Annotated in this window: 47 protein-coding genes and 1 tRNA gene (2 of these 48 only partly in view); 34 read left to right on the forward strand and 14 right to left on the reverse strand. The window is 71.8% G+C overall.

Annotated features, from left to right (window positions below; genetic code table 11):
- Positions 1–9: the beginning of a hypothetical protein gene (locus JJJ15_RS00245; protein ID WP_200511039.1), read on the reverse strand. It extends 684 nt beyond the left edge of the window; the window shows 9 of its 693 coding nt (coding positions 1–9); its start codon is at positions 7–9; its stop codon lies beyond the left edge, outside the window.
- Between the two features lie 81 nt (positions 10–90).
- On the opposite strand from JJJ15_RS00245, the gene JJJ15_RS00250 reads away from it, so the two are divergent.
- The 5 genes from JJJ15_RS00250 to JJJ15_RS00270 all read left to right on the forward strand — a co-directional run bounded on the left by JJJ15_RS00250 (position 91) and on the right by JJJ15_RS00270 (position 5116).
- Positions 91–906 carry an ABC transporter ATP-binding protein gene (locus tag JJJ15_RS00250; protein ID WP_200511040.1) on the forward strand — a complete coding sequence of 272 codons (816 nt, stop codon included), beginning with the start codon at positions 91–93 and terminating at the stop codon, positions 904–906.
- A gap of 38 nt (positions 907–944) precedes the next feature.
- The gene (locus tag JJJ15_RS00255) at positions 945–1397 is read left to right on the forward strand and encodes an NfeD family protein (protein ID WP_200511041.1); all 453 of its coding nucleotides are present in this window, start codon (positions 945–947) and stop codon (positions 1395–1397) included.
- A gap of 96 nt (positions 1398–1493) precedes the next feature.
- Complete coding sequence (locus JJJ15_RS00260; RefSeq protein ID WP_200511848.1) at positions 1494–2639, forward strand: SPFH domain-containing protein; 1146 nt, start codon at positions 1494–1496, stop codon at positions 2637–2639.
- A gap of 412 nt (positions 2640–3051) precedes the next feature.
- Positions 3052–3909, forward strand: coding sequence for an RNA methyltransferase (locus tag JJJ15_RS00265; protein WP_200511042.1), 858 nt, complete (start codon positions 3052–3054; stop codon positions 3907–3909).
- A 139-nt stretch (positions 3910–4048) separates the two neighbouring features.
- Entirely contained in the window at positions 4049–5116 is a 1068-nt protein-coding gene (locus JJJ15_RS00270; RefSeq protein ID WP_200511043.1) for a DUF559 domain-containing protein, read from the forward strand.
- A gap of 209 nt (positions 5117–5325) precedes the next feature.
- Here the strand turns inward: JJJ15_RS00270 and JJJ15_RS00275 are convergent, their stop codons facing one another.
- Complete coding sequence (locus JJJ15_RS00275; RefSeq protein WP_200511044.1) at positions 5326–7356, reverse strand: glucose PTS transporter subunit IIA; 2031 nt, start codon at positions 7354–7356, stop codon at positions 5326–5328.
- Between the two features lie 454 nt (positions 7357–7810).
- Here JJJ15_RS00275 and JJJ15_RS00280 point away from each other — a divergent pair, with 454 nt between their 5' ends.
- From JJJ15_RS00280 to JJJ15_RS00295, 4 genes are all read left to right on the forward strand, one after another.
- Positions 7811–8413 (forward strand): hypothetical protein, encoded by a 603-nt coding sequence (locus tag JJJ15_RS00280; RefSeq protein ID WP_246742084.1) that lies wholly within the window; start codon positions 7811–7813, stop codon positions 8411–8413.
- Positions 8414–8439: 26 nt separating this feature from the next.
- Complete coding sequence (locus JJJ15_RS00285) at positions 8440–10098, forward strand: ABC-F family ATP-binding cassette domain-containing protein (RefSeq protein WP_174714746.1); 1659 nt, start codon at positions 8440–8442, stop codon at positions 10096–10098.
- A gap of 159 nt (positions 10099–10257) precedes the next feature.
- Entirely contained in the window at positions 10258–10647 is a 390-nt protein-coding gene (locus JJJ15_RS00290) for an iron-sulfur cluster assembly accessory protein (RefSeq protein ID WP_200511045.1), read from the forward strand.
- Positions 10648–10717: 70 nt separating this feature from the next.
- On the forward strand, positions 10718–11692 hold the full coding sequence (locus JJJ15_RS00295; protein ID WP_200511046.1) for an FKBP-type peptidyl-prolyl cis-trans isomerase: 975 nt from the start codon (positions 10718–10720) through the stop codon (positions 11690–11692).
- Positions 11693–11762: 70 nt separating this feature from the next.
- On the opposite strand, the gene JJJ15_RS00300 is transcribed toward JJJ15_RS00295, so the two are convergent.
- Complete coding sequence (locus JJJ15_RS00300) at positions 11763–12386, reverse strand: superoxide dismutase (RefSeq protein ID WP_200511047.1); 624 nt, start codon at positions 12384–12386, stop codon at positions 11763–11765.
- Between the two features lie 155 nt (positions 12387–12541).
- Here JJJ15_RS00300 and JJJ15_RS00305 point away from each other — a divergent pair, with 155 nt between their 5' ends.
- From JJJ15_RS00305 to JJJ15_RS00320, 4 genes are all read left to right on the forward strand, one after another.
- Positions 12542–12967, forward strand: coding sequence for a response regulator transcription factor (locus JJJ15_RS00305; RefSeq protein ID WP_200511849.1), 426 nt, complete (start codon positions 12542–12544; stop codon positions 12965–12967).
- Between the two features lie 277 nt (positions 12968–13244).
- Positions 13245–14117 carry a lysophospholipid acyltransferase family protein gene (locus tag JJJ15_RS00310; RefSeq protein WP_200511048.1) on the forward strand — a complete coding sequence of 291 codons (873 nt, stop codon included), beginning with the start codon at positions 13245–13247 and terminating at the stop codon, positions 14115–14117.
- 201 nt (positions 14118–14318) lie between these two features.
- Positions 14319–15542 (forward strand): pyrophosphate--fructose-6-phosphate 1-phosphotransferase, encoded by a 1224-nt coding sequence (locus JJJ15_RS00315; protein ID WP_200511049.1) that lies wholly within the window; start codon positions 14319–14321, stop codon positions 15540–15542.
- A gap of 116 nt (positions 15543–15658) precedes the next feature.
- Positions 15659–16996, forward strand: coding sequence for a 3-deoxy-7-phosphoheptulonate synthase class II (locus JJJ15_RS00320; protein WP_246742207.1), 1338 nt, complete (start codon positions 15659–15661; stop codon positions 16994–16996).
- A 16-nt stretch (positions 16997–17012) separates the two neighbouring features.
- On the opposite strand, the gene pknB is transcribed toward JJJ15_RS00320, so the two are convergent.
- Both pknB and JJJ15_RS00330 read right to left on the reverse strand, forming a co-directional pair.
- Complete coding sequence (pknB, locus tag JJJ15_RS00325; protein WP_200511051.1) at positions 17013–19019, reverse strand: Stk1 family PASTA domain-containing Ser/Thr kinase; 2007 nt, start codon at positions 19017–19019, stop codon at positions 17013–17015.
- Between the two features lie 74 nt (positions 19020–19093).
- Complete coding sequence (locus tag JJJ15_RS00330; RefSeq protein WP_200511052.1) at positions 19094–20233, reverse strand: polyprenyl synthetase family protein; 1140 nt, start codon at positions 20231–20233, stop codon at positions 19094–19096.
- Positions 20234–20379: 146 nt separating this feature from the next.
- Between JJJ15_RS00330 and JJJ15_RS00335 the strand changes: the two genes are divergently transcribed.
- On the forward strand, positions 20380–21978 hold the full coding sequence (locus JJJ15_RS00335; RefSeq protein ID WP_106109024.1) for an RNA polymerase sigma factor: 1599 nt from the start codon (positions 20380–20382) through the stop codon (positions 21976–21978).
- Positions 21979–22131: 153 nt separating this feature from the next.
- On the forward strand, positions 22132–24306 hold the full coding sequence (der, locus tag JJJ15_RS00340; protein WP_200511053.1) for a bifunctional cytidylate kinase/GTPase Der: 2175 nt from the start codon (positions 22132–22134) through the stop codon (positions 24304–24306).
- Between the two features lie 38 nt (positions 24307–24344).
- On the opposite strand, the gene JJJ15_RS00345 is transcribed toward der, so the two are convergent.
- Positions 24345–25433 carry a pentapeptide repeat-containing protein gene (locus JJJ15_RS00345; RefSeq protein ID WP_200511054.1) on the reverse strand — a complete coding sequence of 363 codons (1089 nt, stop codon included), beginning with the start codon at positions 25431–25433 and terminating at the stop codon, positions 24345–24347.
- Between the two features lie 601 nt (positions 25434–26034).
- Between JJJ15_RS00345 and JJJ15_RS00350 the strand changes: the two genes are divergently transcribed.
- From JJJ15_RS00350 to JJJ15_RS00380, 7 genes are all read left to right on the forward strand, one after another.
- Positions 26035–27195: a DUF6880 family protein gene (locus JJJ15_RS00350; RefSeq protein ID WP_200511055.1), complete on the forward strand. Its 1161-nt coding sequence runs from the start codon at positions 26035–26037 to the stop codon at positions 27193–27195.
- A gap of 100 nt (positions 27196–27295) precedes the next feature.
- Positions 27296–28957: a glucose-6-phosphate isomerase gene (gene pgi, locus JJJ15_RS00355; protein ID WP_200511056.1), complete on the forward strand. Its 1662-nt coding sequence runs from the start codon at positions 27296–27298 to the stop codon at positions 28955–28957.
- 29 nt (positions 28958–28986) lie between these two features.
- On the forward strand, positions 28987–29283 hold the full coding sequence (locus JJJ15_RS00360; protein WP_200511057.1) for a rhodanese-like domain-containing protein: 297 nt from the start codon (positions 28987–28989) through the stop codon (positions 29281–29283).
- A gap of 171 nt (positions 29284–29454) precedes the next feature.
- Positions 29455–29528 (forward strand) — tRNA-Pro (locus JJJ15_RS00365).
- A 756-nt stretch (positions 29529–30284) separates the two neighbouring features.
- A complete protein-coding gene (locus JJJ15_RS00370) occupies positions 30285–30530 on the forward strand; it encodes a helix-turn-helix transcriptional regulator (RefSeq protein WP_246742085.1) in 246 nt (81 codons plus the stop codon).
- A 376-nt stretch (positions 30531–30906) separates the two neighbouring features.
- Positions 30907–31338, forward strand: a complete 432-nt coding sequence (locus JJJ15_RS00375; RefSeq protein WP_200511058.1) for a hypothetical protein — start codon at positions 30907–30909, stop codon at positions 31336–31338.
- A 337-nt stretch (positions 31339–31675) separates the two neighbouring features.
- The gene (locus JJJ15_RS00380) at positions 31676–32611 is read left to right on the forward strand and encodes an HAD-IIB family hydrolase (RefSeq protein ID WP_200511059.1); all 936 of its coding nucleotides are present in this window, start codon (positions 31676–31678) and stop codon (positions 32609–32611) included.
- Here the strand turns inward: JJJ15_RS00380 and JJJ15_RS00385 are convergent.
- The 6 genes from JJJ15_RS00385 to zwf form a co-directional block, all read right to left on the reverse strand.
- On the reverse strand, positions 32580–33629 hold the full coding sequence (locus JJJ15_RS00385) for an alpha/beta hydrolase (protein ID WP_200511060.1): 1050 nt from the start codon (positions 33627–33629) through the stop codon (positions 32580–32582). The two genes, JJJ15_RS00380 and JJJ15_RS00385, sit on opposite strands and share 32 nt — an antisense overlap.
- A 122-nt stretch (positions 33630–33751) precedes the next feature.
- Positions 33752–34171: a S4 domain-containing protein gene (locus tag JJJ15_RS00390; RefSeq protein WP_200511061.1), complete on the reverse strand. Its 420-nt coding sequence runs from the start codon at positions 34169–34171 to the stop codon at positions 33752–33754.
- A gap of 9 nt (positions 34172–34180) precedes the next feature.
- A complete protein-coding gene (locus JJJ15_RS00395) occupies positions 34181–35227 on the reverse strand; it encodes an HNH endonuclease family protein (RefSeq protein ID WP_200511062.1) in 1047 nt (348 codons plus the stop codon).
- A gap of 73 nt (positions 35228–35300) precedes the next feature.
- Positions 35301–36119 (reverse strand): 6-phosphogluconolactonase, encoded by an 819-nt coding sequence (gene pgl / locus JJJ15_RS00400; protein WP_200511063.1) that lies wholly within the window; start codon positions 36117–36119, stop codon positions 35301–35303.
- Positions 36116–37108 (reverse strand): glucose-6-phosphate dehydrogenase assembly protein OpcA, encoded by a 993-nt coding sequence (locus tag JJJ15_RS00405; protein WP_200511064.1) that lies wholly within the window; start codon positions 37106–37108, stop codon positions 36116–36118. Before JJJ15_RS00405 ends, pgl begins: the two co-directional genes overlap by 4 nt.
- Positions 37105–38664 carry a glucose-6-phosphate dehydrogenase gene (gene zwf / locus JJJ15_RS00410; RefSeq protein WP_200511065.1) on the reverse strand — a complete coding sequence of 520 codons (1560 nt, stop codon included), beginning with the start codon at positions 38662–38664 and terminating at the stop codon, positions 37105–37107. Before zwf ends, JJJ15_RS00405 begins: the two co-directional genes overlap by 4 nt.
- Before the next feature lie 211 nt (positions 38665–38875).
- Here zwf and gndA point away from each other — a divergent pair, with 211 nt between their 5' ends.
- The 5 genes from gndA (at position 38876) to JJJ15_RS00435 (ending at position 45339) form a co-directional block, all read left to right on the forward strand.
- Complete coding sequence (gndA, locus tag JJJ15_RS00415) at positions 38876–40360, forward strand: NADP-dependent phosphogluconate dehydrogenase (RefSeq protein WP_200511066.1); 1485 nt, start codon at positions 38876–38878, stop codon at positions 40358–40360.
- A 108-nt stretch (positions 40361–40468) separates the two neighbouring features.
- Positions 40469–43126: an aminopeptidase N gene (gene pepN, locus JJJ15_RS00420; RefSeq protein ID WP_200511067.1), complete on the forward strand. Its 2658-nt coding sequence runs from the start codon at positions 40469–40471 to the stop codon at positions 43124–43126.
- A gap of 102 nt (positions 43127–43228) precedes the next feature.
- Positions 43229–43672, forward strand: coding sequence for an FHA domain-containing protein (locus JJJ15_RS00425; protein ID WP_106109045.1), 444 nt, complete (start codon positions 43229–43231; stop codon positions 43670–43672).
- 101 nt (positions 43673–43773) lie between these two features.
- Complete coding sequence (locus JJJ15_RS00430) at positions 43774–44415, forward strand: MerR family transcriptional regulator (protein ID WP_200511068.1); 642 nt, start codon at positions 43774–43776, stop codon at positions 44413–44415.
- 348 nt (positions 44416–44763) lie between these two features.
- Entirely contained in the window at positions 44764–45339 is a 576-nt protein-coding gene (locus tag JJJ15_RS00435; protein WP_281433028.1) for a MerR family transcriptional regulator, read from the forward strand.
- Positions 45340–45426: 87 nt separating this feature from the next.
- Here the strand turns inward: JJJ15_RS00435 and JJJ15_RS00440 are convergent, their stop codons facing one another.
- Positions 45427–47010 carry an Hsp70 family protein gene (locus tag JJJ15_RS00440; RefSeq protein ID WP_200511069.1) on the reverse strand — a complete coding sequence of 528 codons (1584 nt, stop codon included), beginning with the start codon at positions 47008–47010 and terminating at the stop codon, positions 45427–45429.
- A 264-nt stretch (positions 47011–47274) separates the two neighbouring features.
- Here JJJ15_RS00440 and JJJ15_RS00445 point away from each other — a divergent pair, with 264 nt between their 5' ends.
- From JJJ15_RS00445 to JJJ15_RS00460, 4 genes are all read left to right on the forward strand, one after another.
- A complete protein-coding gene (locus tag JJJ15_RS00445) occupies positions 47275–48486 on the forward strand; it encodes an inorganic phosphate transporter (protein WP_200511070.1) in 1212 nt (403 codons plus the stop codon).
- The gene (locus JJJ15_RS00450) at positions 48483–48719 is read left to right on the forward strand and encodes a hypothetical protein (protein ID WP_106109049.1); all 237 of its coding nucleotides are present in this window, start codon (positions 48483–48485) and stop codon (positions 48717–48719) included. Before JJJ15_RS00445 ends, JJJ15_RS00450 begins: the two co-directional genes overlap by 4 nt.
- Before the next feature lie 75 nt (positions 48720–48794).
- Entirely contained in the window at positions 48795–50324 is a 1530-nt protein-coding gene (locus tag JJJ15_RS00455; RefSeq protein WP_200511071.1) for a glycoside hydrolase family 32 protein, read from the forward strand.
- Between the two features lie 184 nt (positions 50325–50508).
- The gene (locus tag JJJ15_RS00460; RefSeq protein ID WP_200511072.1) at positions 50509–52569 is read left to right on the forward strand and encodes a PTS transporter subunit IIBCA; all 2061 of its coding nucleotides are present in this window, start codon (positions 50509–50511) and stop codon (positions 52567–52569) included.
- A gap of 209 nt (positions 52570–52778) precedes the next feature.
- On the opposite strand, the gene JJJ15_RS00465 is transcribed toward JJJ15_RS00460, so the two are convergent.
- The gene (locus JJJ15_RS00465) at positions 52779–53786 is read right to left on the reverse strand and encodes a LacI family DNA-binding transcriptional regulator (protein WP_106109052.1); all 1008 of its coding nucleotides are present in this window, start codon (positions 53784–53786) and stop codon (positions 52779–52781) included.
- A gap of 331 nt (positions 53787–54117) precedes the next feature.
- On the opposite strand from JJJ15_RS00465, the gene JJJ15_RS00470 reads away from it, so the two are divergent.
- From JJJ15_RS00470 to JJJ15_RS00480, 3 genes are all read left to right on the forward strand, one after another.
- A complete protein-coding gene (locus tag JJJ15_RS00470; protein ID WP_200511073.1) occupies positions 54118–54876 on the forward strand; it encodes a hypothetical protein in 759 nt (252 codons plus the stop codon).
- Between the two features lie 985 nt (positions 54877–55861).
- Entirely contained in the window at positions 55862–56488 is a 627-nt protein-coding gene (locus JJJ15_RS00475) for an HAD family hydrolase (RefSeq protein ID WP_200511074.1), read from the forward strand.
- 406 nt (positions 56489–56894) lie between these two features.
- On the forward strand, positions 56895–57034 hold the 5' portion of the coding sequence (locus JJJ15_RS00480; protein ID WP_246742086.1) for a hypothetical protein. 625 nt of this gene lie beyond the right edge of the window; the window shows 140 of its 765 coding nt (coding positions 1–140); its start codon is at positions 56895–56897; the stop codon falls past the right edge of the window.

Genomic DNA, 57034 nt, shown 5'->3' on the forward strand with positions numbered 1-57034 from the left:
AGACGACATGGGACCAGAGCCTACGACGCCAGGCACACCCAGAGCCGACAGTTAGGACCTCTGTCACGGGTACACGCTAAGGTTAGGCCCATGACCAGTGTGCTTCGCCTCACCGACGTCTCCCTGCACCGGGGCGACACCCAGATCCTCTCCCACGTCAGCTGGGTGGTGGACGAGGGCCAGCACTGGGTGGTCCTGGGCCCCAACGGGGCGGGCAAGACCACCGTCTCACGCATCGCCGCAGCCCGCCTCTTCCCCTCCAGCGGGACCGTGGAGATCCTGGGGGAGAAGCTGGGGCGCGTGGACGTCAGCGAGCTCCGCCCCCGCATCGGCCTGACCTCCTCCGCCCTGGCCCAGCACGTCCAGGACCGGGAGAGCGTACTGGGCGTGGTCCTGTCCGCCTCCTACGGGCGGATCGGGGTGTGGCGCGAGGAGTACGACGCCCTCGACGTGGAACGGGCCCGGGCCCTGCTGGAGGCCCTGGGCGCCGACGGCCTAGCAGGACGCGCCTGGGGGAGCCTGTCCTCCGGGGAGCGCAAGCGGGTGGAGATCGCCCGCGCCCTCATGCCCGACCCCGAGCTCCTCATCCTGGACGAGCCCGCCTCAGGACTGGACGTGGCCGGACGCGAACAGCTCCTGGCCGCCCTGGCCGAGATCGTGCAGGCCCCCGGGGCCCCCGCCATGGTGCTGGTCACCCACCACCTGGAGGAGATCCCCCAGGGCTTCACCCACGCCCTGGCCCTGAGAGCAGGATCAGTGGTACGAGCCGCCCCCCTGACCCAGGTCCTGACCAGCCAGGTCATGAGCACCACCTTCGGCCTGGAGCTAGAGGTCAGCCACGACCGCGGACGCTACACCGCCCGCGGCGCCCTACCCGGCCCCACCAGGGGCGAGCACACGGCCTGAAGGGCCCCTACCCTCACCTCAAAAGCAAGGAGACAACTATGATCTGGCTCTGGTGGCTGGCGGCAGCGATCGCCCTGGGCGCCATCGAGACGCTCGTCACGGACCTGACCTTCCTCATGCTCTCCGGAGGCGCCCTGGGAGCCGTGCTCGTGGCGCTCCTAGGGGCGCCCCTGCCCCTCCAGGCACTCGTCTTCGTCATTGTCTCCGCACTCCTGCTCCTGGTGGTACGCCCCTGGGTCAGGGGCCGCCTGGCCGCCACCTCCCCAGGAGTACGCACCAACGCGGAGGCCCTCATCGGGCTCGAGGCAGTGACCCTGACCGAGGTCACGACCTCAGGAGGCCGCGTCCGCCTGGCCGGCGGGGACTGGAGCGCCCGCCTGGCCACCACCGGCCCGGCCGGCGCCCCCACCCCCCTGCCCGAGGGGACGGCGGTAAGAGTCACCGCTATCGACGGGGCCGTAGCCGTCGTCGTACCCCTACCCCGCCCCTGAGAACCCCACCGGCCCTCCCCAACCGGGGTGGGAACCGGCCCTCAAAAGTCCTTCAACAGAAAGGTGACCGCTGTGTCTGACAGCTCAGTCCAGACGATGACGATCGTCGTCGCAGCCCTCCTCGTCATCTTCGGCATTACCCTGATCGCCAAGGCCGTGAGAATCGTGCCGCAGTCCTACGCGATCATCGTCGAGCGCCTGGGCAAGTTCCAGGCCGAGTACGGCGCCGGGATGCACTTCCTGGTGCCCTTCATCGACCGCGTACGCACCACGGTCGACCTGCGCGAACAGGTCGTCTCCTTCCCCCCGCAGCCGGTGATCACCTCCGACAACCTCGTGGTGAGCATTGACTCGGTCATCTACTACCAAGTCACCGACCCCAGGCGGGCCACCTACGAGATCGCCAACTACCTCCAGGCCATCGAGCAGCTGACCGTCACCACCCTGCGTAACGTCATTGGCTCCATGGACCTGGAGCAGACCCTGACCAGCCGCGACCAGATCAACGGCCAGCTGCGCGGGGTCCTGGACCAGGCCACCGGCCGCTGGGGCATCCGGGTGAGCAACGTCGAGCTGAAGTCCATCGACCCCCCGGCCTCCATCCAGGGCGCCATGGAGCAGCAGATGCGCGCCGAGCGCGACAAGCGCGCCGCGGTACTGACCGCCGAGGGCGTCAAGCAGTCCCAGATCCTCACGGCCGAGGGCGACAAGCAGTCCGCCATCCTGCGCGCCGAAGGCCAGGCCCAGTCCGCCATCCTCAAGGCCCAGGGCGAGTCCCGCGCCATCCTCCAGGTCTTCGACGCCATCCACCGCGGCAACGCCGACCCCAAGCTGCTGGCCTACCAGTACCTCCAGACCCTGCCCAAGATCGCCAACGGCTCCTCGTCCAAGATGTGGATCGTGCCCACGGAGTTCACCGCGGCCCTGGACGGCATCGCCGGCGCCCTGGGCGGGGGAGGCAAGGACGACGGCCCCTCCGGCCCCGGCGACACCCCGGTGAGGGTGGACCTCTCAGGCATGGACACCGACCTGGGCATCGCCGGCGACCTGGCCGCCACCAACCTCCAGGCACCCGAGGACGCCCTGGCCGAGGCCCGCGGCGAGGTGGCCAGCGCCACCCACACCGCCGACCCGTCCACCCCCTCGCGCTCGCGGCACTCCGCCCCTGGCTCGCGTCCGGCGTCCGGCACCCCCAGGACCTACCCGCCCGCACCCGGCACCCCGGGGATGGTGGGCTACTGACCACCGCGAGAACGGTACTTATTGCTCGCGAGAACGGTACTTGTTCGTCGTGAGAACGGTACTTGTTCGTCGTGAGAACGGTACTTGTTCGTCGTGAGAACGGTACTTGTTCGTCGCGAGAACGGTACTTATTTCCCGTGGCCTGGGCTGCTGAGCTCCGCGCCGGGCCCGCGCCCACGGACGTAGGGGCCGCGGTGGGGTGGTGGCAACGTCCTCCACCACCCCACCGCTTCTCGTCGGTCTCCCTTCCGGGTAGGGCACCGCCAGCGGGCGAGGGCCTCAGGGCCGCGGACGGGAGACCGGGGCGGGAGGCGCGCGCCCAGCAGCGGCCCGCGCCGGGGACCAGGACGGTTCCTGGCGCCCAGCCCCGCGCCCCCGTCCCGTCGGACGGCGCGGTGCGTACAGTGGCCGCATGATCATCACCCTGGACCGGGCGGACGACGAGCGGCTCACGGACTACACGCGCCTGACCGACGTGGCCCTGCGCCGTCGGCTGGAGACGCGGCGGGGCCTGTACATGGCCGAGTCCACCAAGGTGGTCGCCCGGGCGGTGGCCGCCGGGCACGTCCCGCGCTCCTTCCTTATGAGCGGGCGCCACTACGAGCAGATGCGCCCGGTCGTCGCCGCCGCGGTGGGCACGGGCGGGCGGGAGGACGGCGGGGACGTGCCGGTGTTCCTGGCGCCGGAGGAGGTGCTGGAGTCCGTCACCGGCTTCCACCTGCACCGTGGCGCCCTGGCCGCCATGAACCGCCCCGCCCTGCCCGGCCTCGACGAGCTCCTGGCCACCGCGCGCTCGGGCGGGCCAGCGCGCCGCGTCGCCGTCCTGGAGGACCTGGTCGACCACACCAACGTGGGAGCCGCCTTCCGCAGCGCCGCGGCCCTGGGCGTTGACGCCGTCCTGGTCACCCCGCGCTGCGCCGACCCCCTCTACCGGCGCAGCGTACGGGTCTCCATGGGCACGGTCTTCCAGGTGCCCTGGACGCGGACCGGGCGCTGGCCCGACCTGGACGGGCTGCACGCGGCGGGTATGACCGTGGCCGCCCTGGCCCTGAGCCGGGAGTCGGTGGACCTGGAGGAGTTCGCGGCCTCGGAGGCCTGCACGGCCCCGGACTCGCGGGTGGCCCTCGTGCTGGGAACCGAGGGGGACGGCCTGAGCACGCGGACCCTGGCCGCCGCCGACGTCGTCGTGCGCATCCCCATGGCCGGGGCGGTGGACTCCCTCAACGTGGCCGCGGCGGCGGCCGTCGCCTTCTGGGCCCTGCGCACCTGACCCACCGCGACACCGTGACACCGCGAGAACGGTACTTATTGCCCGTGAGAACGGTACTTGTTCGCCGTGAGAACGGGTGTGTCGCACCTGAGACAGAGGTACAGCCTCAAAAAAAGGCTAAGATGATGTACCATACAGTATGGACCGAGTAGCACAACCACTGCGTCGTACTGATATCTATGAGACAGAGCTCGCCGTGCCGGGTAGGTCCGAGCTCGTACGGCTGCGCCGAGGTACCTACCAGCGCACTGACATCACCCGGCAGCACTGGGAGATCGCCCAGGAGCGCCACGCGCTGCTTCTCGGGGCCGTGAGCGACGAGGGGCTCGACGGCGTCGTCGGATGGGAGAGCGCGGTCCTCCTCCACGGAGGACGGACGCTGACGGTTCCGGGCAAGGTGGATCTCATCCGCTCGCACCACTCCTCGGGCCTCAGGCGTCCGCCGACCCGCCGCGACCCCGAGCGGCCCTCCGCCCGGTCCCTGGGGCCCTCCGGCCACCGGCGGGTGCTGGGGCAGCGCCCCATTGTCCGCCACTGCTACACGTTGGGGGAGCACGAGGTCGTCACGATCGAGGGGCTGAGGGTCACGAGCCTTGAGCGCACCCTGGAGGACTGCGCGCGGTTCCTCCCTGCCGACCGTGCCCTGGCGGCCGCGGACTCGCTCGTCGCGGTGGCCGCTGGCGCGGGGCGTTGTCCCTGGGGTCGCCGCCCCGAGGTCGAGGCCAGGGCCGCGGACCTGCGGCGTCAGGTTGAGAAGGCGCTTGCGCGACGGCGGGGCGAGCGCGGGGTCCGGCAGGCTCGCGCCGTCGTGGCGGCCATGACGCCCCTGAGCCAGTCCGTGTGGGAGAGCGAGCTGCGCCGTCTGTGCCTGGCCTACGGCATCGTGGCGCCGGAGCCGCAGATGCCGGTTCGGACGCGTGCGGGGGAGTTCTACGCCGACCTGGGCTGGCGGGAGGCGCGCCTCGTGGTGGAGGTGGACGGTGCGGTGAAGTACCAGGACGACGCCGAGCGGACCCTGCGGGCCCAGCAGTGGCGTGAGCGCGCCATCAGCGACGCGGGCTTCCTCGTCATCCGCTTTACCCCCGAGGCGGTCTGCGACGGCTCCTGGGTGGTCGACCGCCTGCGTGGCGAGCTGCCCCGGACAATGACTGAGGGCGCGCCGGTCGTCGCGCTGCGTACGGCCGCTGAGCGTCGTCGTGCGGGCTGACGGAGCCGGGCGTCAGGGAAGCTGCGGCGGAACCCGTTCTCGCGACGAATAAGTACCGTTCTCACGAGCAACAAGTACCGTTCTCACGACGAACAAGTACCGTTCTCACGACGAATAAGTACCGTTCTCACGGGACGGGGGCGGGGACCGTGGTGGTCCCCGCCCCCGGGGGCGGTGCGGTAGGGGTCAGGCCGTCACGCGATCTGGGGTCAGGCCGTCACGCGCAGCAGCGGGGCGCCGGAGGCGACGCTGCCGGGTGCCACGAGCTCCACGGAGGAGAACTTGGCGGTGTTGGTGACGATCACCGGGGTCACCAGGGAGTACCCGGCGGCCTCCACCACGGAGCGGTCCACCCGCACCAGGACGTCGCCGGCACGCACCCGGTCGCCCTTGGCGACCTTCACGTCAAAGCCCTTGCCCTCGAGGTTGACGGTGTCCAGGCCCACGTGGATGAGGATCTCCACGCCGCTGTCCAGGGACAAGCCGTAGGCGTGGCCGGAGCCCATGGCGACCACGACGGTGCCGTCAGCCGGGGCGGTCACCACGACGTCGCCCGAGGGGTCCACGCCCGCGCCGCCGCCCATGGCCCCGGAGGCGAAGACCGGGTCGGGGACGGCGTCCAGGGCCATGGCGGACCCGGTCAGGGGGGAGGCGATCTCGGTGACGGTCCCGGGGACCAGGGCGGGGGCGGTTGCCTGGGCGCCACCCTGCTCCAGGGCGAGGTCGGCGGCGGTCTCCTCGGCGGAGGCCTCCGCGACGCCCGCCGCGGCCAGGGCCTCGGCCCTCTCCTCCTTGGTGCGGTAGTTGAAGAAGAGGATGAGGGTGAAGGAGGTGGCGAAGGCCGCCACGACCGCGACCGCGTAGAGGAACATGGGGTTGAACACCGGGATGGTCAGCAGCGAGGTGAAGACGAAGGTGTTGGTCTTGACGCCGCCGCCAATGCCCTCAATAAGGCCTCCCACGAAGCAGCCCACCAGCATAAAGGGGTAGATGCGCTTGAAGCGCAGGTGGATACCGTACAGGCTGGGCTCGGAGATACCGCCCAGGAGGCCTGCGAAGAGGGCGCCGGTGGCGGTCTGGCGCATCTCCTTGTCCCTGTCCCGGACGGACCACACCAGGACGGCGGCGGTGGCGCCGAAGCAGGCGAAGTTCCACGCCCCCATGGGGCCCTGAATAAAGTCGGTCTTGCCCGTGGCCTCGGAGGCGATATTGGCGAGCATGAGGGCGTTGAGCGGCCAGTGCAGGCCCAGGGGCACCAGGAAGGGGTAGACCATGGGGATGACAATGGCGAAGACGATCGGGGCGTGGGCGTTGAGCCAGAAGAGTCCCGTGCCCAGGCCGGTGCCGACCCAGATCCCGATGGGGCCGATAATGAAGGCCGTCACGGGCATCATAATGCAGAAGGAGAGGAAGGGCACGAAGACCATCTGGACGTTGTCCGGGACGATCTTGACCAGGAGCTTGTAGACCCCCGCCAGTACCACGACCATGAGCAGCGGCACAAAGACCTGGCCGCCGTACTCATTGAGCTGCATGGGCAGGCCCATAATGTGCGCGGTGCACAGGTCCTTGTTCAGGGTCTCATTGTGGATGCAGGTGGTACTCGGGTGGTTCGTGAGCTCGAGGAACTCCGGGGTGAGGAGAGCCGTCATAATGGAGGCCCCCACCCAGGGGTCGATCTTGAGCTTATTGGAGGCGTTGTAGGCCACCATGAGCGGCAGGAAGTAGAAGACGCTGCGGAACATGGCGTCCACGAAGAGCAGCGTGGCCGGCTTGTCCGCGGCCTCGGCGTGGGTGTCGATGAGCTCGAAGGCCTCGCAGATGGCCTCGCCGGCGATAATGAGGGAGGCTCCCAGCAGCACCGGCAGGAGCGGACGGAAGGAGTCCGAGAGGTACTCGAAGAAGGCGTCCACCCAGGCGTTCTTGCCCCGGGCCTTGGCGCGGGCGGCGGCCTTGACGTCGGCGTCAGAGGGGTGGGCGGCGTTCTTCATCTCGGGCAGGTTGCTGATCTGCTCGTAGACACTGGCGACGGCACCGCCGATGACAATCTGGTAGCGGTCACCGGCCTGGGGCACCGCGCCCAGGACGCCGGGGATCGCCTCGACAGTGGCCTTGTCGACGACGGAGGCGTCGCGGAGCTCGAAGCGTAGGCGCGTGGCGCAGTGGGTCAGGTGCGTGATGTTCTCTGCGCCACCGACGGCCGCGAGGATCGCCTCGGGTGTCGATGTGGTTGTTGCCATGTGTGGCCTTTCCGTGGGCCGCCGGCCCTTTAGGGGCCAAGCGGTGTTGGGCGGGGGTGCGAGGTGCTGCTCCTGGGGACGGCGTCTGCCTGAGACGACACGGTGTGCCAGGCGCGACGCGGTCGCCGGGGCGGAGGACCTCCCTGCGAGTCTAGTCACATGTTCCCCGTCTGGCAGAAAAATCTACGGGTCGATCGCCGAGAAGTTCACGGAGCCCGTGTGTCAAACGAGGGTCACAGGGGATCCGCGCCCTGGTGCGGCCCCGCTCGTGCGCACAGGCTGTGGGTAACCCGGGCGAGAACCTACCGCAAGGTCTATTCGGTGGCCGGTCCACGGCCCCGAGTGCTAGACCTTTAAGAATAGTTGACGTGCTCTCACGCTACCTAACAGCCTCTCGGGCTATGCAGGGCATCGAGCACTCTACCGGCACGCGGCGGACAGAGGAAGAACGACCATGACCACCACGCAGATCCCCCCGACGACCACCAACGACACCACCCCCGAGGAGCCCGCCCCCGGCCTGTACGGGCCACGGGGCTGGACCACCCGCACGCCCCTGTGGTACCTGCTGCGCACCTTCCCCACCCAGCCGGTCTACCAGCCCGACGGCAGCCTCCTGCCCGGCTACCTGCTGACGGACGGGGCGCCCCGGGAGGAGTACGTGACCTTCGCGGGCCTGACCTGCGAGGCCGCCCTGGACCTCCTGGAGTGGCTCCCCGCACAGGCCCTGGAGGACCGGCAGAACAACGGCCCCACCCTGCGCAGCCTCCTGCGGGCCTGCGCCGCCAGCGGGGACAGGCTCCTGCTGTGCGGCTACGGCATCGGCCCCCAGCGCAGCGACGAGCGCGTCAGCGTCGAGGCGCTGTGGCTGCGCGACGAGGACCTGGGAGGCTACCGGGTGTCCCCCGAGCACGACGCCGGCTGCCAGTGCGAGAGCCTGTGGAAGGTGGTGGCCGCCCGCTACCAGCTCGACGCCGCGGCCGTGCCCGACGAGATCCTCCGGATGGCGCCGCCCTGGGGCGGGGGTGAGAGCGGCTGGTGGTTCTGGTGGGACTGACCGCCCGGCCCGTTACCATGGCGCGCGTGATCAACGTCCAGGACCTCACCATGCGTATCGGTGCCCGCCAGCTCGTCGCCCACGCCTCCTTCCGCGTCGACAAGGGCATGCGGATCGGCCTCGTGGGGCGCAACGGGGCGGGGAAGACCACCATGACCAAGCTCCTGGCAGCCGCCTCCGTGGCCCAGGGCACCAGCCAGGCCGTGGCCGACGCCGACGACCGCCACGGCCTGGCCGCCGTCGAGCACGAGGGCACCATCACCTGCAACGGCTCGGTGGGCTACCTGCCCCAGGACACCAAGGTCGGCGACCTCACCCAGGCCGCCCGCGACCGGATCCTCTCGGCCCGCGGCATCGACGCCCTGCTGGCCCGCATCCACAAGGCCGAGGAGCGCATCTCCACCACCCAGGGGGCGGCCCAGGCCAGGGCCCTGGACCGCTACACGCGCCTGGACCACGAGTTCACCATGGCCGGCGGCTACGCGGCCGCCTCCGAGGCCGCCCGCATCGCCGCCGCCCTGGGCCTGCCCGACCGCGTGCTGGACCAGGGCGTCGGCACCCTGTCGGGGGGCCAGCGGCGGCGCGTGGAGCTGGCCCGCGTCCTGTTCCAGCGGCCCGACACCCTCCTGCTGGACGAGCCCACCAACCACCTCGACCACGACTCCGTGCTGTGGCTGCGCGACCACCTGCGCACCTACTCAGGGGGCTTCGTGGTCATTAGCCACGACGTCGAGCTGCTGCGCGACACCGTCAACCAGGTCATGTACCTGGACGCCAGCCGGGGCGCGCTGGACGTCTACCACCTGGGCTGGGACGCCTACCTCAGGCAGCGGGCCGACGACGAGCACCGCCGACGCCGCGAGCGGGTCAACGCGGAGAAGAAGGCCGCGGCCCTGCGCGCCCAGGGGGAGAAGATGCGCGCCAAGGCCACCAAGGCCGTGGCCGCCCAGCAGATGCTCAGGCGGGCCGACAGGCTCCTGTCCGGCCTGGAGGCCGAGCGGGCCGCGGAGAAGGTCGCCCGCCTGCGCTTTCCCGAGCCCGCCCCCTGCGGGAAGACCCCCCTGCGCGCGACCGGCCTGTCCAAGGCCTACGGCTCCCTGGAGGTCTTCGCCGGGGTGGACCTGGCCGTCGACCGGGGCAGCCGGGTGGTGGTCCTGGGCCTCAACGGCGCGGGCAAGACCACCCTCCTGCGGCTCCTGTCGGGTACCGAGCAGCCCGACTCGGGCCGGGTCGTGGCCGGCACCGGGCTGAGGGTCGGCTACTACGCCCAGGAGCACGAGACCATTGACACCACCCTGACCGTGGTGGAGAACCTGCGCGCCGCGGCCCCGGGCCTGGACGACACCCGGGTGCGCAGCGTGCTGGGCTCCTTCCTGTTCTCGGGGGCCGACGCCGACAAGCCCGCCCGGGTGCTCTCCGGGGGGGAGAAGACCCGCCTGGCCCTGGCCACCCTGGTGGTCTCCGGGGCCAACGTGCTCCTGCTGGACGAGCCCACCAACAACCTCGACCCCGCCAGCCGCGAGGAGATCCTGGGGGCCCTGGGCACCTACGAGGGCGCTGTCGTCCTGGTCACCCACGACGAGGGGGCCGTCGAGGCGCTCAGCCCTGACCGGGTCCTCCTGCTGCCCGACGGCGACGAGGACCTGTGGTCGGACTCCTACCTCGAGCTGGTCACCCTGGCCTGAGACGCGGCGTCGGCCACGCTGGGCCCGGGTACCGACGCCGCGGGCGACAGGACGTAGAGTGTGCGCCGGGAACACAACCCACCCCCGAGGCGTTCGAGTCCAGGGTGCCCCGCCCCGCTGCCAGCGCCGTCCCGGCGCCCCGGACATGAGGAGAACATAATGGCTGAAGCCACGACTACCGAGCCCACGACCCAGGCCCCCGGGCACGAGGTCCTCCTGACCCAGGCGGCGGCCGCCAAGGTCGCCAGCCTCCTGATCCAGGAGGGCCGTGACGACCTGCGCCTGCGGGTGGCGGTCCAGCCCGGCGGCTGCTCGGGCCTGGTCTACCAGCTCTACTTCGACGAGCGGACCCTGGACGGCGACGCCGTGCGCGCCTTCTCCACCGGGGACCCCCAGATGCCTCAGGTCGAGGTCGTCGTGGACCGCATGAGCGTGCCCTACCTCACCGGTGCCACGATCGACTTCGCCGACACCATCGAGAAGCAGGGCTTCACCATCGACAACCCCAACGCCACCGGCACCTGCGCCTGTGGCGAGTCCTTCCACTGACCCCAGGTGCGTGAGCGGGCCACGGGGCACCCCCCGCCCGCCACGGACCGTACGACCAGAAGGAGCCCCTGTGCGTCGCACACCCCTTGCCCTGGCCTCACTCGTCCTGACCGGGGCGATCGTCCTGACCGGGTGCAGCTCCGGCCCGACGGACACCGAGGTGGAGTCCACCACCACCCCTACCCAGGCCACCGTCCCCGTGAACAACAAGACGGACTGCTCCGACCTGACCATTGACAAGGACAACACGGCGCTGCCGAGCGTGTCCGGCGACGCCGGGCAGGAGCCGACACCGACCTGGACCGGGCAGGAGGCCCCGACCAACCTCACCGTCAAGACCCTCGCGGCCGGGGACGGCGACCCCGTGGCCCAGGACAGCTGGGTGGTGACCGACTACGTCGGCTGGCAGTGGAACAAGGACAAGCCGTTCGACTCCTCCTACAGCCGCGGGAAGGCGTCCTCCTTCAGCCTGGGCGGGGTGGTGCCGGGCTGGCGCTGCGGGCTCAACAAGCACAGGGTGGGCGACCGCCTGGAGATCTCCGTGCCGCCCGAGCTCGGCTACGGCAACGACGAGAGCGTGGGCCCCGCCGGCACGCTGGTCTTCGTCGTGGAGATCAAGGACGTGTTCACGGTCGCCGAGGTCACCGCGGGGACCAAGGACGCCACCGTGGAGGGCGAGCAGGCCCTGGCCGACCGCGGCATCACCGTCAACGGCGCCCTGGGGACCCCCGCCACCATTACCGTCAAAGACGGGGCCACCGAGCCGACCCAGCCCGAGATCATCGTCCTGGCACGCGGCACCGGGGAGGCCGTCACCGCCCAGTCCACCATCATCACCCAGCACGCGGCCACGGACTGGACCAACTCCAAGGACCAGTCCACCTGGAAGACGGGCAAGCCCGACACCATCTCCATGGCCTCCTCACCGGCCCTGGCCGGCCTGGTAGGGGTCCCGATGGGCTCGCGGGTGGTCATCCTGCTGCCCGGCGCCAAGGTCGGTGAGCCCGCCGCCGCCTTTGTCATGGACCTGGACCGCCTGGCCTGAGCGGGTCCCCGGACGCGGCGCGGCGCGGGTCCCCGGTACCGGGGACCCGCGCCGCGTCTTGGCGCACGATTCAGCGCACAATGAGGCCGCGGCCCCTGGCCACGGCGTCGGCCAGGCGCCCGGCGACGTCCTGCCAGTTGGCGATGTTCCAGACGGCCTTGAGGTAGTCGGTCTTGACATTGAGGTAGTCCAGGTAGAAGGCGTGCTCCCACATGTCCACCATGAACAGCGGGATGGTGCCCACCGGCACGTTGCCCTGCTGGTCGAAGAGCTGGAGGACCACGAGCTTACCAGAGATGGAGTCGTAGGCCAGCACCGCCCATCCCGAGCCCTGGATGCCCAGGGCGGTGGCGGTGAAGTGGGCCTGGAACTTCTCGAAGGAGCCGAAGGAGTCCTTCATGGCCTCGGCCAGCTCGCCCTCGGGCCTCCCGCCGCCGGCGGGGGAGAGGTTGGCCCAGAACACGCAGTGGTTGGTGTGCCCGCCCAGGTTGAAGGCCAGGTTCTTCTCCCACAGGTTGACGGCGCCCAGGTCCCCGTCGTCGCGGGCGGCGGCCAGGGCCTCCAGCGCGGTGTTGGCCCCGGCGACGTAGGCGGTGTGGTGGCGGTCGTGGTGGAGCTCCATGACGCGCCCGGAGATGTACGGCTCCAGGGCGGCGTAGTCGTAGGGGAGGTCGGGAAGCGTGTACACGGCCATGAGGGTGCCTTTCGGTCTGGCATGACCCGGCCCCCGGCATGGGACCGAAGTCCTGGACGGGCCTCATGCTAGACGCGCTCCGATGCGCGCGACCACCGTCCCGGGCGCGATTACACTGTGCGCAGAACCTGTCCGTGCCCCTGCCGGAGGACCCCATGGCCAACCAGGACGCCGACCGCCTCACGATCCTCGTCTACTCCGACGACGCCCGCGTACGCCAGGAGGTCATGGAGGGCGTCGGACGCCGCCCCGCCGCCGGCCTGCCCCTGGTGGCCTGGGTCCAGGCCGCCACCGCCGAGGGGGTCCGCCTGGCCCTGAAGGACCGCTCCCGGGCCGGGGACAGGCCCTTTGACCTGCTCATCCTGGACGCTGAGGCCAAGAAGCTGGGGGGCATGGGCCTGGCCCACGAGCTCTACACCGAGATGGATCACCGTCCCCCGGTGGTCCTGCTGACCGCCCGCCCCCAGGACCGCTGGCTGGCCGCCTGGGCCAGGGCCGATGCCGTGGTGCCCCGCCCCCTGGACACCCTGGCCCTGGCCCAGGCCGTGGCCTCCGCCCTGCGCCACCCGACGGCCGCCTAGGGCCGGGCCCCGCTGGGTCTCCGGGCCCGCCGACGGAGGTCACGGCCTGCGCCCATCTTCTCAGGGCCCGCCCGCGGGGCTCCTCAGGGCCCGGCCGCCCTCCAGGCGTGCGCCGCCACCAGCCCCACCCACCTGGCACGAGCCCGCCCCGCGCGGAGGAGGCCGGGGCAGGCAGGATGCGGCACGGGGCGAGGCTATAGACTCTGCCTCCAGGAGTTCCCGCACGCGGGGCGCCCCCGCCCGACCACGCCAGCCGCACACGCACAGGAGGCCACCGATGGGTTACCGAGGGATCAAGGCGACCGCCGGACCGGCCATCGAGATGCTCTACCAGCCCTGGATCCGGGGCGAGGAGAACATACCCGCCGAGGGTCCCGCCATCCTGGCCTCCAACCACCTGGCGGTCATTGACTCCTTCTTCCTGCCGCTCCTGGTGGACCGGGAGGTGGCCTTCATAGGCAAGTCGGACTACTTCACCGGCAAGGGCGTCAAGGGCTGGGTGGTGAAGAACTTTATGAAGACCGTGGGCACCATCCCGGTGGACCGTTCCGGGGGCAAGGCCTCCCAGGCCGCCCTGCAGGCCGGGATCGACCGCCTGCGTGCCGGGGAGCTGTTCGGCATCTACCCCGAGGGCACCCGCAGCCCCGACGGGCGCCTGTACCGGGGCAAGACGGGGGTGGCGAGAGTCGCCCTGGCCACGGGCGCCCCCGTCGTCCCCGTGGCCATGATCGGCTCCGACCTGGCCCAGCCCATTGGCCGGGCCATCCCCTCCACCCGCCACCGGGTGGGGATCGTGGTGGGTGAGCCGCTGGACTTCTCGCGCTACCAGGGCCTGGAGAACGACCGCTTCGTGCTGCGCAGCATTACCGACGAGGTCATGTACTCCCTCATGTGCCTGTCCGGGCAGGAGTACGTGGACCTCTACGCCGCGGACGTCAAGAAGGCCATGGGCGCCGAGAAGAGGAGCGCCGAGGAGGTGGTGGCCCAGATGCTGGCGGCCCAGGCCGCGGCGCGCCCCGCCGCCCCCGAGGTCCACGCCCCCGGCGGCCGGCCGGCGCCGGAGGTCAGCGTCCCCGAGCCGCCCGACGCCGAGAGCGGGGACGAGGACGCGCCCGACGCCGAGGGTGCGCAGACGGACCAGCAGGACTGAGCCTTCGGGGAGGTACCCGCCCTGCGGGCCCGGTACCCGTCCCGGGCGCCCGCTCCTGGCCCCCGTCCCCGACGCTGGCGCCGGACCCAGCCCTTCGGTCCCTGTCGGCCGGGGCACTCTCCCCTTAGACTGGCGCGCAATGCGGCCTGCGCCCCACGATCCGGCGGGGCCCGCGCCCCACCCCAACCCGAAAGGTCCACGATGTCAATCCGTCGCGTCGCCCTGCTCACCGCGGGCGGCTTCGCCCCCTGCCTGTCCGCCGCCGTCGGCGACCTCATTGAGCGCTACACCGAGGTCGCCCCCGAGGTCGAGATCATCGCCTACCAGTACGGCTACCACGGCCTGCTCACCGGCAACTACATCGTCATCGACGACGAGGCCCGCAAGAACGCGGGAGTCCTGCGTGACTTCGGCGGCTCGCCGATCGGCAACTCCCGCGTCAAGCTCACCAACGCCAAGAACCTCGTCGAGCGCGGCCTGGTGGCCGAGGGCGTCAACCCCCTGGAGTTCGCCGCCGAGCAGCTGCGCAAGGACGGGGTGGACGTCCTGCACACCATTGGCGGGGACGACACCAACACCACCGCCGCCGACCTGGCCGCCTACCTGCACGACAACGACTACGAGCTCACCGTCGTCGGCCTGCCCAAGACCATTGACAACGACGTCGTCCCGATCCGCCAGTCCCTGGGTGCCTGGACCGCGGCCGAGCAGGGCGCCCACTTCGCCTTCAACGTCATTGGCGAGCACCGCTCCAACCCGCGCATGCTCATTGTCCACGAGTGCATGGGCCGCAACTGCGGCTACCTCACCGCCGAGACCGCCCGCCGCTACCACGAGCTGCTGGCCGCCAGGCAGTGGGTCCCCTCGCTGGGCCTGACCCGCGAGCGCTGGGACGTCCACGCCGTGTTCGTCCCCGAGGCCAAGCTCGACATCGCCGCCGAGGCCAAGCGCCTCAAGGCCATTATGGACTCCCAGGGCAATGTCAACATCTTCCTGTCCGAGGGCGCCGGCGTGCCCGAGATCATCGCGGAGATGGAGGCGGCCGGCCAGGAGGTCCAGCGTGACCCCTTCGGCCACGTCAAGCTCGACACCATCAACCCCGGCCAGTGGTTCGCCCGGCAGTTCGCCGAGCTGATCGGCGCCGAGAAGGTCATGGTCCAGAAGTCCGGCTACTACTCGCGCGCCTCGGCCGCCAACGCCGAGGACCTGGCCCTGATCAAGAGGATGTGCGACCTGGCCGTCGAGTGCGCCCTGCGCGGGGAGTCCGGCGTCATCGGCCAGGACGAGGAGAAGAACGACGAGCTGTGCGCCATCGCCTTCCCGCGTATCGCCGGGGGCAAGCCCTTCGACGTCACCCAGCCCTGGTTCACCGACCTCATGGCCGACCTGGGCCAGAAGGTGGAGCCCGCCGGCCCCGCCCGCTGAGGCCCGGCCCCACCGGCCGGGTGCGGGGGGAGGGTCCCGTACCCGGCCAACAGGTCGTCTCACTATGTGGTCGCGGGGCTGGCGCGGCTGGTGTGTGCCATATGGTGGTACACGTGATGAGTGACCTCGCCCCGCTGCCCGCCCGCGCCTGGCGGGGGCGTCCCGCCGCCCAGCAGCCCGTCTACCCCGACGCCGCCGAGCTGGCCGCGGTGGTCGCCGACCTGCGCACCCGCCCCCCGCTGGTCTTCGCCGGGGAGGTCGACGCCCTGCGTGAGCTCATGGCCGCCGCCAGCGCGGGGGAGGCGTTCGTGCTCATGGGCGGGGACTGCGCGGAGTCCTTCAGCGACAACACGGCGGACAATATCCGCCTCAAGGTCCAGACCATCCTCCAGATGGCCGCCGTCCTGACCTACGGCGCCTCCACCCCGGTGGTCAAGGTCGGGCGCATGGCCGGGCAGTACGCCAAGCCGCGCAGCGCCGACACCGAGACCCGCGGGGGGGTCACCCTGCCCTCCTTCCGGGGGGACTCGGTCAACTCCCACGAGTTCAGCCCCCAGGCCCGCACCCCCGACCCCCGCCGCATGCTGGACGCCTACCTGCGGTCCGGCACCACCCTCAACCTCATCCGGGCCTTCACCATGGGCGGCTACGCCGACCTGCGGGAGGTCCACTCCTGGAACCGGGGCTTCACGGCCAACCCCGCCTACTCGCGCTTCGAGGCCTTCGCTGAGGAGATCGACCGGGCCATGCGCTTTATGGAGGCCGCGGGCGTGGACTTCGAGGCGCTGCGCCAGGTGGACTTCTACGCCGCCCACGAGGCCCTCCTGCTGGAGTACGAGGACGCCATGATCCGCCGGGACTCCCGCTCGGGGCGCCTGTACGACACCTCCGCCCACTTCCTGTGGGTGGGGGAGCGCACCCGGGACGTGGACGGCGCCCACGTGGCCATCCTCCAGGGGGTCCACAACCCGGTGGGGGTCAAGATCGGCCCGGGCACGAGCCCGGAGGACGTCTTCTCCCTCATGGACCGCCTCAACCCGCACGGCGAGCCCGGGCGCCTGAGCCTGATCACCCGTATGGGGGCCGACCGGATCCGCCACGTTCTGCCCGCCCTGGTCGAGGCCGTCCAGGCCGACGGCCGCCCGGTGACCTGGATCACCGATCCTATGCACGGTAATACCGTCACCGCGGAGAACGGCTACAAGACCCGCGACTTCGAGACGGTCATGGACGAGGTCCGCGGCTTCTTCGAGGTGCACCAGGCGCTGGGGACCGTCCCCGGCGGGGTGCACGTGGAGCTCACCGGCGACGACGTCACCGAGGTGCGCGGGGGCGGGGAGCGTATTGGCACCGCCACCTTAGAGGAGCGCTACGAGACCCTGGTGGACCCGCGCCTGAACCACCAGCAGTCCCTGGAGATCGCCTTCGAGGTCGCTGAGATGCTGCGCAGCTAGGCGCCCCGCGGCGGGCTCACCACACGCTGACCTTGACCGTGGAGCCCTTCCTGACGCTGGTACCGGCCTCGGGGTCGGTGGAGCGCACGGAGTCGATCAGGCCCCCCAGGACGTTGCTGACATCGGCCTTGAGGCCCGCGGCCTCCAGGGCGGAGACCGCCTCGTCCCTGGACTTGCCGGTGACGTTGGGGACGGTGACCATCTCAGGGCCCTTGGAGAGCTTGAGGGAGACCTCCTCGCCCGCGTAGTGCCCGCCGCTGCCGGCCTCGGGGTCGGAGGAGACGACCTTGCCGGACTCCACGGTGTCGGAGTACTCCTCCGTGGTGGCCCCCACCTTCAGCCCCGCGGCGGTGAGCATGGCGGTGGCCTCCTGGAGGGTCTTGCCCTTGACCTCGGGGACCCTGGCGGGCTGGCGCCCCTTGGAGACGACGATGGCCACGGCCGAGGAGTGGTCGATCGAGGCCCCCGCGGCGGGGGAGGAGGAGGCCACCAGGCCCTCCTTGACGGTGGGGGAGTACTCCTGGGTGACGGCGCCCAGGGACAGGCCGGCGTCCTCCAGGGCCTGGGCCGCCTGGGCCTGGGTCATGTTCGTCAGGTCCGGCACGATCTTCTTCTCGATCCCCCGCGAGATAGTCGCCGACACCTCCGAGCCCACCTGGGCGCCGCTGCCGGCCCCCGGCTCGGTGGAGATGACCGCCCCCTCGGGGACCGTGTCCGAGAAGGCCTTGGTCACCGGCCCCCAGGTCAGCCTGACCGCCTGGACGACCTCACGGGCCTGGTCCTCGGACATGCCGGTGGTGTCCGGCACCGTCACGGTGCGCCCGGGTCCCATGGTGAAGTACCAGGTGGTGGCGCCCCCGCCCAGGAGGACGACCCCGGCGCCCACCAGCAGGGCGCGCCGGCTCAGGAACCGGGGCAGGGGGGAGAGCACCACGGTCTCGTTGCCGTCGGCCTGGGGGGCCTGGCCGCGGGGCAGCATGGTGGTGACGCCGTCGGCGGGGCCGGGTCCGATGGAGCCGATGGGCACCGAGACGGTGCGCAGGCCGGCGTGGGGGGCGGCCGCCTCCTGGGCGGTGGCCGGGGTGGCGCTGACGGCCGCGCTGGCCGCGGCGGCGTTGGCGGCCAGGACCTCCTGGGCCGCCACGGTCCCGGTCCCCCCGCCCAGGTGGACGGCGAGCTCGGCGTCGCTCAGGGAGGCGGCCACCTGACGCAGGCGGGTCAGGGCGGTGTCACCGTCCTCCAGGCGGGCCTGCGGGTCGCGGGCCGTCATCTGCGCCACCAGCCTGTCGACCTCCGCGGGCATGTCGGGCACCCGGGTGGAGGGGGCGGGGACGTCCTCGTGGACGTTCTGGAAGGCGATCTGGATGGGGGAGTCGGCGGTGAAGGGCTGGTGGCCCGTGAGCAGCTCGAAGAGGATAATGCCCACGGAGTAGACGTCGGCCCGGGGGGTGGAGCTGCCGGTGGTCATGAGCTCGGGCGCCAGGTAGGCCACCGTCCCCAGCACATTGCCGGTAGTGGTCTGGGTCACTTCCGTGACCGCGCGGGCCAGGCCGAAGTCGGCCACCTTGGCCACTGAGCCGTCGGCGGGCAGGAGCACGTTCTCGGGCTTGATGTCCCGGTGGACCAGACCGGCCCGGTGGGCCGCCGCCAGGGGCCGCAGGATCTGGGCGGTCAGCCCCAGGGCCTCCTTGACCGAGACCGGCCCGGCCTCCAGCAGGTCACGCAGGTTGGTGCCGTCCACGAACTCCATGACCAGGTAGGCGACGCCGTCGATACTGCCCTGGTCGTAGACGGCCACCACACCGGGGTTGGACAGGCGCGCCGCGGCCCGGGCCTCCCGGCGGAAGCGGGCCACGAAGTCGGGGGAGTCCGCCAGGTGGGGGTGCATGAGCTTGAGGGCCACGACCCGGTCCAGGCGCCTGTCCCTGGCCTTGTAGACCGTGGCCATGCCACCACGGGCGACGCGCTCGACAACCTCGTAGCGAGAGTCGATCAGGCGATCAAGAAGCGGATCTGCGACCACGAGCGGGATTGTACGGGGCCGCGACCCGTGGCGGAAGCGCCGCGCGGCGGGCACGCCGGGGCGAGGCCGGGGAGTCAGGCGCTGCGGCGCGTGAGCCGGTCGGCCAGGGCCTCCAGGAGCGCGGCGCTGGGGGCCTCCATGAGGGGGCGCACCGCCTCCAGGGCCTCCAGGCCGCACGCCCGGTGGGAGGCGATGAGGTCCTCGTGGGCGGCCCTGGCCCCGCAGTCCTCGATAAGGCGTGCCGCGGCCCCGGTCCCGTCCCCGGGGGAGGCCAGGACCTGGCGCAGCAGGTCGCGTCCAGCGGTGTCCGTGCGCTGCCAGGTCAGGGCCAGCAGGGCCGTGCGCTTGCCCTCACGCAGGTCCTCCCCGGCCGGCTTGCCGGTCACGGCCGGGTCGCCGAAGACCCCCAGCTCGTCGTCGCGCAGCTGGAAGGCGGTCCCCACCTCCTCGCCGAAGCGCGCCAGGCCCCCCAGGAGGGCCGCGTCCGGGTCGGTGCCCGCCAGGAGGGCACCCAGGAGCAGGGGCTGCACAACGGAGTACCGGGCGGACTTGCGGCGTACCACCTCCAGGGCCCGTCCCAGCATCTCCTGCCCGGCCCCTGCCGGGTCCTCCTCACCGGGCAGGGGCACCACCTCGGCGCGCACGTCGAGGAACTGCCCGTAGGCGACCTCGGCGGTCATGCGGTCGAAGAGCTCCCGGGCCCGCCAGGGGCCCGCGTCCCCGTTTCCCGCCCCGTCCCGGGCGGCGGCGCAGGCGGCCCCCATCTCCAGCCCGGCCTGTGAGAGCAGCCAGTCCCCCAGGACCAGGGCCGCGCTGGTGCCGTAGGTGCCGGGTCGCCCGCGCCAGCCGCGCTGCCGGTGGGACGTGGAGAAGGAGCGGTGCGCGGCGGGCAGGCCCCGGCGGGTGGGGGCGGCGTCAATGACGTCGTCGTGCACCAGGGCGCTGGCCTGGTAGAGCTCCAGGGCCGCTCCCAGGCGGGCCGAGGCCGCCCCGCCCATCACCTCCGGGCGCCCCGCCCGGGTGCGCAGGGTCATGCCCACGGCGGCCAGGACCGGGCGCATACGCTTGCCGCCGGAGAGGGCCTGCTGTGCCGGCCCCAGCAGGTCGGCCCCCGCCTCCCCGGGCAGCCGGGAGCGCCACCGGTCCGTGAGCTCGTGCAGGCGGCGGTCGACGGCGGCGCGTACCAGCGTGGTGACGAAGCTCAGCTCACTCATTGCCCCAGCCTAACCGGCCCCGGGCACAGGGCGTCAGAAACGGGAATAAACGCTACAATAGCGAGGTTGTCTGCTGAGTTGGTGAGGCTGGTCGCGCCGCTCCCGCACCAGCCACCGCCTGGCCTACCTGACGCGAAAGGAACTCCGTGGCTTCTTCCACCGCTACGCGCACCCGTGTGGACCACGTCAACGACCCCCAGGACGAGAAGGACACCGGCCCGGGCGGCGCTGACGGGACCGACGAGCACGACGGCGCCGAGGCCGGCGAGGGCCGCGGCGAGCACCCGGAGGAGGGCTCCCACCAGGAGCCCGACCAGGAGCCGGTCCCCGAGCCGCACGACTACTACCTCGACGTCTCCCTGGAGGCCAACGGGGACGGCACCAAGAAGCACCCCTTCAACGACCCCGCCGTCCTCAAGGGACTCAGGATCACCCCCGGTTCCACCCTCTACGTGCGTTCCCGCACCGTGGTGACGGGCCTGGAGATCTGCGGCGACGGGACCCTGGAGGCCCCCATCACCATGGCCCCCTACGGGCACGGCCCGGTACCACGCTTTATCGTGGGGGACTCCGCCCCCATGGTGGCCCGCGAGTTCCTGACGCAGAACGGCTACATCTTCCGCGGCTGGGTCATTAAGGGCATTAAGATGCAGCCCTCCATCGCCGCCCTGACCGGTGAGCTGGAGCGCATGCGCCGCGAGGAGGCGGAGAAGGCGGCCGCCAAGCGCTCGGGCAGGCGCTCCAGGAACCAGGACAAGGACAAGGACGGCTCCTTCACCGTCTCCGACTCCGACGAGGCCGACGAGCCCGCCCAGAAGGTGGTCACCGCCGGGGCCACAGCGGACCCGGTCAAGGACTACCTCAAGCAGATCGGCAAGGTCGCCCTCCTCAACGCCCTCCAGGAGGTCGAGCTCGCCAAGCGCATCGAGGCCGGCCTGTACGCCGAGCACCTGCTGGCCACCACCGGCTCCACCCTGCAGGCCAGGAACCGCCGCGAGCTGCACTGGATCGCCCAGGACGGCCAGCGCGCCAAGAACCACCTGCTGGAGGCCAACCTGCGCCTGGTGGTCTCCCTGGCCAAGCGCTACACCGGGCGCGGCATGCTCTTCCTGGACCTCATCCAGGAGGGCAACCTGGGCCTGATCCGCGCCGTGGAGAAGTTCGACTACACCAAGGGCTACAAGTTCTCCACCTACGCTACCTGGTGGATCCGCCAGGCCATCACCCGGGCCATGGCCGACCAGGCCCGCACCATCCGCATCCCGGTGCACATGGTGGAGGTCATTAACAAGCTCGCCCGGGTCCAGCGCCAGATGCTCCAGGACCTGGGCCGCGAGCCTACCCCCGAGGAGCTGGCCGTGGAGCTGGACATGACCCCCGAGAAGGTCGTGGAGGTCCAGAAGTACGGCCGGGAGCCCATTAGCCTGCACACCCCCCTGGGCGAGGACGGGGACAGCGAGTTCGGCGACCTCATCGAGGACTCCGAGGCCGTGGTCCCGGCCGACGCGGTGAGCTTCACCCTCCTCCAGGAGCAGCTCCACGCCGTGCTGGACACCCTCTCGGAGCGTGAGGCGGGCGTGGTGTCCATGCGCTTCGGCCTGACCGACGGCCAGCCCAAGACCCTGGACGAGATCGGCAAGGTCTACGGGGTCACCCGCGAGCGCATTAGGCAGATAGAGTCCAAGACCATGTCCAAGCTGCGCCACCCCTCCCGCTCCCAGGTGCTGCGCGACTACCTGGACTAGGGCCTCCCTGCCGGCCGGTGGCCGCGCGCCCTGGGGCGGCCTGGGGGCGTGCGCGAACTCATGGCAGCGGGCACCGTGGGCCCCCGGGCCCCGTGGCAGGCTTGGTCCCAGATGGCCGGTGGGCCCAGCCTGCCCTGACGTGTAAGGAGCCCCATGGGAGTCGTTGTCGCGATTGACGGACCGAGCGGATCGGGGAAGTCGACGGTCTCCAGGCTGGTAGCGGCCCGGGCAGGCCTGGCCTACCTGGACACCGGCGCCATGTACCGCGCCGCCGCCTGGTGGTGCGAGCGCCAGGGCATCGACCTCAGTGACGCCGACGCCGTCGCCTCGGCGGTGGAGGCCATGCCGCTCCAGGTGGGCGTGGACCCCGCCGACCCCCGCGTCCACTGCGACGGCCAGGACGTGACCGCCGCCGTCCGCGAGCCCCACATCGCCGCCGTGGTCTCCACGGTGGCCACGAACCCGCGGGTGCGTCCCGAGCTGGCCCGCCTCCAGCGCGAGGTCATTGAGCGCGAGTCCACCAGCCCGGACTCCTTCTCCGGGGGCGCCGGGATCGTGGCCGAGGGCCGTGACATCACCACCGTCATCGCCCCCGGGGCCGACGTACGCCTCCTGCTCACCGCCTCGGAGCAGGCCCGCCTGGAGCGCCGCGCCAGGGACCTGGAGGCCGCGGGCAAGGCCGTGGACGCGGCCGCCCTGCGCGACCAGGTGCTGCGCCGGGACCGGGACGACGCCACCGTCTCCCAGTTCCTCACCGCCCCCAAGGGCGTCACCCTCGTGGACACCTCCGACATGACCCTGGAGGAGACGGTCGGGCACGTCCTGGACCTGGTCCGGGCCGCCCTGCCCGGCCCTGGGGCCCGGCCCCAGGACCCCGCGGAGAGCCAGGAGGACCACCAGCGGGCCCGGGCCCTGCGCGCCGGGCTGGAGGACTACGAGCTGGACGAGGAGGACCTGGCCCTGCTCTCGGGTGACCAGGAGGGCCCCGCCGAGGACGCCCCCGAGGCGGGCCTGCCGGTCCTGGCCGTCATCGGACGCCCCAACGTGGGCAAGTCCACCCTGGTCAACCGGGTCATCGGACGCCGGGCGGCCGTGGTCCAGGACACCCCCGGCGTCACCCGGGACCGGGTCTCCTACCCGGCCGAGTGGGCCGGGCGCCGCTTCACCATCGTGGACACCGGCGGCTGGGAGGTGGACGTGGCCGGCCTGGACGCCGCCGTGGCCACCCAGGCCGAGGTCGCCGTCGACAGGGCCGACGCCGTCCTGCTCGTGGTGGACGCCCGGGTCGGCGTCACCGAGACCGACGCCCAGGTGGTCAAGATGCTGCGCCGCAGCGGCAAGCCCGTGGTCCTGGCCGCCAACAAGGTGGACTCCTCGGCCCAGGAGGGCGACGCCGCCGCCCTGTGGGGCCTGGGCCTGGGCGAGCCCTACCCGGTCTCGGCGCTCCACGGCCGCGGCAGCGGGGAGGTGCTCGACGCCGTCGTCAGCGTCCTGCCGCAGGTCTCGGCGGTCGCCGCCCCCCCGCCCGAGGGGAGGCTGCACCGCGTGGCCCTGGTCGGACGCCCCAACGTGGGCAAGTCCTCCCTCCTGAACGCCATTGCCGCCCAGGACCGGGTCGTGGTCAACGAGACCGCCGGCACCACCCGCGACCCGGTGGACGAGGTCATTGAGCTCGACGGACGCCAGTGGGTGTTCGTCGACACCGCCGGCATCCGCCGCCGGGTACGCCAGGTGCGGGGCGCGGACTACTACGCCGTCCTGCGCACCCAGGGCGCCATTGAGAAGGCCGAGGTCGCCGTCGTCCTGCTGGACGCCTCCCAGCCCCTGAGCGAGCAGGACGTGCGCGTCATCCAGCAGGTCATCGACGCCGGACGGGCCCTGGTGCTGGTCAACAACAAGTGGGACCTGGTGGACGAGGACCGCCGCACCCAGCTCGCCCGTCAGACCGACCAGGACCTGGCGCACGTGGCCTGGGCCCCCCACATCAACCTGGCCGCCCGCACCGGCTGGCACACCAACCGCCTGGCACGCGCCCTGGACGCCGCCCTTGAGGGCTGGACCACCCGCGTCCCCACCGGACGCCTCAACGCCTTCCTCGGCGAGCTCCAGTCCGCCACCCCCCACCCCCTGCGCGGCGGCAAGCAGCCGCGGATCCTCTTCGCCACCCAGGCGCAGACGGCACCACCACGGATCGTCATCTTCACCACCGGCTTCCTCGACGCCGGCTACCGCCGCTTTATCGAGCGCCGCCTGCGCGAGGACTTCGGCTTCACCGGCTCGCCCATCCAGATCTCGGTGCGCGCGCGCGAGAAGCGCCGGCGGCGGTGAGGCGGCGCCGTTGCCGCGCGGTCAGCGGTTCCCGGCGGTCACGAGGCAGCGGAGCCAGTGGAACCGGGGCCCGTGTCCTCAGCGGGGGCGTCATCAGGGGAGCCGGCCTCGAGGCCCTCGTCATCGGCGTCGGCCCACCGGGCACCGTGCGGCAGACCGTCCTCATCGACCTGCTCAGGTGGAAGACCCATCGGTGGTGCCGACCTGCTGAAGGTCGCGTCCCAGAAGTTGGCGTTGGTGAAGGTCGCGTCCCAGAAGTTGGCGTCGTTGGTGAAGGTCGCGTCCCGGAAGTTGACGTTGGTGAAGGTCGCGCCCTGGAAGTTGACGTTGGTGAAGGTCGCGCCCTGGAAGTTGGCGTTGGTGAAGGTCGCGCCCTGGAAGTTGGCGATCTCGGTAAGAACGGCGTCGTGAAGGTCGATGGTGCAGTCGCACCAGAGCTGGTCGTCCTCGACCAGCTGGGTGACTGCCCCGCGGTGCTTCGTCTTCTCGCGCCGCTTGCGCAGGTGCCTGACGAGCACCTCCAGCACCGTCGACTCGACGGCGCCGTCGTGGCTCACGTAGACCTTCTCCTCGCTGGACTGCTCCGGTCCGTCCTGCTCGTTGACGATGGTCCTCCACTCACCGCGCTGCGTTCGCAGGTACCCGCACAGGATGCTCACCACGCGCTGGCGGTACTCCCCGCGGTGGGTGTCCGCCACGTCGGCGAGGGAGTAGACCCCGGCGATCCTCACCTGTGGTGACCCGCTTCCCAGCTGCTGCACCCCGCTGAGCAGCCTCTGCTCGGCCCTGTCCTGCTCGGCATCCCTCTCGGCGCGCTCGGCGCTGGCCCGCTCGCGGTACTTGATGACGAGATAGCCAGTGCCTCCAATGCCTCCGATGGTGGTCAGGGACACCTTGACGAGGTCGAGCGAACCCGCCCCCGCGCCGGCGCCGCGCCAGTTCGTCAGCCACCGCTGCCAGGACCAGAGCGGGCCCTCACCCCACAGCCACCCCAGGACGGTGAACACGACCAGGGCGAGCACCACCCATACGAGGATGACGCCGAACAAGGGCCACGTACCGAACCGGCGTGTCACGGCGCGCAGGAACCCGCGGCGAGGCTTCCTCGTACCGGTCGTCTCAGACATCTGGGCTTCCTCTCACTGCTCCGCCCTGGAGTCGTCGGACAACCCGGCCAGGGCGGCGCGCACGGCGTCGGCCGTGGTGAGGGCGGGCTCGGCGGGGGCCATGGGGCTCCTTGCGGGTCGCGGCCGCGCGGGCGCGGCACGGGGCTGACCCCGTAGACTGTAGCCGTCGCCGGCCCGGTCGCCCCGGCGGGCGGCGGATTTCGGACGCAGCGGAGCGCCGGGACAGTCGAGGAGGACGGTGCGATGAAGGTCGTGATCGGCGAGGACGGGCCGGACCCCGCGGTGCAGGCCTACCTGGACGGCCTGAACCGCTCCGAGCTGCACGAGCTGGTGCTCACGCTGGCCGAGTGCTCCGAGACGGTGCGCCGCACCCTGGAGGCCGTCGCGGAGCTGGCCGGGGAGCGCCGGGGCGGGGCGGGCGAGGACCCGGTCCGCCGCCCTGCTGTCCGCGCCCAAGGGCTACGAGGACTACGAATCCTACGACTTCGAGTACGGGGAGTACGCGGACAACGGCTACGCCGCCGACATCCTCGACTTCCTCGACGAGCTGGAGGCCCTGATCGACGACGGCGGGGCCGACGCCGCCGCCCCGCCGCTGCACATGATCATTGTGCGCCTGCGCCCGGACCTGTACGAGGGCCAGGGCGACACCGGCGGGCTCATGGAGCGGGCCAGCGACCGGGCCGCGGAGCTGTACGCGCGCGCCTGCCGCGAGGGCCGGCCCGACGTCGGCGCGCTGGCGACCTGGCTGGCGCAGTTCCGGCTGGAGGGCCTGAGCTGCCCGGAGCTGGCCCTGACCGATTTCCTCCCGGCGCTGGGGGAGGAGGGGCTCGCCGTCTACCGGGGGGCCGTCGAGGCCGCGCCGCCGAGTCGGCAGAGGTTCGTGCTCGAGGTGGAGCTGGCCGACGCGGACGGGGACGTCGACCGGGCCGTGGAGCTCCTGGCCGAGGAGAACACCGGCCCCTGGTACGCCTCGATCGTCGAGCGGCTGCTGGCGGCGGGGCGGCGGGACGAGGCGATGGCCTGGCTCGACCGCGCCGTCGCCGCCGGGCGCGTGGGGAGGAGTTTCTGGGACCGACCGGAGGACACGGACATCGTCAGAAGGCGCCTGGACGCGCCGCGGGCGATCGACCTGTACATCGGGGCCGGACGGCCCGACGACGCCGTGGCGCTGGCGCACCGGCTGTTCCGGGAGAACCCCGGCGCGGACGCCTACGACCTGCTCCTGGACACCGCGGAGCGCCTGGGCCGCCGGGACCGGGAGCGCGAGGCGGCGCTGGCGTGGATCGACGGGCGCAACTGGCGCGACGCGGACATCCCCATCGCCCTGGCGCTGCACGAGGGCGACGTCGAGCGCGCCTGGCGGGCCGCCGACCGGTGGGGCGCCGACGACGCCTGGCGGGAACTGGCCGACGCCGCGCCCCAGCCCCGGCCCGCGGACGCGATGCGCCTGTACGAGGAGGCGGTGACGCGGACGCTGGGGCGGCGCTCCGGCAGGGAGACGTCGCAGAGGATCGCGCAGTTCGCCGTGCGGCTGCGCGATATCGCCGCGGCGGCCGACGAGGCGGCCGCGGCCGAGACCACCGCCGCCGACGCGGGCGCGGGCCCGGCGGATGAGGGCGGGGGCGCCGTCGGGGCCGCCGGGGCGGGGCGGCGGGTCGGCGCGCACACGAGGCGCTTCCGGGTCTGGCTGGACAACCTGCGCGACAGCTGCCGGCACCGCCCCACCGTGCACGATGAGCTGAGGCGGGCGGGGCTGTAGGGCCGGGGCCGCCGGCCCTCCCCGCGCAGCGCCATGATCTCCCCGCCCCGCGGGGCCGGAGCGCCCCTCGCCGGGACCTTCCCCGTTTAGACTGGGCGTCATGATCAAGCCCGTTGACGCCACCACCACACCCGCCTGGTCCGCTCTCACCGCTCTCCACGAGTCCCTGGACCCCGATCTGCGAGCCTGGTTCGCCGACGATCCCGGCCGCGCCGAGCGCTTCTCCTACGAGCTGGGCGACCTCTACGTCGACCTGTCCAAGAACCTGCTGACCGACGACGTGCGTGACGCACTGGCCGAGCTCGCCCTCCAGGTCGACGTCCCCGGCCGCCGCGACGCCATGTACGCCGGGGAGCACATTAACGTCACCGAGGACCGCGCCGTCCTGCACACCGCTCTGCGCCGCCCGGCCACCGACTCCCTGAGCGTGGACGGCCAGGACGTCGTGGCCGACGTCCACGACGTCCTGGAGCGGATCTACGCCTTCGCCCGGCGCGTACGCTCAGGGGAGTGGACCGGCGTCACCGGCAAGCCCGTCAAGACGGTCGTCAACATTGGCATCGGCGGCTCCGACCTGGGACCGGTCATGGTCTACGAGGCCCTGCGCCCCTACGTCCAGGACGGCCTGGAGTGCCGCTTCATCTCCAACATCGACCCCACCGACTGCGCCGAGAAGGTGGGCGACCTCGACCCCGAGACCACCCTGTTCATTATCGCCTCCAAGACCTTCACCACCCTGGAGACCCTCACCAACGCCCGCATGGCCCGCGCCTGGCTCCTGGACGCGCTGGAGCAGCGGGGCATTAGCACCCAGGGCGCCGTCGCCAGGCACTTCGCAGCCGTGTCCACCGCCCTGGACAAGGTGGCCGAGTTCGGCATCGACCCCGCCAACGCCTTCGGCTTCTGGAGCTGGGTGGGCGGACGCTACTCGGTGGACTCCGCCGTGGGCACCATCCTGGCCGTGGCCGTCGGACCGGAGAACTTCGCCGACTTCCTGGGCGGCTTCCACACCGTGGACGAGCACTTCGCCACCAAGGACCCGGCCGAGAACGTGCCCATGCTCATGGGCCTGCTCAACGTCTGGTACGTCAACTTCTACCACGCCGCCTCCCACGCCGTCCTGCCCTACGCCCAGTACCTGCACCGCTTCGCCGCCTACCTCCAGCAGCTGACCATGGAGTCCAACGGCAAGTCGGTGCGCTGGGACGGCAGCCCCGTGACCACCGCCACCGGCGAGATCTTCTGGGGCGAGCCCGGCACCAACGGCCAGCACGCCTTCTACCAGCTCATCCACCAGGGCACCCAGCTCATCCCCGCCGACTTCATCGCCGCGGCCAGCCCCGCCCACCCGACCAAGGACGGGCAGACGGACGTCCACGAGCTGTTCCTGTCCAACTACCTGGCCCAGACCGCCGCCCTCGCCTTCGGCAAGACCGCCGAGGAGGTGCGCGCCGAGGGCACGCCCGAGGAGATCGTCCCGGCCCGCGTCTTTACCGGCAACAGGCCGACTACCTCGATCCTGGCCCCGGCCCTGACCCCCGCGGTGGTGGGTCAGCTCATCGCCCTGTACGAGCACATCACCTTCACCCAGGGCATTGTGTGGGGCATTGACTCCTTCGACCAGTGGGGCGTGGAGCTGGGCAAGAAGCTCGCCCTCCAGATCGCCCCCGCCGTCCAGGGCGACGCCGATGCCCTGGGGGCCCAGGACGCCTCCACCCAGGGCCTGATCACCCGCTACCGGAAGCTGCGCTACGGCGCCTGACCACCACCGAGCCTGAAAAGGAGGAGCCCGTGAAGGAGATCAGTACCGAGGAGCTGCGCGACCGCCTGGAGAAGGGGGACCTGGTGGTCCTCGACGTGCGCGAGCCCCACGAGGTCGCCCAGGCGGCCATCAAGGGCTCGGTGAGCATCCCCCTGGGACAGGTCGTGGAGCGCCGCGACGAGCTCGACGCCACCAGGCCCACGGCCGTGGTCTGCGCGGCAGGCGTACGCTCAGCACGCGCCATTGAGGCGCTGACCGCTGCCGGGTACCCCGGTGAGCTTCTCAACGTCAGCGGCGGCATGCGGGCCTGGCTCGCCAGCGCCTGAACCCGTTCGGGGCCTGCCTTGGGGCAGGGGCAGGCCCCGAACCGCCCGCGACGACGCCGTCGGACAGGAGGTGTGGGGGGTGTCACCGCGAGTCGATTTCTGGTCCGGGCGGATCGTGGTCTAAGGTTCTTCTCGTCCCGGGCGGGCTGCCACAAGCGGCTGCGCAGGGCACGGGCTGTGGCGCAGTTTGGTAGCGCACTTGACTGGGGGTCAAGGGGTCGTGGGTTCAAATCCCGCCAGCCCGACTGCAAGCCGCTGAGACTCTCAGCGGCTCTCGTTGTCTCCGGGAGTCAGGGCGATAACTCACCGAGTGGACCCCGGAGCGCGCCTCTGGCTCTACCCTTAGCTGCACCTTTGGCCCGGGGGCTTTTCCCTCTCTTTCGGAGGGAAGCTGTTGCACGAGCTCCTTGCATATCCCGCGGGCTCCTGTGCCGGTCCCTCACCGGGTTCCGAGGTATATCGGGATAATCCCGTAAGGCCCCGCACGCTCCGTAAGGCCCCGCACGCTCCTCCGCGGGTCGTGAGATCTGCAAGAAAGCGCGCCCGCGCGGGGCAGGTGGGGACCCACTTTCCAGATAGTACTTGGACGGCCGCAGCAGTGCGCCCGCGCGGGGCGGACGGCGTGGCCTTGTCCGGCTCCCAGGACGCAAAGGGCGTGCCAGCCGAGCAATGCAGGCGCACAAAGCCTGAGAGCGCCCGTCATGCGGTGACGGGCGCTCTCAGGCACGTGTACAGAGCTCACCCTCGTCGTGGGGGATCCTTCAGGCGGCGAGGCGCGACGGCGCTTTTACGCAGCAGTAGCAGCACGGGCCGTCACGTCGTCTCCGCCTGACATGTGTGACGCAGGTGCCTCGTTGTACCGCTTATCGCCCTATAAGCACCACCTCCTCGGTCTGGCTGTCGCACCACAGTATAGAACATATTTAGCCATGGTATAGGATATATTTACTTGAGACGCATAGTCTCTGGACACAGAAGGTTGGGCTCGCTGTGATGAGAAGGTGTCTGGTACCTCGCCCAAGCCGCCCATCTCGTCTGCTGCTGGCGAGTTCGGGGCGCGGGTGCGTGCCCGACGCCGGGAGCTGGGGCTGTCCCAGGAGGCCCTGGCCGAGGGCAGCGAGCTGCACTGGACGTTCATCGGCCAGGTCGAACGCGGCCAGCGCAACCTGTCCCTGCACAACATCCTGCGTGTCGCCCGTGTCCTGGACGTGGATCCGGGGGAGCTGGTACGGGGGTTACGTGGGTGAGCGGCGCCGGTCGCCGTCGACTGCGGCCCGTCCCCGTTCCGCCACCTACCTGCACCTACCTGACGCCGGTCCGGTCGCGTCCCCGCGGTGCTCGACTCCCGACGTGGGCCCCGCCCCTGGTGGCACGAACAGGAGACACTCCGGCGGACAGGCCCTGTCCTGCCCGTCCTACCCCCACGAGGCAGGCACGATAGAGCCTATGAGCTCACAGCCGCCGTCCCGGCCCTCCCACTCCTCTCCTAAGGGACTGCTCCAACGTCTTGTTGAGGTTATTAGGATTGCCATCTCCTACTTCTCTTCCGAGGGACCGCCCTCGTCAGTTCCCGGTCCCGCACCCCGGGGAGTCAATGACAACCACCACGGCCACCGCACGTTCTTGTACGCTGTTGTCGTGGTCCTGGTGGTGCTGGGGGCCATTGTCTACCTGTGGGTCAACGGCTACCTCTCTGCTGAGGTCAAGTTCGGGATCCTGATCGGGGCCGTGATACTGCTCATGATCATTATGTTCCTGTTCGGTGACGAGATCGGGGAGTACCTCTTCAAGCTCCTGCTCCGGCTCCTGACACTTCCCTTTGTCCTCCTGTTCAGGGCTGGCCGCGGGATTTGGCGCGCCCTGAACAAGAGGTCCTCGAGGCAGGCCCGGTCCACCACCCAGACAGGACCCCACGGCATCGCAGCTCCTGGCACACCAGGGCCTCGCGGCACGCAGGGCACGCCCCCGCACGGCTACAACATCCAGCCCACGCCCACCACCTACGGGCAGGCCACGGGCTACGGCCAGCAGCCCCCCTACGGTCAGACCGGCTAAGAGATCCCCACGCCCGGGGGACGGCCTGGTCACCCTCCGGCCCGGTGGCGCCGTCGAGTCCCTCACGCCCAGGGCAGGAGGGTCGCGCAGACCGGGCGGCCCCAGGAGCCTGCCGGGCACACTCCCGTTCTCACGGCCAACAAGTACCGTTCTCGCGACGAATAAGTACCGTTCTCGCGAGCAATAAGTACCGTTCTCGCGGAAGGGCGGGGAGGGCGGAGCCTGCCCGCCGCCTCAGGGTGCCTGCGGCGCCACAGGCACCCCGGGGCCCGCGGTCGTGGTCAGATCACGTCGCGCCGGTGTGGCGGCCTCCGGGGCTCCCTGCGATGATGCCTCTATGACGCCTGCCCCCCTTCCACCTCGCCTGGTTAACGCCCTGCCCCGGACGGTGGATCTCCGGCTCGTGGTCAGTGACATGGACGGGACGCTCCTGGACGGCGACGGCCGTCTGCCCACCGGCCTGCACGAGGTGCTGGCGCGCATGAAGGAGCACGGGGTCCTGTTCGCCCCCGCCTCCGGACGCCAGCTGGGAAACCTCCAGGAGCTCCTGGGGGAGATCGTGGCCCAGGGGCCCGTGATCGCCGAGAACGGCACCATTGTCGCCGACGGCCCCAGGGTCATCTACACCAACACCATGCCCGCTCCCGCCGTGCGCCAGGCCGTGCTGGCCACACGGCGGCTCTTTGAGCAGGGCTACGACGTCGGCATCGTCGTCTCAGGCGTGGAGCGGGCCTACGTGGAGCGCCGTGACGAGCGCTTTATGGAGCAGGTCCGCCGCTTCTACGCCTCCCGCCAGGAGGTGGACGACCTGCTGACCATTGACCTGGACAACGTGGTCAAGGCGGCCACCTTCGACTTCCAGGACGTGGAGAGAGGCAGCTCCCAGGCCCTCATGTCCGCCGTCACCGGCGTCCAGGTCATGGCCGCCGGGATCCACTGGACCGACATGATCTCCTACACCGCCTCCAAGGGCCTGGCCCTCAGGGCCCTCCAGGAGGCGCACGGCATCACCCCTGCCCAGACGGCCGTCTTCGGGGACTACCTCAACGACCTGGGCCTGTACGACTACGCCGATCTCTCCTTCGCCATGGAGAACGCGCACCCCGGTATCCAGGCCGTCGCCAACTACACGGCCCCGGCCAACACCGACGACGGCGTCCTGCGCACCATCTCCGAGCTCCTGCGTCGCACCCCGCCCGGGGTCGGGCCCCGTCCCCAAGGCCCCGGGACGGGGCCAGCAGCTAGGCGGCCACGGCCTCACGCAGCGACCTGAGCGCGTCCGCGCGGAACTCACGCATGGCGGCCGCCCAGGGGATGTAGTCGGCGCCGTGGTACATCCCCGGCTCCGTCCTGACCGTCACCCTGTTACCGGCCTGGGCGAGCCTGTCGGCATAGGCCAGGTCCTCGGCGTAGAAGAGGTCGAGGTCACCGACACCGACCCACGCCCGAGCCAGGCCCCGCAGGTCCTCGCGCTGGGCCGGGGAGGCGTAGGGGCGCGTCTCCGGCTCGCTGGCGGAGTGGCCGAGGTAGGCCTTCCAGGCCTCGACGTTCTGGTGCGCGGTCCACACGAAGTCGCCGCGCCCGGGCACCTCCACGCCACCGGCCCCGGTGGTGCAGTCCAGCATGGGGTAGACCAGGAGCTGGAGGGCCAGCGGCACCCCCGCGTCATGGGCGCGCTGGGCCAGCGCCGCGGCGATACCGCCCCCCGCACTGGCCCCGCCCACGGCGATACGCCGGGGGTCCACGTCCAGGTCCTGGGCGTGCTCGTGCACCCAGGCCACGACGTCGAAGGCGTCGTCGAGCCCCGCGGGAAAGGGGTGCTGCGGGGCCAGTCGGTAGTCCACCGAGATGACCAGCAGCCCCAGCTCGTAGGCGATCCGGCTGCACCACGGGTGGTCCTGGGCGGGGGAGCCCGAGATCATGCCGCCACCGTGGAACCACACCAGGACCCCGGTCGGCCCCGTCTCGCCGCGCTCGGGGGTCTCGTAGAACCAGGTGCGCACCGCCCGGTCCGGGCACATGACGATGCAGGGGTGCCCCAGGCCCCGGGGGAAGACCCTGCCCATGGTCATGGTCGAGCCCCGGCGCCGCCTGGAGGGGGCCGGCTCGGGGGCCTGCGTGGGCCCGTGCCCCAGGACGAGCAGCGGGGCGCGGAGCTCGGGGGAGACCAGGTGGAAGGCGGGCCCCAGGTCAGGGCGGCGGGTACTGAACGCCGTCGCCGCCCCCAGGGCGGCCAGCCCGGCCAGGGCGAGGGAGCCGACGGAGTGGGTCTGCGCCGAGCACGGGATCATGGGGATCTCCTGAGACGTGAGGCACGATTGGGACCTGTGCAGGCTACGTCCTCCGGGGCCCGTCCACCTCACCTGTCTGGTAGGGACATATGGCGGAGATCCCGGGCCCCCGGCAGGAGGGGTCAGCCGGATGACCGATCCGGGTGGCGGCCCCCTCCCATGAGGGCGTCCAGCTGGCGGCGCTCCTTCTTGGTGGGCCGCCCCGCGCCACGAGGGCGGATAATGGCCGCGGGGGCGTCCAGGGGCGAGGGACGTGGCGGGGAGAAGTCCTCGTAGGCCGTCCGGGCCAGCGGCGCCCCCACGCGCTTGCGCAGGAGGGCACGCACCCGCAGGAAGCGGTCGAAGCCGTCCACCCGGTAGCGCACCTCGTCGCCCACCCGCACGTGCTGGGCCGGCTTGGCGGTCTCACCGTTGACCCGCACGTGCCCGGCCCGGCAGGCGGCGGTGGCCGCGGAGCGGGAGCGGGCCTGCCGCACGCTCCACAGCCACACGTCCACCCGGACGCTCACCAGCCCGTTGCCCAAGGCCTGCTGGGTAGTCATGGCCTGATCCTAGCGGCGCCCGCTGCCGCCCGGCCCCAGCCTGCGGCGGACCCGCACAATCAGCCCCACGCCGAGCGCCGACAGCCCCGCGGCCGTCAGGGCCGAGATCCAGGAGTCGCCCAGGACCGCCTCCACCAGCTGCTGGATCTGATGGCCCGGGAAGGGGGCGCCGTCGCCTCCGGCCGCGCAGTCACTGAGGGCCGAGCGCAGTGACTTCCTGTCCGCCTCCGGCAGCCCCAGCTGGTAGGTGGCGGCCACCGTCACGAAACGCTGGGCGTACTGGCAGCGGTAGGCGTCGTTCGGCGGCCACCAGCCGCCCCCCTTGGCCGGGTTCCAGTTCCCCCTCTCCGTGGATCCTGCCGGGCACGTCGCCGGCCCGCAGGCCCCCTTGGCGTTGTTGGCCGGGCCGTCCACGGCCAGGAGGTTGAGGGGGTCGTTGGCCACCAGGAGCCGGGTGCGCTGGTCCCAGGCCCACGCGCCGTGGGCGTAGAGGTAGTTCAGGGGGATGACGTGGTCGATCTGGACGGCGCCGCTGCTGTCCTGCCCCCGCCTGAAGCTGATGTCGCGCCCCGTGTAGGGGTCGTGGAGGGTCCCGGACCACACGGTCGCGTTGGGGCAGCCCGCCGCGCCCTGACCGGCCCCCTGGCTGCGGTCCTGGATGCCCTGGGAGCGGGAGAAGTCCGGACTCGTCAGGTCCCGGGCCAGGATCTCGTTGCGCGTGTCGCAGCCGTCACCGTCCACGTCCTCCCAGGACTGGCCGAACCAGCTCAACCGACCCCCCTCGCCCCAGGAGGACGCCGCCGGGTTGTCAGCCGGGAGCGCGTCGAGGGCGGTCAGGGCGTCCTGGGCGCCCATGACCATGTCGCCGCGCTCGTCCCAGCCCGCCGACGGGGTGGGTGAGGGGACCGAGGGGGCCTGGGCCACCGGGTGGGCCGCCCCCGTGGGGACGCCTGCCAGCGGGGAGGCCAGGACCAGGAGGCCGAGGCAGAGGGCCGCCGCCAGGCGGCGCGGCGGGACCGGGTGGCGCGCAGGGCGGGGCGGGGTGGTAGAGGCCATGGGTGCAGGGTAGGACGGGGCGCCGGCATCGGCGGCGGGTCCGACGGCGTGGCGCCCGGCCTTCCCGGGCACCTCAGCGGAGCAGGGAGGCGGCGGCCTCATCGAGGTACCACCGGGTCTGCCGGCCGCGGCCGCAGGAGGCCGGGGCCCGTCGGACGTCGGGCCTGCCCAGCCCCAGGGCGGCTGCCCGCGCCTTGGCCGCGCCCCCGGCGACCACCATGACGCAGCGTGCCGCCTGGAGGGCCGTGAAGGTCAGGGAGACCCGCTGCCCGGGCGGCTTGGGGGAGTCGCGCACGGCGACGGTGCGCGTCCCCTGGGCCAGGGCGGCACGGTGGCCCGGGAACAGGGAGCACACGTGGGCGTCCGGCCCCAGGCCCAGGTGGACCACGTCCAGGCGCCCGGTCCCGGGCGGGCCGAGCCACCTGTCCAGGTCCGCCTCCAGGGCCCGGGCGGAGGCCTCCACGTCGGCGACCCGCTCCGGGCCGCGCACGGCGTGGAGGTTGCCGGCCCCCAGCCCCGCGTCGAGCAGGCCCGCGGCCAGCAGGTCGTTGCGCTCCGGGTCCCCGGCAGGCACGAAGCGCTCGTCACCGAGCCACACGTGCACGGCCCCCAGCCCCGCGCCCAGGCGTCTGGGCAGGACCTGGGCCAGGAGGCCGGCCAGGGCCTGGCCCGCCGAGCCGCCGGTCAGGGCCAGGTGGGCCACGCCCCGGGCGGACACCGCCCTGGCCAGGTGCTCGGCCGTGTCCTGGGCGGCCAGGTGCGCGGCGGCGGCGAGGTTGCCCAGGACCCGCACAGTGGGGGCGGGGAGCGCGGCGGCTGCGGCCTCAGTGGCCGCGGCGGGGTCGGCGCCACGTGCCCCCGCGCCGGGGGCGGTACCTGACGTGGTGCTCACCGGGGCTCCCCCTTCCCGGGGCCCTGCTCCAGGGAGGCCAGGACCTCCTGGTAGACCAGGTCCGGGGCCAGGCGCCGCAGCTCCTCGTTGAGGGTGGTGACCGGCTCGCGCCGGGCCATGGTGACGGCCTCCGGCTGGCACCGCCCCGGCCTGGTGATGACGACGCGGTCGGGGTCCTGGCGGGTGATGGTGATATCGCCCTCGGTGGTGCGCGTGGTGATGGAGGCGATACCGCGGCTGCCCGCGACGTCCGTCCGGCTCACCGGCAGCCCCAGGCGCAGCCGCAACCAGGCGGCCATGAGGCGTACCGAGGAGTTGCCCGGCTCGCCGGCCACGACGACGCACTCCACCGCCTGCCTGCGCAGGGCGGGGTCCAGGACGGAGGCCACCATGGCGCGCCACAGGGTGATACGGGTCCAGGCCAGGTCGGTGTCCGCCGGGGTGTGCACCGCCACCAGGGAGGCCAGCGCCGCGGCCGGGTCGGCCTGGGCCGGGGTGTTGGTGATCCGGGCGTGGGCGAGGCGGCCCAGCGGCGCCTGGGCGGGCACGTCGGGGAAGGGGCCCGGCCACCAGGTGACCACGGGGACGTCGGGCAGCAGGAGGGGCACCACGAGGGTGTCCGTGTGCCTGGCCGCCTCCCCGAAGGGCCGCAGGACCACGGTCTCCCCGGCGCCGGCGTGGTGGCCCAGGCGGACCTCGGCGTCGAGGTGCCCGCCCCCCGCGTCGTGCCCCTCGTGGGCGGTGCTGGCGGGCGGGACGACGGCGGGGAGACCGGCACCGGCCCGGGGGCTCCCGGGGGCCACGACGGCGACGACCCGGCTGGGGTGGTCGCGGCTGGCCCCGTGGGCGGCCGTCAGGGCCTCCTCCAGGTCGGCGGCGCAGGTGTCGATGACGAGGGTCAGGACCCGGCTGGATCCGGCCGCCCCCTCCTGGGTCAGGAGCACGGAGACGATCTCGTCGGTGGTCGTGGCCGGCAGGGTGATGATCATGAGCGCCTCCAGGCACGTCCGTCGCGGGCGAGGAGCTCTGTGGCGCCCTCAGGCCCCCAGGAGCCGGGACGGTAGTCCTCGGGGGCGCCGGCCGCGGCCCAGTGCTCGATGACCGGGTCGAGGATCCTCCAGGACAGGTCCACCTCCCGCTGGTGGGGGAAGAGGGGGGCGTCGCCCAGGAGCGCGTCGAGGATAAGACGCTCGTAGGCCTCGGGGGAGTCGTTGTTGAAGGAGGCCCCGTAGGCGAAGTCCATGGAGACGTCACGCAGCTCCATGTGGGTGCCGGGCACCTTGGAGGCGATACGCATTGTCATGCCCTCGTCGGGCTGGATGCGCATGACGACGGCGCCCCCGCCCAGGCTGGCCGTCGATGCCGCCTCAAAAGGCAGGAAAGGTGGTTTCTTGAATACGACCGCCACCTCCGTGACCCGTCGTGCCAGACGCTTGCCGGCCCGCAGGTAGAAGGGCACCCCCGCCCACCGCCGGTTGCCCACCTCCAGGCGCAGGGCGGCGAAGGTCTCCGTGCGGGAGGTAGGGGGCACGCCGTCCTCCTCCAGGTAGCCGCGTACCCGCTCACCGCCCTGGAAGCCGGCGGCGTAGCGTCCCCGGACGGTGGTGGCCTCCAGGTCGGTCACCCCGCCGCGGCCCAGGCTCACCGCCTGGAGCACCTTCTCCTTCTCGGCCCGCACGGCCCCGGCCTCCATGCTGGTGGGCTCCTCCATGGCGGTAAGGGCCAGGAGCTGGAGGAGGTGGTTCTGGACGACGTCCCGGGCGGTGCCAATGCTGTCGTAGTAGCCGGCCCGGGTGCCGATACCGATGTCCTCGGCCATGGTGACCTGGACGTGGTCCACGTAGCGCTGGTCCCACAACGGCTCCAGCATGGTGTTGGCGAAGCGCAGCGCCAGGATGTTCTGGACGGTCTCCTTGCCCAGGTAGTGGTCCACCCGGAAGACGTCGTCAGGGCGCACGATACGTCCGACCAGGGCGTCCAGCTCGGCGGCGGAGGCGCGGTCGTGGCCGAAGGGCTTCTCGACCATGACCCGCCGCCAGGCCCCCGGCGCCTCCTCCACCAGCCCGCAGGCGGCCACCTGCTGGGTGACGGTCGGGAACCAGCCCGGTGGGATGGACAGGTAGAAGGCCCGGTTGCCGCCGGTACCGCGCCTGGCGTCGAGGTCCTCCACCACCTGGGTCAGGCGGGCGTAGGCGGCGGCGTCGTCGAAGGAGCTCAGGGTGACGAAGCGCATCCCGGCGGCCAGCTGCTCCCAGACGGCCGGGCGCCAGGGCGTGCGGGCCCCGGAGCGGACCGCCTGGGCCACGTAGGAGCGCATGGCCTCGTCGTCCCAGTCGCGCCGCCCCACCCCCACCAGGCAGAAGGCGGGGGAGAGCAGGCCGCGGCCGGCCAGGTCGTAGACGGCGGGCAGGAGCTTGCGCCTGGCCAGGTCCCCGGTGATGCCGAACATGACCAGGACGCAGGGGTCCGCGATACGCGGCAGACGCAGGTCACGGGAGTCGAGCAGGGGGTTGACACCCTGCGGTGCGGTGGCGGATATGGGCATGAGCCTTCCTAGGACGGGCGTCGGCCTGCCGGTACGGGCGGTCCCGCCCCACTGTACGGCCCCGGCCCCTCGCCCGCCGCCCGGCAGCGGGTGGAGGTGGCACCACCCGGCAGCCGGTGGCACCACCCGGGTACGGGTAGGCTCGCCGACGGCGGCACCCGTCAGCCCGGGGCCGGACCACCAGCCGCCCCGGCCTGAAGAAAGGCTCCTCATGAGCGAGACCACCAGCCTCACCCCCCAGCGCGAGAGCGCCGACATCGGCGTCGTGGGCCTGGGCGTCATGGGTGCCAACCTGGCTCGCAACCTGGCCCGTCACGGCCACGAGGTCGCCGTGTTCAACCGGACCACGGCACGCACCCAGCGCCTCATGGAGCGCTACGCCCAGGAGGGGACCTTCGTCCCGTCCGAGCGCCTCGCCGACTTCACCGCCTCCCTGCGCCGCCCGCGCGTGGCGGTCGTCATGGTCCAGGCCGGCGACGCCACCCAGGCCGTCATCGACCAGCTCGCCGACCTCCTGGAGCCGGGGGACATTGTCGTGGACGCGGGCAACACCCTCTACACCGACACCCGGCGCCGCGAGGCCGCCCTGCGGGAGCGCGGCCTGCACCTGGTGGGCATGGGCGTCTCCGGAGGCGAGGAGGGCGCCCTCCTGGGGCCCTCGATCATGCCCGGGGGGAGCGCGCACTCCTACGAGCGCCTCGGCCCGATCCTGGAGTCCGTCGCCGCCACCGCGGAGGACGGCACGCCCTGCGTGACCCACGTGGGGCCCGACGGCGCCGGGCACTTCGTCAAGATGGTCCACAACGGCATCGAGTACGCCGACATGCAGCTCATTGCCGAGGCCTACGACCTCTTGCGCCGGGTGGGCGGGCTGAGCGTGCCGGAGGTGGCCGGGGTCTTCCGCTCCTGGAGGGGCTCCGAGCTCGACTCCTACCTCATTGACGTCACCGCCGAGGTCCTGGAGAGGGTGGACCCGGCCACCGGCGAGCCCTTCGTGGACGTGGTGGTGGACGCCGCGGGCCAGAAGGGCACCGGCGCCTGGACCACCCAGACCGCCCTGGACCTGGGCGTGGCCGTGCCCGCCATCGGCGAGGCCGCCTTCGCCCGGGCCGTCTCCTCCAGCCCGGGGCCGCGCGCCGCCGTGCGCGCCGCCCGGATCGATCCCGGGACCACCAGCGTCCCCAGCCCCGCCGGGCATGACACCTTCGTGGACGCCGTGCGCGCCGCCCTCTACGGCTCCAAGATCGCCGCCTACGCCCAGGGGTTCGACGAGATCGCCGCCGCCAGCGCGCGGTACGGCTGGGACGTGAGCCTGGGGGACATGGCCCGGATCTGGCGTGCCGGCTGCATTATCCGGGCCCGCTTCCTGGACGACATCACCCGCGCCTACCGCCAGGACCCCCACCTGGTCAGCCTGCTCACCGCCCCGGGCCTCCTCCAGGGCCTCCAGGCGTCCCTGCCGGCCTGGCGCGAGGTCGTGGCCACCGCCGCCAGGTCGGGCGTGCCCGCCCCGGCCTTCTGCGCCTCCCTGGCCTACGTCGACCAGCTGCGCTCACCCCGCCTGCCCGCCGCCCTCATCCAGGGCCAGCGCGACTTCTTCGGCTCGCACACCTACCACCGCGTGGACGACCCCGAGGGCGTCTACCACGTCCTGTGGGCCACGCCGGGGCGCGCCGAGGAGAGGTGGGACCGGTAGGGACCGGCCTCCTGCCGTCGCCTCGGCAGCCCGCCCTCTAGCATGGGCGCGTCAACGCGGCTCCCCGGGGCACCGGGGGAGCCCCACCCCTGCCGAACCGAGGCCCTCATGACCCTCTCCGTCCCGCCCGCACGCCTGACCAGCCCCACCAACCTGTCCCGCCAGGAGGCCCGGTGGCGCTCCGACGTCGTCCACGTGACCGCCCTGGACGTGCACGTGGACGTCACCGGCGCCGTGGACGCGGGGACCACGGGCTTCCCCGTGAGCAGCACGCTGCACCTGGTGGCCCGCCAGGACGTGGAGGGCCTGTGGGCGGACTTCCTGGGGGAGTCGGTGGACCGCGTCGTGCTCGACGGCGCAGCGGTGCCCGTGGCCTGGGACGGCGCCCGGGTGGGGCTGCCCGCCCTGGCCGCGGGGGAGCACGAGGTGGTCATCCAGGCCGTCGGCCGGTACTCCAACTCCGGGCAGGGCCTGCACCGCCTCACCGACCCGGTGGACGGGGCCACCTACCTCTACACCCACTTCGAGCCCTCCGACGCCCGCCGTGCCTGGCCGTGCCTGGACCAGCCCGACCTCAGGGCGCGCCTGAGGCTGACGGTGACCCACCCGGCGGGATGGACCGTCCTGGGCAACGGGACGGTGGCCACCACCCGGCAGGTCGGCGCCGCCGTCGTGTCCGGCCTGTCCGCCACCGAGCCGCTGCCCACCTACCTGACCGCCCTGGCGGCCGGGCCCTGGCACCGCGTGACCGGGACCTGGGTCCCCGCCGCGCCTACCGCCCCGGTGCCCCTGTCCTGGTCCTGTCGCTCCAGCCTGGCCGCCCACCTGGACGCCGACGAGCTCCTGGACCTCACCGGCCGGGGGCTGTCCCTGTACGAGCGCACCTACACCTACCCCTACCCGTGGGGCTCCTACGACTGCGTCCTGGTCCCGGAGTACAACATCGGGGCCATGGAGAACCCCGGCTGCGTCACCTTCTCGGAGGACGCCTACCTCTTCCGGGGGCCCGCCACGCGCGCCCAGCACGCGGGACGGGCCAACACCCTCCTGCACGAGATGTGCCACATGTGGTTCGGGGACCTGGTCACCCCGCGCTGGTGGGAGGACACCTGGCTCAAGGAGTCCTTCGCCGACTACACCGGCACCTGGGCCGAGGAGCAGCTGGGCTACGCCGAGGCGTGGGTGGCCTTCGCCTCCTCCCGCAAGCTGTGGGCCTACCAGGAGGACACCCGCCCCGACACCACCCACCCGGTGGTCGCCACCGTCCACGACGTCGAGGCCGCCCGCCAGGCCTTCGACGGCATCACCTACGCCAAGGGCGCCTCCGTCCTCAAGCAGCTGGTCGCCTACGTGGGCCAGGAGCGCTTCCTGGCGGCCGCGAACACGTGGTTCGCCGAGCACGCCTTCGGCAACGGGGAGCTGTCGGAGTTCCTGGAGACGCTCACGCACGCCTCCGGCCGGGACATGGGCGCCTGGGCCCACGCCTGGCTGCGGACCTCCGGCCCCTCCTACCTGAGCAGCACCACGCAGGTGCACGACGCGCGGGTGGCCCGCCTCACCGTGCGCCAGGAGGGCGTGGACCTGTCCACCGGCCGGGACGTCCTGCGCCCGCACACCCTCGTGGTGGGCCTGTACTCCCTGGACCCCTCCGGGGCGCTGGTGCGCACCCACCGCCTGCCGGTGACCCTGACGGGGCGGGAGGCGGAGGTGGCCGGAGCGGTGGGCTTGGACGTCCCCGACCTGGTCCTGGTCAACGACGAGGACCTGACCTACGCCGTCGTCCGTCCCGACGCCCGCTCCCTGGCCACGGCCCGCGCGCACCTGGCCGACCTGGCCGACCCCCTGGCCCGCTCCCTGCTGTGGTCGATGCTGCACAACCTGGTGCGTGACGGGCTCCTTGAGGCGGAGGCGTTCGTGGACACGGTCCTGCACCAGGCCGACGACACCACGGAGGCGGCCACCCTGGCGACCCTGCTGTCCCAGGCCCTCCAGGCGGCCACCCGCTACGCCGGGGGCGGGGCCCGGGCCGCCCTGGTCGCCCGCCTGGTGGGGGAGGACCGGGGCGGGCGGGGCCCCGCCCGGGGAGGCTGGGGCCTGCTGCGCGCCTCCGCCCCGGGCTCCGACGCCCAGCTGGTGCGTGCCCGGGCCTGGCTGTCGGCCGCCGGGCAGGCGGGCCTGGCGGGGGAGGGGGACGCGGCGGCCGGGCGCGTGCGCCGCCTGCTGGAGGGCGCCCTGAGCGGGCTGGAGCTGACCGCCGACCTGCGCTGGCGGGCCCTGACGGCCCTGGCCCGCCTGGACGCGGTCACCGATGAGGAGCTCAGCGCCCAGCTGGAGGCCGACCCGGGGGCCCTGGGCGTCACCCGCCACCTCCAGGCCTCCTCCTCCCGCCCGAGCACGGAGGCCAAGGAGGCGGTCCTGGCCCGCCTGCTGGAGGACCGGACGCTGGGCAACGACCACGTGGACGCCCTGGTCGCGGCCTTCGGCGTGGACGCCCACCGCGGTCTCACGGCGCCCCTGACCACCCGCTACCTGGCGGCCCTGGAGGGGATCTGGTCCACGCGAAGCCAGGAGATCGCCACCCGCCTGGTCACCGGGCTCTTCCCGGCCGCCGGGGACTCGGACGACCTCCGGGCGGTGCGGCGGTGGCTGGCGGACCACGAGCAGGCCCCGCCCGCGCTGCGTCGCCTGGTGCTGAGGTCCTATGATGACCTCGACCGGGCCGTCCGGGTGCGGGACGCGACCAGCCGGCGGAGCGCGGACGCCTAGCGGCGCTTCACTCCTGGCACACTCGTCCCACCCGCCCCGGTTTGCCAGGTATTGTGGTTCTGCCCGCGGCGCATCCCGTGCCGCCCGACCCAAGGAGACCAGATGTCGACGCCGATCGAGCCGGATCCCTCCTCGACCCAGGTCTTTGGGTTCCTCGACTTCGGCTCCTTCCTGGAGTCCATCGCCCCCGGGCTCTCCGCGCAGGACGCGGCCGCCGTCGCCGCCCTGCCCCCCGGTACCGCCCTGCTCCTGGTGCAGCAGGGACCCACGACGGGGGCCCGTTTCCTCCTGGACTCAGCCGAGACCACCGTGGGACGCCACCCCCGTGCGGACATCTTCCTGGACGACGTCACCGTCTCGCGCAAGCACGCGATCTTCCTGGCCCGCCAAGGCGGTTTCGCGGTGCGTGACTCCGGCAGCCTCAACGGCACCTACGTCAACCGCGAACGGGTCGAGGAGGCGTTCCTCCACCCCGGTGACGAGGTCCAGATCGGCAAGTACCGGATGACGTACCACCCCGGTCCGCAGCGTCCCGTCGCCCGGTGAGCGCACTGGCCGCGCGGCGTCCTGGGAACGGGCGTGACGCCGCTGCCTCCGCGGTACCCACGAGACAGCCCTGGCCTCGTGGTGCCTCGCGTGAGCCTGTCATGCGCATTAGCGAGGTCGTGGACCGCCTCAAGAAGGAGTTCCCGGCCCTGTCCATCTCCAAGGTGCGCTACCTGGAGAGCGAGGGCCTGATCTTCCCCCACCGGGTGGGCAACGGCTACCGCCGCTACTCGGTCGCCGACCTGGAGCGGCTGCGCTTCGCCCTGACGGCCCAGCGGGAGGAGTACCTTCCCCTGTCCGTCATCCGCGAGCGCCTGGCCAAGCTCGACTCCGGGCAGGACGCCCACGTGCCGGTGGCCCGGGTGGTGGCCTCCGACGGGGAGCTGCGCGGCAAGGGCCTGGACCTGGCGGCCCTGACGGCCCACACCGGTGCCACGGAGAAGGAGGTGGCCGAGCTCGTACGGGCCGGCCTGGTGACCCCTGACGCCCACGGCCGCTTCAGGCCCTCGGCGCTGCGTACCGTCGAGCTGGCCCTGGCGGTGAACCGCAAGGGCATCCCGCTGCGCAACCTGCGCGCGGTGCGCCGGGCCGCGGACCTGGAGGCGGACGCGATCGACCAGGCGGTGCAGCACACCCGCTCACGCTCCGCGGCCCGGGCGGAGGACGCCGCCTCCGAGCTGGCCGAGGCCCTGAGCGACCTCCACGCGGTCCTGCTGCACCGGGCGGTGGCCTCCCTGGGGTGAGGGCGTCGGCTCTGCGGGTGCCCCGAGGGGCTCCGCTGGGAGCGTAGAGCCCCGGGATGCCGGGCGACACGCGGGCGTAGGTCACCTTCCGACCGCACTTTGTGAACTAAGACACGTTGACGTTTGTCGCCTTTTTAACCTCTGGCTTCATTGCAGGGAAAAGTGGGTGTCCCAAGAGCAGATCTAAACCTCAGGTCGAGGTTGAGATAAGAGTGACCCGTGCAGGCGGCGCGCCCTTGCGACCGGCGTGCCCCCAGGCGGCCTAATGTGTTCTCTGTGGCTGGCGTAGACCACGCCGCACCGCACGCCCCCCGTGTGCGTCCCATGATTCATGACAGGAGCAGGCCCATGAGTGCTACCCGCGCGAGTCTCAACGCCGTGCCCCAGCGCGCCCAGGCCATGCTCTTCGGTGACCCGCTGCCCGACCTCGACGCCAACTCCGGGTACCGGGGGCCCATCGCCTGCCGCGTCGCCGGCATCACCTACCGTCAGCTCGACTACTGGGCCCGTACCGGCCTGGTCGAGCCCACGGTCAGGGGCGCCCGGGGCTCGGGCTCCCAGCGGCTCTACTCCTTCCGCGACATCCTGCTGCTCAAGGTCGTCAAGAGGCTCCTGGACACCGGCGTCTCGCTCCAGCAGATCCGTGTGGCCGTCAACGCCCTCCACGAGCGCGGCGTCGAGGACCTGACCGCCATTACCCTCATGAGCGACGGCGCCTCGGTCTACGAGTGCACCAGCGCCGACGAGGTCATCGACCTGGTCCAGGGCGGCCAGGGGGTCTTCGGGATTGCGGTGGGCCGGGTGTGGCAGGAGGTCGAGGGGACCCTGGCCGAGCTCCCCGTGGAGTACGCCGAGCCCGCCCCCGAGGTCGACGACGAGCTCGCCGCCCGCCGGGCGGCCAAGCGCCAGCGCGTGGCCTCCTAGAAGGCCACCGGCCAGCCGGTACGTAAGAAACGGCGCCGCCCCACCGAAGAGGTGGGGCGGCGCCGTCCCTATACCCGGTCCTGGGACTCAGGCGGTCCTGCGGCCCAGGACGTAGGAGCGGGAGTAGCCGTCGCCCAGGTCGGTCAGGCTCACCTGGACCACCCCCGTGGAGTCGATCTCGTAGCGCTCCTCAATGTAGGGGCCGAAGCCGGCACGCTCCACCGGGACGTCGCGCAGGTCCTCCACCTCGCGCAGGGCGGGGTCGAAGGGGAAGAGGACGTCCTGGTAGGGGGCCAGCTCCCCGCGCGGCTCCCCGCGGTCGTCCACCCCGGCGCACTCCACGAAGCGGAACCAGCCGATATTGTGCACCGCCGGGTAGCGGCGGATGATGACGGTGCCCTCGGTCCCGTCCACCCGGGCCTGGACCGAGTCCTGGGTCAGGATGGCGTCGAAGGTGGTCCGCGCCCCGCCCTCGGCCTCACGGAAGACCCCGAAGCCGCGTGAGAGGCGGTCGGTGAGGTCGTAGCCGGAGTTCTGGTCGGCGGCAATGGCCAGGCCGATCGCGGTGGAGGCCCCCGGGTAGGGGGAGCGGTGCACGCGCCGCCCGAAGCGCTCCCGCAGCAGGCGGGGGACCAGGGGGAAGGCCGAGGCCCCGCCGACCAGGTAGATGCCAGCCACCTCCGTCAGGTCCGGACGCCCGGAGTCCAGGCGGTCAATGAGGGGGGTGACCGTCTGGATGGAGCGCTCGATGAGGGGCTCGGTGGCCGCGTAGAGGTCGGGGACGGGCAGGACGACGTCCTGGCCCCGCAGCTCCACGAGGATGCGCCGGGACTGGGGGGAGAGCGACTCCTTGGCCCGGCAGCACTGGTCGAGCAGGTCGTCGCGCTCGGTGTTGCTCAGGGACTCCTCGGCCACGCCGGCGCGCTCCAGGACCAGCTGGGCCAGGATCAGGTCCACGTCGTCCCCGCCCAGGTCAGACAGGCCCCGGGAGGCCAGGACGTCGTGGGAGGTGCCGCGCACGTCCACCAGGGAGGTGTCGAAGGTGCCGCCGCCCAGGTCGTAGACCACCACGCGGGTCTTGCGTGAGGAGATCGTCCCGGACTTGCGGTGGGTGTACTCAAAGCCCGCGGCGCTGGGCTCGTTGAGCATGGCCACCACGGGGAACCCGGCGTCGCCGAAGGCCTGCAGGGTCAGGACGCGCTGGGCCCCGTAGGCGTGGGCCGGGACCGCGACCACCACCCGGGCGCGGTCGATGCTGACCCCCAGGGAGGCCTCCACCGCCGTGCGCAGCGTGCGCAGGTAGTCGGTGAGGATCTCCAGGACCGTGAAGGTCCGCCCGCCCAGCTCCACCGTGGTGGCGGGGGTGACCCTGGGTGAGGCCAGGACGCGCTTGAGGCTGCGCAGGAGCGGGGCGCCCTGGCGCGCCGCCGCCCGGGCCGCGAACCCGTGGACCAGTCCCTGGGGCGTGAGCGCGGTCAGGGAGGGTAGGTACTCCTGGGGGTCACCGGCGGTGTCGTTGAAGGTCAGGACCGGGTAGTTGCCGCGGTCGGCGCGGGCGACCACGGTGCGGGTCGTTCCCAGGTCGACGCCGATGTCGAGGACAGGTCCCTCCCGGTTCGCCCGGTCGGGGCCGGATGGGTGGGGCGTTGAGGTCGGGACTGGAGCAGCCATGGGGCGACCTTATCCGTGCCGAGGCGTAAAAGCCGGGAGCCTCCGGGCGCCCGTCGCGGCCCCGGCGTGTGGTGTTCGTCGGCAGGCGGCCGGGCCTGGGACGAAGGACCACGTGGCGCCGGGGAGGTGAACAGTTGGTGAACTGGCTTCGCTGCCGGGGCCCCGGCTGGTAACAATGACGTCAGGCCGCGCTCACGCGGCCACGGGCCACGGCCGGCGGACTGTCCGCCAGGCCGTCGGACCGCACTCTGGACTGGGATTGGTATGACTACAACCCTCTTCATCGTGGTCGTCGTCGTCGTCACGGCGCTGGTCTTCGACTTCACCAACGGCTTCCACGACTCCTCCAACGCCATGGCCACCGCGGTGGCCACCGGGGCCTTCACCCCCAGGCGCGCGGTGCTCGTCGCCGCCGTCCTCAACGTGGTCGGCGCCCTGCTGTCCACCGAGGTCGCCAAGACGATCTCCCACGGCATGTTCGACGACGCGCTCATCCAGGCCGCCCCGGAGATGGTCTTCGCCGGCCTGGCCGGGGCCATCCTGTGGAACCTGGCGACCTGGCTCTTCGGGCTGCCGTCCTCCTCCTCCCACGCCCTGTTCGGCGGTCTCATCGGGGCGGTCATCGTGGCCGCGGGCCTGGAGGGGGTCCACTGGGGCACCGTGGTCTCCAAGATCATCCTCCCCGCCCTCATCGCCCCCTGCGTAGCCGGCCTGGCCGCCGCCCTGGCCACCTTCCTGGCCTACCGCCTGGCGCGTCCCGAGGACCGCTACAGCCAGGGCATCTTCCGCTACGGCCAGCGCGTCTCGGCCTCCATGGTGGCCCTGTCCCACGGGACCTCCGACGGGCAGAAGACCATGGGCGTGATCACCCTGGTCCTGGTCGCGGCCGGGTACCAGGGGGCGGGCAGCTCCCCGCACTGGTGGGTCATCGCCGCGGCCGGGCTGGCCATCGGGCTGGGCACCTACTCCGGGGGCTGGCGCATTATGCGGACCATGGGCAAGGGCCTGGTCCACATTGACTCCCCCCAGGGGTTCGCCGCCGAGACGGCCTCGACCGTCTCCATCCTGGCCTCCTCCCACCTGGGCTTCGCCCTGTCCACCACGCACATCTGCACCGGCTCCATCCTGGGCTCGGGCATCGGACGGGGCTCGAAGGTCTCCTGGGGCACCTTCGGGCGGATGGGCATCGCCTGGCTGGTCACGCTACCCTGCTCCGCGGTGGTCGGGGCGCTGACCTCCTTTATCGCCGTCAAGGGCGGCGTGGTCGGCGTGGTCGGCGTCATCGTCCTGCTCATTGCGGCGGCCCTGCTCATTATCCGCCAGGCCAACCACAACAAGGTGGACTTCTCCAACGTCAACGACGCGAACGAGGTCGTCGTGGGCAAGCAGAACGACCCCGAGCTGGCCCGCCCCGCGCGCAGCATCGCCGAGGTCAAGCAGGAGCTCGCCACCGCGGGCGGGAAGGGGCTGCGATGAGCGTGGACTGGGCCTCCCTGGGGCTGGTCACGGGCGTGACCGTCCTGGGCACCTCATTCATCCTGGTCATCTGCGCCTCGGCGGTACGCCTGCTGGGCCAGATCCACCTCAAGCGCAGGGCGGGTGAGGTCCAGGGCCTGCACGCCGCGGAGGTCGCGGCCGGGTTCTTCATCCTGTGCGTCGTGGCCATCGCGCTCTTCGGCCTGTGGCTGCTCATCCCCTACTTCCACTGAGGCCGGGCGGGGAACCGACCAGAGATTGTCCCTAACGAGTGCCATGAGGCCCCGGTCACTGCTACCCTGGGGGATGTGACCGAGGACCTTTTCGCACTCGCCAAGGACGCCGTGGCCGCCTCGCGGGCTGCGTCCGACCCCGACTACCCCGTCTTCCACGTCGCCCCGCCGGTGGGACGTCTCAACGACCCCAACGGCCTGCTGGTGGACGGCGGAACCTACCACGTCTTCTACCAGTTCACCCCCCTGCACCCGCACCGCAAGCTGGTGTACTGGGGGCACGCCTCCTCCACGGACCTGGCCCGCTGGGAGCACCACGCCCCCGCCGTCGTGCCCGACTCCCCCTACGACGCCAACGGCGCCTACTCGGGCAACGCGATCGTGCTGGAGGGCGCCGAGCTGCCCGCCGCCCCCGCGTCCGCCCCCTACCAGCTCTTCTTCACCGGCAACCTCAAGGACCCGGTGACGGGGGAGCGCACCGCCAGCCAGAACCTGGTCACCAGCCGGGACCTGGTCACCTTCACCAAGTGGGAGGGCAACCCCCTCATCCCCACGCACGCGCCGGGCTACACCGCCCACTACCGCGACCCCCAGGTCTTCCGCGACCCCGACGCCCCCGGGCAGTTCCGCATGCTGCTGGGGGTCCAGCGCCAGGACGAGACCGGGGCGGCCCTGCTGTACCGCTCCACCGACCTGCTCTCCTGGGACCTGGAGGGCGAGCTCACCTTCCCCGACGCCGGGGGCGCCTTCGAGCGCTTCGGCTACATGTGGGAGTGCCCCGGCATCGTCCGCCTCACCGACGAGCTCACCGGTGAGGACTGGGACGTGCTCATCTGGTGCCCGCAGGGCATCAGCCCCCAGGCGGAGGGCTACGAGAACGTCTTCGCCTGCACCTACACCGTCGGCCACCTGGTGGGCACCGAGCTGCGCGACTGCGACGGCACCTTCCACGAGGTGGACCGCGGTTTTGAGTTCTACGCCCCCCAGGCCTTCGCACGCCGCCCCAGCGAGCCGGGGGCGGTCACCCTGGTGGGGTGGCTGGGCAACGCCGGCGAGGACGACCAGCCCTCGGTGGCCACCGGCGGCTGGGTCCACGCCCTGAGCGTCCCGCGGCGCCTGTCGCTGCGTGGCGGGCGCCTCGTCCAGCGCCCGGTCCTGGAGCTGGGGGAGGGGGCCTCCACCAGCTGCCTGTCCGGCAGCGTCCTGGCCGCCGGGGCCACCCCGGTGCCCGAGCTGTCCGGCTCCCGGTCCTGGCAGCTGCGGGTGGAGGGGCCCCAGGCCGGTGGCCCCGCCCCCACGTGGGGGGTGCGCATTGGCACCGCGGACTGCCACGTGGACGTCACCATCGAGGACGGCTCCCTGGTGGTGGACCGCTCGACCTCCCGCTACACCCAGCACGGCGCCCGTCGGGTGGTCACCCTGCCCCCGGGTGCCGACCCCGTCCTGGAGGTCCTCCACGACCGCTCGGTCACGGAGATCGTCTCGGCAGGCGGGGAGACGGTTTTCGCGCTACGCTCGTTTGTGACACCTGGCACGTCAGGCGTCTCGCTGCTGAGCAGTGGCGGTGCCCAGATGCGGGTCGTGTCCCTCCAGGCGAGGGACTGACACGCACGCCCATACGTGATGCAACTCACTTGTGATCTTCGGTTGCAAGACCGGTCGGTCGCAAGTACTGTGACCAACGATTGACACACGGTCTGCGGCGGGACGTCCCCGACCCCTCACAACCGCACGCCCCAAGGACGCGGCGCTGAGCGCAGGCCTACAGAGAAAGGACACCCGGGTGGCTATGGATCACGCCCGAGTCGCCAGAGACGTCGTGACGTACCTCGGCGGCGCAGACAACATTGACGCGGCGGCGCACTGCGCGACCCGCCTGCGTCTGGTCATTAACGATATGGACAAGGTCGACCAGGCGGCCCTCGACAAGGATCCCGACCTCAAGGGCACCTTCCTGGCCGGCGGCATGTTCCAGATCATTGTCGGCCCTGGTGACGTGGACCAGGTGTTCGACCACATGGTCAAGGACCACAGCGTGCGGGAGGTCTCCAAGGACGAGGCCAAGGAGGAGGCCGCCAAGAGCGGCAACCTCTTCTCGCGCTTTATCAAGATGATCGCGGACATCTTCGTCCCGATCCTTCCGGCCCTTATCGCCGGCGGCCTCATGATGGCCATTAACAACGTGCTCAGCGCCGAGGGCCTCTTCGGCGAGAAGTCGCTCGTGGACCAGCTGGGCTGGCTCAAGGACTACGCCTCCCTCATTAACCTCATCTCCGCCGCCCCCTTCGCCTTCCTGCCCGTGCTGGTGGGCTTCTCGGCGGCCAAGCGCTTCGGTGGCAACGTCTACCTCGGCGCCGCCATGGGTGCGGCCATGGTCTCCACCAGCCTGCTCAGCGCCTACGACATGGCCAAGGAGGCGGCCGCCAACAACTTCTGGCTGTACCAGGGCATCGGTACGAACTGCGCCCTGACAGACGCCAGCTGCATCGCCGACCTGTCAGCCAAGGGGTCGATCCCGGCTGCTAGCACCTGGTACCTGTTCGGTATCCATGTGGATAAGATTGGCTACCAGGCCATGGTCATCCCCATTATCTGCGTGGCCTTTATTATGTCGGTCATTGAGAAGTGGCTCCACAAGCGCCTGTCGGGCACCACCGACTTCCTCCTGACCCCGCTCATTACCATGCTGGTAACCGGCTTCCTCACCTTCGTGGCGGTCGGCCCCCTCACCCGCCAGCTCTCCATGTGGATCACGGACGGACTGAACTGGACGTTCAACACCCTGGGCGTCATCGGAGGCCTCGTCTTCGGTCTGTTCTACTCACCCATTGTGGTCACCGGCCTGCACCAGTCCTTCCCCGCCGTCGAGATCCCGCTGCTGCCGCAGAACGGCGGGGCCGGGGACTTTATCTTCCCCATTGCCTCCATGGCCAATGTCGCCCAGGGCGCCGCCGCCCTGGCGGTCTTCCTGCGCACCCGGGACGCCAAGATGAAGGGCCTGGCCGGGGCCGGTGGTATGTCGGCCATCTTCGGTATCACCGAGCCCGCCATCTTCGGTGTCAACCTGCGCCTGCGCTGGCCCTTCTTCGTGGGCATGGGCGCGGCCGCCATTGGCTCCGCCGGCGTGGCCCTGCTCAACGTCCGCGGCTCCGCCCTGGGTGCCGCCGGCTTCGTGGGCTTCGTGTCCATCCGCACCGAGGACATCCCCATGTACCTGGTCCTGGAGGTGATCACCTTCGCGATCGCCTTCGCCGGGGCCCTGTTCTACGCCAGTACCCCCAAGGGCAAGGCCTCCCTGGCCGGTGACGACGGCGCCCCGGCGGACGGCACGGCCGCCCAGGCCGCTCCCGTGGAGATCCCGGCCGAGGCCGCGCACGACCTCACCGTGACCGCCCCCATTAAGGGCCGCTCGGTGCCGCTGAGCGAGGTCGCCGACCCGACCTTCTCCCAGGGCCTGCTCGGCCCGGGCATGGCGATCGTCCCGGACTCCGGGCCGGTGGTCTCCCCGGTGGACGGCGAGGTGCTCGTCGCCTTCCCGACCGGCCACGCCTACGGGCTGCGCTCGGCCAGCGGCGTCGAGCTGCTCATCCACGTGGGCATGGACACCGTCAAGCTCGACGGCAAGGGCTTCACCCCCCACGTCAAGGCCGGTGACAAGGTCCGCCGCGGCACCCCCCTGGTGGACGTGGACTGGGCGGCCATTAAGGCCGCCGGCTACGAGACGGTGACCCCGGTCGTCGTGTCCAACGCCACCAAGTTCGGGGGCGTCTCGGAGACCTCCCCGACCGAGGTCAACCTGGGCGACGCCTTCTACTCCGTGGCCCCGGCCGAGGCTGCCGCCAAGGTCTGAGGCAATAGCTCTCCATCTATGGAGGTGTGGGGAGGCCTGCGATCTGTCAGGCCTCCCCACACCTGTGCCCGACGGCGGGACGGCACGCGAGTCCGCTGGCGTCTGCCCCTGCCCACGCCGGGGTCCACGGATCCCTGCGGCGTCGGCCGGCAGGGGTTCAGGCGGTGTACGGCCGGGTACGCCCCTGCCTGGGCCCGGCAGGGGCTTGCCTAGGCGGTGCGCCCCTCCAGGAGGGTAATGGGCAGCTCGGTGGCGCGGGTGGGCTTGGTGCGGACCTCCTGCCCGTCGGCGTAGGCGCGCACCTGCTCCAGGAGCTGGCTGACGGCCGCCCGGGCGATCTGGGCGATCGGCTGCTGGATGGTGGTCAGTCCCGGCAGCGCGCGGCGCACGGCGCTGGTGCCGTCAAAGCCCACCACCGCGAAGTCCTCCGGCACGCGCCTGCCGTGCTGGTAGGCCCACTCCAGGACGGCGGCGGCGGCGAGGTCGTCGGTGGCGAACACGGAGTCGATCTCCTGGGCGACGGCGTCGAGCTGGGAGCTGACCAGCCCGTAGCGCATGGAGTCCGGGGTGTGGAACTCCACCGTCAGGAGCACGGGCTGGATGCTGTGCTCGGCCAGGACCGCGCGGTAGCCGGCCTCACGCAGGTTGTGCGGCCCGGTGCGCGAGGTCAGGATCGCGGGTCGGGTGCGCCCGCGTGCCAGGAGGTGCTCGGTGGCCAGGCGCCCGCCCGCCAGGTTGTCGGCCCGGATATTGGGGATGGTGGGGGACAGGTCACGGTCGATCGTCACCAGGGGCATTCGCACCGTGTCGTAGTCCATCTGCATCTCGTTGTGGGCTCCGGAGATAATGCCGTCCACCCGCTGGGCGATGAGGAGGTCCAGGTACTCCCGCTCCCGGTCCACCCGTCCCATGGAGTTGCACAGCAGGGTGCGGTAGCCGGCCTCGGCCAGGGTGCTCTCAAGCCCGGCCACCAGCTCGCCGAAGAAGGGCAGGGACGTGGTGGGCATAATGACCCCGACGGTGTTGGTGGACATGCCGTGCAGCGCCCGCGCCACCTGGTTGGGCCGGTAGCCCAGCTCCTTAATGGCCGAGGCGACCCGGTCCCGGGTGTACTGGCTCAGGTAGCCGCGGTTGTTCAGCACCCGGGAGACGGTGGTCAGGGAGACGCCCGCACGCTCGGCGACGTCCGCGAGAGTGGGTTCACGGCGGGCCGGCATCGCATCTCCTTCGATCGTCTGATGACAGGGCTGAGCATACGCCTACCAGCCCGGACGCCCCTGCTCACCTGGGACCGGGGACCGGGTCGGCAGGCCCAGGGGACCGCGGCCGACCCGCGGCCGCGACGGCCCCGAGCGCCCGGTGGTCAGGTCCGGGCGCCGCGGCCAAGGCCTCCGGGGGAGTGGGCGCACCGGCCACTGTACGCCGGGGGAGGGGCGGGGTGGAAAGCCCTCCTTAGCCCACCCTGTCCCGGAGCCCAGTCGGCGCAGGGTCGCCCAGGGACTCGCCTGGTCCGTACCGACGATCGCCCTGGCGGCGGCGGCCCCGGCCATGGCCGTCAGCTACACCGAGCGCATAACCGACGTCTCCTTCCAGCCGGGGACCGGGATGGAGGCCAGGCGCCTGGGCAGCGGCGTGATCCGGCGGCCGTGGGTGGGAGGGGTCGACAGGTGGACCTGGATGGCCACCGACAACTCCACCTACGTGGACACCCCGGTCTACGCGGGACAGCCCAGGCTCAGCAGCTGGGGCTGGCTGCTGCGCTACCACGACGCCGACGCCTGGGGCAGGCCCGAGACCCCGGGGATCAAGAACCCCCTGGTCCTGACCGACCCGGCGGGCGGGAGCGTCTCACCCAGCCTGCCCGGACCCTACCTCGCCTTCACCGGGGACCCCAAGGGGAGCGGGGCCACGTCACGGACCACGCTCATGTCCCAGACGCAGAAGCTGGGTGCGGGGTGCACCTACACCTTCCAGGCGGAGGTGTGGACCGGCTACACCGAGCAGCGCAACCTGCGGCTGACGGTCGGGTTCGTCCCGGCCGCGCTCAGGCCGGCGCGCTACTCCGACGCCCCCCTGAGCGCGGGGGCCTGGCTCGGCTCGACCGCCGAGGCCCTGACCGCGCACGGCAGCGCGCCGACCACGTCCACGCTCGTGGCGCAGTACACGCCCGCGGCCAACGAGGAGGTCCTCGTCCTCATGGTGGTCCAGGCCGCCACCGACGCCGACGTCGCCGAGGCCGGGGCCACCGAGAGGCACGTCAACCCGGTCGTCGTGGCCAGCCCCAGGCTGACCAGCAGCTGCTCCTGAGGGTAGGGGCCCGCCGACGAAGCCCGCTGCTCCTAGCGGGGGTTCGCTCCGGTGCCGGCGTAGGGCCACCCGCACCGCTGTTCTTAGGGGCGGGAGCCCGCCGCGTCTTTAAGCTCACACTCCGGACCACCCACGAGCTTCCTGGGGTAGGGGGCTCGCCCGGAGAGTGCTTATGTCATTTTCGACCCCTCCGTGGCGCGCCGGGGCAGGCGGGACGGCGCCCAGGGCGCCTGCTGTCAGCGGCCCTGTCAGCGCCGCAGGCGCGGGGGCGTGGTGACGTCGTCGCGGGACCGCGATCTCAGGGCCGCTGTGAGAACGTCGCCGCGCCGGTCCTGGGCGGCCTGTCGGATGGGCGCCCGGCCGGTCCCGGGCGTCCTTGCGCCGTGCCGTACTCCACCGTATTTCCCTGTATTTCCGCGGTCGCAGAGACGTGGTGGCCAGGTGGGCGACGCCTTTGCGCACCAGTAGCGGGCACCGGTTCCTAAGAGCGTCCGGGCGGCAATTGGGGGACCGGTTCCTCTTTTGCGGGGACTATACGGGATCCGATTTCCTGCGCACCCCAGGCAGGAGCGTCCTCGCAGGTCAGAGGCGCTTTGAGGGAGGAAGGGGCGAGGGCTGCGCCTCCGCCGACAGAATGACATAATGTCCATTATCGGCGATAGTGATATGTGGGCGCGAACACTCCGGACCCCACCTGTGTACTTGTCCTCCTTTCCTCCTCCGCCCTAGGTGGCGCGCGCTTTGGGGCCCGCCTACGAGAACAGTGTTCGCGTAGGCGGGCGCCTGCCCGGGCAGGATCCGGGGACGGTAGCGCCTGGATGCGTGTTCGCCTGGCTGGGCAGCTGCACGGCCCGAGGACGCCGCCATGAACCCGGGTGCTCGGTAGCCCTGCGACGTCGGTCTGCGGCCGCGGCCGACCCGGGTGGCCTCGGGGAAACCCTCTGGTGGGGCTGACAGGACCGTCCCCGTCCGGGATAATGGTGGCATGAAGCACATTATCTGGGACATGGGTGGCACCCTCATTGACACCTACCCGGGGGTCGTGGCCGCCCTGTGCCGGGCCGCCTACGGGGACACCGCCCCCGAGCACCTGCGGTACACGGGCTCCCTGACGCACGTCTCGACCGCCCACGCCGTGACGACCCTGTCCGCCGCCCGCGGCGTCGCGCCTAAGGACCTGGAGCAGGCCCTGGAGGATCTCAAGACGCGGTGGCGCACCCGCCCCGCCCCTGTTATGGACGGTGCCCGCGAGCTCATGGCCCGCGTGTGGGAGAAGGGCGGGCTCAATATGGTGGCCACCCACCGGGACCGGGCCAGCGCCACCATGCTGGTCACCGTGCTCGGGCTCGACCTGGACGACATGGTCTGCGCACCCGACGGACTGGCGCGCAAGCCCAGCCCGGAGATGAACCTCCTGCTGGCCCGGCGTCACGACCTGGACCCCGCCAGCGTGCTGTGCGTGGGCGACCGCGTCATTGACGCCAGCGCCGCGGCGGCGGCGGGCATGCCGGCAGCGCTGCTGGTGCGCCCCGGAACGGTCCTGGCCCTGGACAGGGTGGAGCAGGACCTGAACGTGGTCGCCGACCTGCGCGACCTCATCCCCTGCTTCTGACCCAGCGCGTCCGCGTTGGCCGGGCCAATTCGGAGGCGTGCGGTGGGTATACGGGCTGGCTTGAGTGGCGTCCGCGCGGGCACCGGGCACACGCCCGTCTGCGCCCGGGGGGTCCCCTCCCCCATCCCACCCTACCGCGCGGTCAGTTGCACATTCATCCGGGGATCGCTGACCGGCCGGTGGCGTGATTCCAACGTTTTGTGCCTCCAGGCGGGCGCTGAAACCGGGATGAATGTGCAACGGCGCCGGAGTTGCACATTCATCCTGGTTCCCGCCCCCGCTCCACCGCACGGATCCGCGTGGTTGCAACGTTTTATGTTCGGGCATTGTAAAAAGAATGTGCAGCCCCGGGTCCTCACCCCCTGCCAGCCGGGTAGGCTTGCCTCCACCACTTTAAGAAGGTCCCATGACCACCAGCCCGGCCAGCCGCCGACCTGTACGCACCCTGCCAGCGCGACTGCCGGTGGCCCTCCAGCCCGAGGAGCCCGCGGTGACCACCTGGGACGTCACCACTCTGCCTACCCTCATCAGTCACCTGCTCGACCT

This window comes from Actinomyces sp. HMT897, from assembly GCF_016626125.1.
Classification (GTDB): Bacteria; Actinomycetota; Actinomycetes; order Actinomycetales; family Actinomycetaceae; genus Actinomyces.

Excerpts from the sequence above, each read along its gene's own strand:
- JJJ15_RS00250 (WP_200511040.1), top strand. The coding sequence starts at position 91 with ATGACCAGTGTGCTTCGCCTCACCGACGTCTCCCTGCACCGGGGCGAC.
- JJJ15_RS00255 (WP_200511041.1), top strand. The coding sequence starts at position 945 with ATGATCTGGCTCTGGTGGCTGGCGGCAGCGATCGCCCTGGGCGCCATC.
- JJJ15_RS00260 (WP_200511848.1), top strand. The coding sequence starts at position 1,494 with ATGACGATCGTCGTCGCAGCCCTCCTCGTCATCTTCGGCATTACCCTG.
- JJJ15_RS00265 (WP_200511042.1), top strand. The coding sequence starts at position 3,052 with ATGATCATCACCCTGGACCGGGCGGACGACGAGCGGCTCACGGACTAC.
- JJJ15_RS00270 (WP_200511043.1), top strand. The coding sequence starts at position 4,049 with ATGGACCGAGTAGCACAACCACTGCGTCGTACTGATATCTATGAGACA.
- JJJ15_RS00275 (WP_200511044.1), bottom strand. The coding sequence starts at position 7,356 with ATGGCAACAACCACATCGACACCCGAGGCGATCCTCGCGGCCGTCGGT.
- JJJ15_RS00280 (WP_246742084.1), top strand. The coding sequence starts at position 7,811 with ATGACCACCACGCAGATCCCCCCGACGACCACCAACGACACCACCCCC.
- JJJ15_RS00290 (WP_200511045.1), top strand. The coding sequence starts at position 10,258 with ATGGCTGAAGCCACGACTACCGAGCCCACGACCCAGGCCCCCGGGCAC.
- JJJ15_RS00300 (WP_200511047.1), bottom strand. The coding sequence starts at position 12,386 with ATGGCCGTGTACACGCTTCCCGACCTCCCCTACGACTACGCCGCCCTG.
- JJJ15_RS00305 (WP_200511849.1), top strand. The coding sequence starts at position 12,542 with ATGGCCAACCAGGACGCCGACCGCCTCACGATCCTCGTCTACTCCGAC.
- JJJ15_RS00310 (WP_200511048.1), top strand. The coding sequence starts at position 13,245 with ATGGGTTACCGAGGGATCAAGGCGACCGCCGGACCGGCCATCGAGATG.
- JJJ15_RS00315 (WP_200511049.1), top strand. The coding sequence starts at position 14,319 with ATGTCAATCCGTCGCGTCGCCCTGCTCACCGCGGGCGGCTTCGCCCCC.
- JJJ15_RS00320 (WP_246742207.1), top strand. The coding sequence starts at position 15,659 with ATGAGTGACCTCGCCCCGCTGCCCGCCCGCGCCTGGCGGGGGCGTCCC.
- JJJ15_RS00330 (WP_200511052.1), bottom strand. The coding sequence starts at position 20,233 with ATGAGTGAGCTGAGCTTCGTCACCACGCTGGTACGCGCCGCCGTCGAC.
- der (WP_200511053.1), top strand. The coding sequence starts at position 22,132 with ATGGGAGTCGTTGTCGCGATTGACGGACCGAGCGGATCGGGGAAGTCG.
- JJJ15_RS00345 (WP_200511054.1), bottom strand. The coding sequence starts at position 25,433 with ATGTCTGAGACGACCGGTACGAGGAAGCCTCGCCGCGGGTTCCTGCGC.
- JJJ15_RS00350 (WP_200511055.1), top strand. The coding sequence starts at position 26,035 with ATGATCATTGTGCGCCTGCGCCCGGACCTGTACGAGGGCCAGGGCGAC.
- pgi (WP_200511056.1), top strand. The coding sequence starts at position 27,296 with ATGATCAAGCCCGTTGACGCCACCACCACACCCGCCTGGTCCGCTCTC.
- JJJ15_RS00380 (WP_200511059.1), top strand. The coding sequence starts at position 31,676 with ATGACGCCTGCCCCCCTTCCACCTCGCCTGGTTAACGCCCTGCCCCGG.
- JJJ15_RS00385 (WP_200511060.1), bottom strand. The coding sequence starts at position 33,629 with ATGATCCCGTGCTCGGCGCAGACCCACTCCGTCGGCTCCCTCGCCCTG.
- JJJ15_RS00390 (WP_200511061.1), bottom strand. The coding sequence starts at position 34,171 with ATGACTACCCAGCAGGCCTTGGGCAACGGGCTGGTGAGCGTCCGGGTG.
- JJJ15_RS00395 (WP_200511062.1), bottom strand. The coding sequence starts at position 35,227 with ATGGCCTCTACCACCCCGCCCCGCCCTGCGCGCCACCCGGTCCCGCCG.
- JJJ15_RS00405 (WP_200511064.1), bottom strand. The coding sequence starts at position 37,108 with ATGATCATCACCCTGCCGGCCACGACCACCGACGAGATCGTCTCCGTG.
- zwf (WP_200511065.1), bottom strand. The coding sequence starts at position 38,664 with ATGCCCATATCCGCCACCGCACCGCAGGGTGTCAACCCCCTGCTCGAC.
- gndA (WP_200511066.1), top strand. The coding sequence starts at position 38,876 with ATGAGCGAGACCACCAGCCTCACCCCCCAGCGCGAGAGCGCCGACATC.
- pepN (WP_200511067.1), top strand. The coding sequence starts at position 40,469 with ATGACCCTCTCCGTCCCGCCCGCACGCCTGACCAGCCCCACCAACCTG.
- JJJ15_RS00425 (WP_106109045.1), top strand. The coding sequence starts at position 43,229 with ATGTCGACGCCGATCGAGCCGGATCCCTCCTCGACCCAGGTCTTTGGG.
- JJJ15_RS00430 (WP_200511068.1), top strand. The coding sequence starts at position 43,774 with ATGCGCATTAGCGAGGTCGTGGACCGCCTCAAGAAGGAGTTCCCGGCC.
- JJJ15_RS00435 (WP_281433028.1), top strand. The coding sequence starts at position 44,764 with ATGAGTGCTACCCGCGCGAGTCTCAACGCCGTGCCCCAGCGCGCCCAG.
- JJJ15_RS00440 (WP_200511069.1), bottom strand. The coding sequence starts at position 47,010 with ATGGCTGCTCCAGTCCCGACCTCAACGCCCCACCCATCCGGCCCCGAC.
- JJJ15_RS00445 (WP_200511070.1), top strand. The coding sequence starts at position 47,275 with ATGACTACAACCCTCTTCATCGTGGTCGTCGTCGTCGTCACGGCGCTG.
- JJJ15_RS00450 (WP_106109049.1), top strand. The coding sequence starts at position 48,483 with ATGAGCGTGGACTGGGCCTCCCTGGGGCTGGTCACGGGCGTGACCGTC.
- JJJ15_RS00460 (WP_200511072.1), top strand. The coding sequence starts at position 50,509 with ATGGATCACGCCCGAGTCGCCAGAGACGTCGTGACGTACCTCGGCGGC.
- JJJ15_RS00465 (WP_106109052.1), bottom strand. The coding sequence starts at position 53,786 with ATGCCGGCCCGCCGTGAACCCACTCTCGCGGACGTCGCCGAGCGTGCG.
- JJJ15_RS00470 (WP_200511073.1), top strand. The coding sequence starts at position 54,118 with ATGGCCGTCAGCTACACCGAGCGCATAACCGACGTCTCCTTCCAGCCG.
- JJJ15_RS00475 (WP_200511074.1), top strand. The coding sequence starts at position 55,862 with ATGAAGCACATTATCTGGGACATGGGTGGCACCCTCATTGACACCTAC.